Genomic DNA, 57,671 nt, shown 5'->3' with positions numbered 1-57,671 from the left:
AAAGTGATTTTCTTGAAAAATTATGATCTTAAAACACTGTAATTTGAACAACGGTACTCCATACAAACTCTTTAGTTTTTTAATAGCATTATGTTGCTATGTTTGGATAGGAAATGCTCAAGACCTAAATTTTGAAACAGCCTTAGATCTTATTACCAAAACAAAGCCCAAAACCTATACCAGTATCGATTCTTTACTGGAGCCGTTTGAAAAAGATAGCTTAAAGATGATGCGCGTAATGGAAGCTTCTAAATCAAAGGGGTACAATGAAGGCACAAGTTATGCACTCAATGCACTTGGCGTTATTAATAGAAACATTTCTAATTACGATAAATCCATAGCGCTACATAAAGAAGGAAAGTCTTTTGCCGATAAGGCTAACAGTGACGAACTTAGAATCATTAGCCTCAATATGATTGGTGTTGCCTATAGACGTATGGACGTTATAAAACCTGCTCTAGAGTTCCATACTGAAGCGCTTAAAATTGCTTATTCTGTTAAAAACCCATCACCAACTGTTACCTATAATATTGCTGTTTCCCAAAATAGTATAGGCAATATATATCTTGCACTCCAGCAATATGAACTGGCATTGATTCAGTTTAAAAAATCACTTGCCATCGAAGAAAAGATAGACAATAAATTAGGCTTAGCGATTAATTATCATAACATCGGTTATGCCGAAGAGGCCAAGGGCAATTTGGATATTGCACTAGTCAATTATGAAAAGTCCCTATACTACAACGAAACCATTAATTCGGACGTAGGTCGTATGATTTGCTTCAATAGTATTGGTGGTATCTATCTTAAAAAAAAGAACTACAGCAAAGCAGAACCTATTATAAGAGACGCCTTAAAAAAAGCGTTAACCCTAAAGGACCAATTCTATATTGCATCATCCTATATTAATCTTGGTCAGCTTGAAACTGCACTTAAACAATCATCCGAAGCAGAGAAGAATTTGAAAAAAGGACTTGAGGTAGCAAAAGCATATAATCTTAAATCCTCTATTGCAACCTCTAGTAAATTACTTTCAGAAATCAACCAAGACAAAGGAAACTATAAAGTTGCATTGGATTACTACCAAAATGCGGTTGAGATAGAAAACACAATTCTTACAGAGAAAAACCTTCAGTATGTAAATGATATTGTATTACTCTATGAAAACGAAAATAAGAATAATCAAATAAAAGCTTTAGCCTCCGAAAAAGAAGCAATGCGCCGACGATTAGAACGAAACAAAAGTATTTTTTGGTATTCAATGTTAGCACTGTTACTTATGGGTACAGCATTGTTTATCATTAATAGAAACAGGACTTTAAAGCAAGACAAGCAGATTTTAACCTTAGAGCAAGATATGCTGAGAAGTCAAATGAACCCTCATTTTATTTTTAATTCCTTAAATTCTATAAAGCTATACATTATCAATAATGAAAAAGAAAATGCGGTCTATTACCTTAATAAGTTTTCAAAATTAATTAGGAAGATTTTAATCGCTTCAAAAGAAAAAGAAACAACATTACAAGACGAACTCGAAACTATGCAGCTCTATATGAATATAGAAAACATCCGTTTTGATAATGAAATAGATTTTAATATTAATGTAGATGAATCTATAAACACCGAAGTCACAAAAGTACCATCTTTAGTATTGCAGCCATTTTTAGAAAATGCATTGTGGCATGGCTTGTCTTCTAAACCTAATGATAAAAGAATAGATTTGAATGTTTTTAAAAATTCATCAAAATTTATTACAGTTGAAATTATAGATAATGGCATTGGTAGAATAGCTTCAAAAAAGATAAAAGACAACAAAAAACTAAAACGAAAATCAGTTGGTATTGATATAACCAAAGCACGTTTAGCTAACTTTTCAAAAGCTTTTGAAAACTCTTACACTTTAGATATTGATGATCTCTATGAAAGCGACACTCCTACTGGCACTAGGGTAACACTCAATATTCCTGTATAGGAAATTATTTATTAAAGTTTTTTTCGGCAACTTTCTCTAATTCGGCATACCAATCTTCTCCAAACTTTCTTATTAAGGCTTCCTTTACAAATTTATAAACTGGCACTTGCAACTCTTTGCCCAAACTACAAGCATCGTCACAGATTTCCCATCGTTCATAATTTACTCCGGAAAACTCTGAGTATTCTCTAACACGGATTGGGTATAGGTGACACGACACAGGTTTTTTCCAACTAATCTCTCCTTGATTGTAGGCTTCTTCAATAGCGCAGAGTGCTGTGTTATTATCATCGAAGATCACATAAGCACATTCCGCTCCATTTATTAAAGGAGTTTCTAACTCACCATAAGCTGTTTTTACAGAAGCTCCTTGAGCCTCAATGACCTCAATGCCTTCTTTTCTTAGAAATGGCTTCACTTTTGGATAGATATCTTCAAGTATTTGCACCTCATCAAAACTCAATGGAGCACCAGCATCTCCATCTACACAACATGCTCCTTTGCAAGCTGATAAATTACAGACAAAATCCTTTTCAATTATGTCCTCTGAAACGATTGTTTTACCTAGTTGAAACATGCGTCAAAAATAACTAAAGTTTACGGTTATTTAATGTTGAAAATCTGCAATAAAGTCGCACCTTTGCAAAAAATTTGAAAAACTCGAGTCATGCAACTAGATTTTAAACAAATATTTACAGCATTTATGGTACTTTTTGCAGTAATAGACATTATTGGCAATATACCTATTATCATAGATTTACGAAAAAAAGTTGGTCATATTCAAAGTGAAAAAGCCTCTATCATTGCTGGTGTTATTATGATTATTTTCTTATTCGTAGGAAAGAGTTTACTAAACCTTATTGGCATTGATGTAAATTCATTTGCTGTAGCAGGTGCTTTTGTCATCTTTTTTATTGCTTTAGAAATGGTTTTAGGTATAACGCTATATAAAGATGAAGAGCATAACGCCTTGACTGCTTCGGTTTTTCCGTTAGCTTTTCCTTTAATGGCTGGCCCAGGAAGTTTAACCACCTTATTGTCACTTCGTGCAGAATTTGAAATTGAAAACATTATTGTTGCCGTGATATGCAATGTTATTTTCATATATATTGTCTTAAAAACCTCGGCAAAAATCGAAAGAATACTAGGCACAAATGGTATTAAGATTATAAGAAAAGTTTTTGGTGTAATTTTGTTAGCAATTGCAGTTAAATTATTTGCCCATAACATTAAAGAGTTATTGGCTTAAAAACTTAGACAGATGAAAATATTCACATTGATTTTAACCATTATTGCCATAGGACTTATTATTTTCAACGCTACAAAGTTAAATTTTGAAGCCCTTTTTGAGGGAGAAAGCCATACAGCGATTTTGACCATTATTGCTGCGTTGTGTGCAATTGTTTTACTTCAAATCCTTAGAATATCTAAGAAAATTGAAACGCTTAGTAAAAAAAGAAAATGATTTTTGATGTTTTAATTATTGGTGGTGGTGCTTCAGGTTTATCCTGCGCATTGGTTCTTGGTTCGGCTAAAGATAAAGCTTTTGCTAAGGATAAGACCATTGGTATTGTAGCACACCAAAAGACATCGCATCTGCAAAATGCACTTTTTAATAATGTGCTTGGTCTGCAACCTGGTACTTTAGGCAAGGATATTTTAGAAAGTGGCAAGCAACAACTCAGAGAACTATACCCACACGTTACATTAATCGAAAATGAAAAAGTTAGTGCTATTAGCAAACATTCTGGTGTATTTTCAATAACGACAAACAACACTACATACCAATCTAAAATAGTTGTGGTTGCTGTGGGTTACACAAATTTAATGACCATAAACGGGTTAGAATCTTATATTGAACCTCATCCAAGGGCAGCAAAAGAAAAAGACAGGATTTGGTTAAAAAATACAGATCATTTAATTGAAGAAAATCTATACGTTGCTGGTACTTTAGCAGGTTGGAGAAGTCAGTTTTCAACAGCTTCTGGCAGTGGAGCTCAAGTTGCTACTGACATCTTAACGCTTTGGAATGATGGCAATCACACCAAAGTACATGATAAAACTATTGTTTAAAATTAGGGTATTCTGTGCTTAGAAGAATAATTTCCTGAACCATAATATCTTCTTTGTTTACAATTTCTTCAAACGCATTGTCATCAAATAGTTGACGCGCTAAAGTTGCTTTTATGAGTCTTCTTATTTCATTATTATAAGCCACAAAAGTAATATTGGTACCTTCAAGTCGGTTTACATAATCTTGAAAACGGACTACAATATCATCGCTAACTTCAAAATTATTAATAAAATCATATTTGGCAATGTCTTTATACGCCTCTCTATCCTTATCCAACTCTTCAAACACAAAATAACCGAAATGGCCTCTTCGTCTTAAATAATTGATTGTTTCATTATCATAAGAACGATCAATTGGCACAAACACATCCGGAATAATACCTCCTCCTCCATATACAATTTTCCCTTTTGGCGTTGTAAATTTTAAAGAATCATCTACTTTAATGTTTTCTTCATCTACCAACTCACCTGTTCTTAAGCGCTTATAGTAATCGTTGTAATAAGAATTGTTATCACCATTAGTATATGGTCTTTGTATAGATCTTCCTGTTGGAGTATAATAACGCGATACCGTTAAACGTACTGCACTTCCATCACCCAAAGCCATTTCGCGCTGTACTAAACCTTTACCATAAGAGCGCCTTCCAACAATAATCCCTTTATCATTATCCTGTAATGCGCCAGCAATAACTTCGCTTGCAGATGCAGAATTTTCGTTGATAAGAATATATATCTCACCATTTTCAAAATCTCCTCTACCTGTTGCAAAAGTTTTTTCTTCTCTTCCTTTTTTATCTCTTGTAAAAAGAATGAGTTTATCATCTTCTAAAAATTCATCAGCTATTTGCTCTGCAACTCCCAAAAACCCTCCAGGATTATCCCGTAAATCTAATGCCAATTTTGTAGCACCTAATTCTTGTAATTCATCTAAAGCTGCTTTAAACTCTTTAAAACTAGATTCAGCAAAACGATTCATTTTTATATAACCTAACTCATCAGTAAGCATATAGGATGCCACGACACTCTTAATTGGAATATCTTCGCGTCTTAGTTTAAATTCTAAAAGTTTGTCTTCCCCTTTTCGGTAAACGGTAAGTTTAACTTTACTGTTTTTATCTCCTTTAAGTTTTTTGGATATGAAATCATTTGTAATATTCCTACCGTAAATTGTATCACCATCTGCCAATAAAATTCTATCACCACTCATAATTCCGGCACGTTCACTAGGCCCTCCTTCTGTTGGTTTTACAACGGCAATGGTATCTTTATAAGGGTAGTAGTTAATCCCAATTCCAACAAAATCACCTTTCATGTTTTCGGTAATTCGCTGTAAATCTTCCTTTGGAATATATGTGGAATGTGGATCTAAATTATCTAAAATACCATTTACAGTAACATCTACTATACTGTCTGTATCAACGTCATCTACATATTCATAATCTATATAATCTATTAACCTGTTTAGCTTGTCCTTTTTACTATTGGTTGTAAATAAATTATCTGATGTATCGGTGAAATTTAACTTTCCTCCAATAGCAACACCTGCAGCAATTGCAATTCCTATAATTAGTGGTATGTATTTATTTTTTGTTGCCATACTATTTCCCATTAAAATGGGAATCTTCATTTAAATCTTCAATATGTTCCAATTCTATACCAGCTTTTGTTAAAAACTGTAAACCAGAATCGTCCTTGTAACCTTTTTGATATACAACACGAATTATGCCAGCTTGATGAATCAACTTACTACATTCTTTGCATGGAGACAATGTAATGTACAATGTTGCACCTTTACAAGACTGTGTGGACGCTGCTACTTTTAAAATAGCATTAGCTTCTGCATGCAGTACGTACCATTTGGTATAACCTTCTTCATCTTCGCAATAATTTTCAAAACCTGTTGGTGTACCGTTATAGCCATCAGAAATAATCATTCGGTCTTTAACAATAAGTGCACCTACCTGCTTGCGTTTGCAATGCGATAGCTTTCCCCATTCTTGCGCAATACGCAAATAAGCTTTGTCGTAACGTAACTGTTTTTTCTTTGGCATTAATAAGTTTTGTAATATAAGAGCACAATGTAAGTAACGAATATAAAAGGATAGTATTTTATAACCAATTTACTTGCCGTTAAAATTTTACCAAACTTATGGTCTTATTTTAACAAATCACTACCAATAATCATAGGAATAACCAACCCAATTACTATAGCAGAAAGCACCATAACCCAATCGCGACGCGAAAACCTGAAGATAGTTTGAAATAAAAAACCAAGAAATAAAATCATGAAAACCACAATAATTTGAGCTATTTCAATACCTATAGCAAACTCTATAAGAAACGCTACAGATCCTTCGTCGTCAAGCATCTTTGCTTCTCTTGCAAAACCTAATCCATGGATAAGTCCAAAAAATAAAGTGACAAAAAATAGTAAACCTATCTTATTACCTCTGTCTTTTTTTCCTGCCGTAAACACATTATAAATGGCAGCAATTAAAATTGTAATTGGTATTAAAAATTCCACCAATTTACTATTAACACTCACGATATCATAAGCGCCTAGAAATAACGAAATCGTATGTCCAATTGTAAAAAGTGTAACCAGGAGCAGAACGCGTTTCCAATCTTTAAACACATAAGGAACAGCAAGTACCATTAAAAACAGAACGTGGTCATAGCCATTAATATCTAATATATGGTCAATACCTATTTTAACATTAAACCAAAAATTGTCTAGCATATTTAATTTATTTGGGATAAGCCAAAGTTACGATTAAAAAGGAAAATGTTATAGTTAAAATAAAGTGAATAAAATTTGTGTATTCTTATTTTCTTTCGGAATATTGTGTCACGCAAAGTTCAATTAACTTATTGAGATGTTATCAAGAAAGGTGGAGGGATTAGACCCATTGAAACCTTAGCAACCCTTAAACTTATTAAGAAGGTGCTAAATTCTACTTAATTTTCGATTCATTTATCGAATAATTTAGATAGATAACCCAACGTAATTACTCATCTGTAATTCAATTTCTTTTTAACATTTTTATATAGACAAGTCAAGAAACGACTGTTTGGGCTTTTGATTTTTATCAATTGAAGTAAGCACTTTAAAAATGGATTCAAAACATACTGAAACACAAGCTATACGGACTCAAATTGAGCGCACTCAATTTTTAGAACATTCTAACCCTTTATATTTAACCTCGAGTTATGTTTTTGAGGATGCTGAAGATATGCGCGCCTCATTTGCAGATGAAAAAGAACGTAATATTTACAGTCGCTATTCAAACCCAAATACTTCGGAGTTTGTAGAAAAAATTTGTTTAATGGAAGGTGCAGAACGCGGTTATGCCTTTGCTTCTGGCATGTCTGCTGTGTTTTCGACTTTTGCAGCTTTATTAGATTCAGGCGATCATATTGTTTCATGCCGAAGTATTTTTGGCTCAACCCAGACCATGTTCAATAATATATTGCCTAAGTGGAACATTTCAACAAGCTATTTTAAGATAGATGAATTAGACAAGATCGAAGAATTAATTCAACCCAACACCAAGGTGATTTATGCTGAAAGTCCAACGAATCCAGCAGTTGATATTTTAGATTTAAAGCGACTCGGTGACATCGCAAAAAAATACAATCTTTTGTTTATAGTCGATAATTGTTTCGCAACACCATATTTGCAACAACCCATAAAATTCGGAGCGGATTTGGTGATTCACTCAGCCACAAAATTAATTGATGGTCAAGGACGTGTTTTGGGAGGTGTTACTGTGGGAAGCGAGGATTTAATCCAAAAAATCTATTTATTTTCTAGAAATACTGGTCCCGCACTCTCACCATTTAATGCTTGGGTTTTATCTAAAAGTTTAGAAACTTTACCTGTAAGAGTTGATAGACATTGTGATAATGCCTTAAAAATAGCTGAGTTTTTAGAAGCTCACGATAAAGTGAATTTTGTAAAATATCCATTTTTAAAATCGCATCCGCAATACGAATTGGCTAAACAACAAATGAAATTAGGAGGAAGTATCGTAGCTTTTGAAGTCAAAGGAGGCATCGAAGCAGGTCGGAAATTTCTAAATTCTATAAAGTTTTTATCTCTATCAGCAAACTTGGGAGATACACGTACCATAGTGACACATCCAGCATCGACAACACACGCTAAAATACCAGAAGATGTACGTTTAGAAACAGGAATTACAGCAGGATTAATTAGAGTTTCTGTTGGATTGGAACATCCTGAAGATATTATTAACGATTTAAAACAAGCATTGGAAAACTAACGTCAGTTCGAGTGATTTTATGACACCGGAATAAAATTGTATCGAGAACAAATGAAATAGAAATGAGTAGAATAAAACAAGAAATAGAAAAACGAATCTTAGTTCTCGATGGAGCCATGGGAACCATGCTTCAGCAATACAATTTTACAGAAGAAGATTTTAGAGGTGAACGTTTTAAGGATTATCCGTCGCCTTTACAAGGAAACAACGATTTACTATCCTTAACGCAACCAAAGGCAATTGCAGATGTACATGCTAAGTATTTTGAAGCTGGTGCTGATATCGTAGAAACCAATACCTTTTCTGGTACAACCATAGCAATGGCAGATTACGACATGGAAGATTTGGTGTACGAGCTTAATTTTGAATCTGCTAAAATCGCTAAAGAAGTTGCAGACAAATTCACGAAACAAAACCCTGAAAAGCCTCGTTTTGTTGCTGGCAGCATTGGACCAACCAATAAAACCGCAAGTTTATCACCAGATGTTAACAGACCAGAATACAGAGCGATTACCTTCAATGAATTACGAATTGCGTACAAGCAACAAGTAGAAGCGTTGATTGATGGTGGAGTTGATATTCTTTTGGTTGAAACTATTTTTGATACACTGAACGCAAAAGCCGCTTTATTTGCCATTGAAGAAGTAAAAGAAGAACGAAATATTGATATACCAATTATGGTATCAGGAACAATTACTGATGCTTCTGGGAGAACTTTATCTGGCCAAACGGTTGAAGCCTTTTTAACTTCAATATCGCATATTCCATTGTTAAGTGTTGGCTTTAATTGTGCGCTTGGTGCCGAACAGCTAAAACCCTATTTACAAAGACTTTCTAATGAAACTGAGTTTTTTACCTCAGCACATCCAAACGCAGGTTTACCAAATGCTTTTGGAGAATATGACGAATCCCCAAAACAAATGCAAAGCTATATTGAAGATTATCTTAAGGACAATCTTATTAATATCATTGGTGGATGCTGTGGCACAAGTCCAGCGCACATCAAAGCTATTGCTGAAGTTGCTCAAAATTACAAACCAAGATTAATTCAAGAATTCGCATAATGGCAGAATCTGACTGTAAGAAATACTTAACACTTTCTGGTTTGGAGCCACTTGTGGTGACACCTGAAAGTAATTTTATAAATGTAGGAGAGCGTACTAACGTAACAGGCTCGCGAAAATTTCTTCGCCTAATAAAGGAAGAAAAATATAATGAAGCACTAGAAGTCGCGAGAGACCAAGTAGATGGTGGTGCACAAATCCTGGATGTTAATATGGACGAAGGAATGCTCGATGGCGTCCATGCCATGACGACCTTTCTAAACCTTGTTGCTTCAGAACCCGATATTTCCAGAATTCCGTTGATGATAGACAGCTCTAAATGGGAAATCATTGAAGCTGGTTTGCAAGTTGCACAAGGCAAATGTGTAGTTAATTCCATTAGCCTTAAAGAAGGCGAAGCCGAATTTAAACGGCAAGCAAAATTGGTAAAGCGTTATGGAGCGGCCGTTATTGTTATGGCTTTTGATGAAGACGGACAAGCAGATACTTACGACAGACGAATTGAAATCTGCAAACGTTCTTACTATATTTTGGTAAACGAAGTCCATTTTCCACCTCAAGATATCATCTTCGATCCTAATATTTTTCCAGTAGCAACAGGTATGGAAGAGCATCGTAGAAATGCCATCGATTTTTTTGAAGCCACCAAATGGATTCGAGAAAATCTGCCTTATGCCAATGTTTCTGGTGGAGTGAGTAATGTGTCATTTTCGTTTAGAGGAAACAATATTGTTCGCGAGGCGATGCATTCTTCTTTTTTATATCATGCGATTAAAAACGGAATGAATTTAGGTATCGTTAATCCAACGATGCTCGAAATTTATGACGAAATAGACAAAGATTTATTAGAGTTGGTTGAAGATGTGCTATTTGATAGACGTGATGATGCCACAGAACGTTTATTGGATTTTGCTGAAGAACTAAAGGCTAAAGGCTCAACCTCTACAAGTAAAGATGCGGCTGTACAAGAATGGAGAAGTGATCCATTACAAGACAGAATTACACACGCCTTGGTTAAAGGTATCGATGCTTTTATCATTGAAGATGTTGAAGAAGCACGTTTGGCTTCAGACAAACCGATAGACGTCATTGAAGGCCATTTAATGATTGGGATGAATGTGGTTGGAGATTTATTCGGAAGTGGTAAAATGTTCTTACCACAAGTGGTAAAATCGGCACGAGTAATGAAAAAAGCTGTAGCTTATTTACAGCCATTTATTGAAGCCCAAAAAGAAGGTAAAGTTTCTTCAGCTGGCAAAATTTTAATGGCAACTGTAAAAGGTGATGTGCACGATATTGGTAAAAACATCGTGAGTGTCGTTTTAGGTTGTAATAATTACGAGATTGTAGATTTAGGTGTTATGGTGCCACCTGAAAAAATTATAGAAACAGCCATCAAAGAAAATGTAGATATCATTGGATTGAGCGGCTTAATTACACCGTCGTTAGATGAGATGGTTTACGTTTCAAAAGAATTGGAAAAGCAAAACATCGAGATTCCATTAATTATAGGCGGAGCAACTACTTCCAGAGCGCATTCCGCAGTTAAAATTGCACCACATTATAGCAATACCGTTGTTCATATTAATGATGCTTCTAGAGCTGTAACTGTGGTTGGAAATTTACTTCAAAAAGACAGTAAAATATATAAAAACCAAATTAGAGAAGAGTATGATTTGTTCCGAGAACAATTCATGAAACGAGGTAAAAAGAAAGAATATTTGTCTATTGAAGACGCAAGAGACAATAAATTTAAAATCGATTGGTACACTTCCGAAATTGTAAAACCAGAGCAACTAGGTGTTCAAATTATTGAAGATTTTGACATTACAAAACTTGAAGATTTTATCGATTGGACACCATTTTTTAGAAGTTGGGATTTGCACGGAAAATATCCAGCAATCTTAACAGACGATGTTGTTGGCGAACAAGCAACGATATTATTTGCCGATGCCAAAGCATTGCTAAAACGAATTTTTGATGAAAAACTGCTGAAAGCGAAAGCCATCTTCGGGTTATTTGAAGCCAATACAATTAATGATGATGATATTGAAATCTCGCTTCCTGAAGGTCATGCTGAGCGCAGTCGAAGCACTTATGAGTTCCTAACCCTTCGTCAACAATCCAAAAAAGCAGAAGGCAAACCTAACATTGCCTTAGCCGATTTTATAGCACCAAAATCATCTGGAAAACAAGATTATATGGGTTGTTTTTGTGTGTCCACAGGATTTGGAACAGCAGAATTAGCCGCTCAATTTGAAAAGGATAATGACGATTACAACGCTATAATGATAAAAGCCTTAGCAGACCGATTAGCAGAAGCCTTTGCCGAATATTTACACAAAGAAGTACGAACAAAACATTGGAGTTATGCCAAAAACGAAAACCTTACTAACGAAGACTTAATAAAAGAAATCTACAAAGGTATTAGACCTGCTCCAGGTTATCCAGCTTGTCCAGACCACTTAGAAAAGAAAACCATCTGGAAACTTTTAAAAGTAAAGGAAAATATTGGTGTAGAGCTTACGGATAGTTTAGCCATGTGGCCTGCAGCTAGTGTCAGTGGTTATTATTTTGGGAATCCTGAAGCCAAATATTTTGGATTAGGAAAAATAAAAGAAGATCAGGTTGAGGATTATGCCAAACGCAGAAATGTAAGTGTAGATGAAGCTACAAAATGGTTGAGTCCTAATATGGCAGATTAGAATCCCATCCTTACCTTCCCAAAGGGAAAGAATGGCTAGTTTGTAAAATAAAAAAGTTTAATTGAAAAAAATGATCCCCTTTGGGGATTTAGGGGAATGAAAGTAACAGAACACATAAAAAACGCCAACGGAAAAACACAATTTTCCTTTGAAATATTACCACCTTTAAAGGGACAACATATTCAATCTATTTTTGATAACATTGATCCATTAATGGAATTCAAACCACCATTTATTGATGTGACCTATCATCGTGAAGAGTATGTTTTTAAAGAAGTTGAAAACGGTTTACTAAAAAAACAAGTGGTTAAAAAACGACCAGGAACCGTTGGTATTTGTGCAGCTATTCAGAATAAATATGGAGTCGATGCTATTCCTCATATTTTGTGTGGAGGTTTCACCAAGGAAGACACTGAAAACTTTTTAATTGACTTAGACTTTTTAGACATTGATAATGTTATGGCATTACGTGGCGATGCTGTAAAAAGTGAAACTTACTTTAAGGCCGAAAAAGAAGGTCATAATTACGCTAATGAATTGGTCGCACAGATTGAAGACCTAAACAAAGGTATCTATCTTGACGAAGAATTATTAAACAGTTCTAAAACGGACTTTTGCATTGGTGTAGCGGCTTACCCAGAAAAACATATGGAAGCTCCAAGTTTGGATAGTGATATTCACTTTTTAAAAAAGAAAATTAAAAACGGAGCAACCTATATCGTCACACAAATGTTTTTTGACAATAAAAAGTATTTTGACTTTGTTGAAAAATGCAGGAAAGAAGGTATCACAGTTCCTATCATTCCAGGATTAAAACCCATTTCAACCAAAAAACAATTGAATTTAATTCCTCATCGCTTTCATGTTGATTTACCAGAAGAGCTTATTATTGAAATTGTAAAATGCAAAGACAATAAACAAGTAAGGCAAATTGGTATTGAATGGTGTATCCAACAATCTAAAGAACTTCAAAAAGCTGGTATTCCCGTATTGCACTATTACTCTATGGGAAAAAGTGATAATATAAAGGCTATTGCTTCTGAGTTGTTTTAATCAAGTTTAGGCACCATAATAGATCTATTAATCCAACATCCGATTTTTAAGGTTTTCCCAGCCAAACCACTAAGAAATATTTCTTCTTTAGTTGGCGCTTTGGCTTCATAATTAGCAACAGCTTGATTAACCCATTTTTGTAATGTAGGATCAACTCTAGAAGCTTTTTCCGCTTCCTGTGCTGCTAACCAATACACTGCTCTTTGGTGAAAATTATCCTTGCCGCAGTTCTTAGCACTATCATTATACATTTCGGCAATTAAAAGGTGTGGCTTCCCGTTTGAAGGATTTAACTTTAAGGCATCTAACAGATTAGTTCTTGCCTTGCTGTAATGTCCCTTATTTTTATAAATAACACCTATTCTAAACGCTAAATTCGATTTTTTATAAGCATCTGTTTCTAAACGATAAGCCTCCTCCAAGTATTGATACGCCTCTTCGTCTTTTTCTTTTTTCAATAAAACTGTAGCCACATACACTTTAGTGTCTGCTGATGGTGCCACATTATCGTATTGTTTTACAAGGGTCTCATAAAGTTCATCTTCTGTACATTGTTTATAGTATATTCGGCTAACAGCACGTTTTAACCAAACAGAATCATTTTGATGAGTGTTAAAATCCTTGGAATACAACGGAATTAAATTATTACAATTAGCTCTTGCATTAGATAAATTATCAATATTTTCTTGAATGAGTGTGTAATTTTTAAGGTAGCTTTCATAGGCTTTTTTTCTGCCTATATCTTTTTTAGAAAGTGTTTCTCCGCTTTCAATTCTTAATACTAATGCATTCAGTTTTTCTGAATAATTCTGGATTTCGACTTGAATTTTCTCACTAACATCATCATAGGTATTGAACAATTCTGTATCGGTCTTTTTACCTTCATCAAACAAGTCTACCATTAATGAAAAATAAGAATACAAACTTTTTGGATGTGTGAAACTTTGCTTATCTGCCTTAAAAGCTGCATTGAAACAATCGTATAACACATCTTTACTTTTGCTCAGTTCATCATTATAATCATACTGTAATTGACAAGCTTTAGCATCATATTCGCCTATTGGTGTGCTACTAGAAAAATACTGTTTTCGCTCTTGCCACAAAGCTATTAGGTCTTCAATAAAACTTTTCTTTTCACCTTCTTTTGCACTATCGATTTTATGTTTTAGAATTTTTTCGCCATCAGCATACGTTGCCAAATTTAACTCTGGGCAATTATTCCTCACGAACAACCAAGGCTCATAAGCTTCATCATATTTGCTTGTTTTTACAGATTCATGGGAAATTGACAGCTTGGCTTTACATTCTATTTCTTTTTGAGCATACGTTGTACCTATACCAATTACTAAAATGGCATAAAAGAGGATGGTTTTTCTTGACATAATGAAGTTGATTTGTAGTTAGTTATGAATTGTAAAACCACAAAAAATATACCAAAGACCTGTAAAACAAGATTACATCCTTATAAATGCAAGTTCTAGTTTTATAGCAAATAAAAAAAGCCTCAACAATAGTTGAAGCTTTTAGTACCAAAGGTGGGACTCGAACCCACACGCCATTGCTAGCATCGGATTTTGAATCCGACGTGTCTACCAATTCCACCACTTTGGCAAATTTTGGAAAGCAAAAATAGTAATTATTTTGCTCCAACCAACTAAAAATAGTAGGTTTTATACTTTACCTAGAAAATAATTTTCCTAAATTTGACCCCATCAAAACACCTAACTAAACAATTGTTTTTAATTACTTATTCCGATGCCTAATAATACTACAGAAGCTAAGATTTTCACATGTACTCAAAGTAAAGATTTAGCAGAGCAAATTGCTACTGCTTACGGAGTTAAATTAGGCAACGTTATTACCTCTACCTATAGTGATGGAGAATTTCAGCCTTCTTATGAGGAATCTATAAGAGGTACACGAGTTTTTATAATTGGTTCTACAAATCCAGGTCCTCAAAACCTAATGGAAATGCTTTTAATGATAGATGCCGCTAAACGTGCATCTGCAAGACACATTACCGCTGTAATGCCATATTTTGGTTGGGCAAGACAAGACAGAAAGGATAAGCCAAGAGTACCAATAGCTGCCAAATTAGTTGCAAAAATGCTTGAAGCTGCTGGTGCTACGCGTATTATTACAATGGATTTACATGCCGACCAAATTCAAGGCTTTTTTGAAAAACCAGTAGATCATTTATTTGCTTCTACAATTTTCTTACCTTATTTAAAAAGCTTGAACCTAGATAATCTAACTATTGCTTCACCTGATATGGGAGGTTCTAAACGTGCTTACGCTTACTCAAAAGCATTAAAAAGTGATGTTGTTATTTGTTATAAGCAACGTGCTAAAGCTAACGTTATTTCTCATATGGAGTTAATTGGTGATGTTACAGGTAAAAATGTGGTTTTAGTTGATGATATGGTAGATACTGCCGGAACTTTAACAAAAGCAGCAGATTTAATGATGGAACGTGGCGCAAAAAGTGTAAGAGCTATTTGTACACATCCTATTCTGTCTGGAAGTGCTTACGAAAGACTTGAAAAATCTAAACTCGAAGAGTTAATTGTAACCAACTCAATTCCTGTAAAACAAGGTGTAAAAAAGCTTAGAGTACTAAGTTGTGCAGAGTTATTTGCAGAAGTGATGTACAATGTTCACCACAACCAATCCATCAGTAATAAATTTGTAATGTAAATCTATGGCATTTGCCACTATTTTACATAAACTGAGATACACTAAAACCATCAAATTGTATCTCTATATTATACTGCTTTAAAAAATCCACATAAACGCTAGTTTTTCCGTATTATATTATTAAATTTGCACCCCTCAAAATGAGGTAATTAAATTATTAATATTAAATTTTAAAAATGAAATCAATTACAATCGATGGATCTCAAAGAGAAAGCGTAGGCAAAACATCAACAAAAGCCTTACGTAATGCTGGTCAGGTTCCTTGCGTATTATACGGAGGAGACAAGCCATTGCATTTCTCTGCACCAGAATTGGCATTCTCTAAACTAGTATACACTGCAAATGCGCATACAGTTGTGATTGCCTTAGATAATGGTGAAAAGTACAATGCAGTAATGCAGGATATTCAATTTCACCCAGTTACTGATAGAATTCTACACATAGATTTCTACCAAATTTTTGAAAACAAAGCTATTACCATGGATATTCCTGTACAAGTTGTAGGAACATCTAAAGGTGTTTTAAATGGTGGTGTTTTAAGAAGACCTTACCGTAAACTTAGAGTTAAGGCAGTACCTTCTAAATTACCAGATTTTATTGAAGTAGACATTACTCCATTAAAAATTGGAAGTAAATTATACATTACTGAGTTAGAAAACAACGATTATAAATTCTTACATCCTGACAATACAGTTGTATGTCAAGTAAGACGTAGTAGATTAGCTATCGTTGACGCGGAAGATGAAGATGAAGATGAAGGAGAAGAAGGAACAACAGAAGCAGGAGATGTGCCAGCAACTGAAACTGACGATGTCGCTGCAGTAAAAGAATAGATTAAAACTATTTCAAATATTAAAAAGCATTCTTTAACAGAATGCTTTTTTTATTTTTACACAAATTAATAATACACCATGTGTAAGTTGTTAAAAAAATGGCTTGGTTATAGTATTAAGGTTGAAGAGAAAGAAGACAGCATGAAAAAATTCTTAATAGTCGGTTTAGGTAATATTGGCGAAAAATATGCTAACACTAGACATAATATTGGCTTTAAAATACTAGATTACATAGCAGACACTGAAGACATTTCCTTTGAGACCTTAAAACTTGGAGATATTACAACACTAAAAATTAAAGGGCGCACTTTAATTCTACTAAAGCCAAATACATACATGAACCTCAGTGGTAAAGCCTTAAAATATTGGATGGATAAAGAAAAAATTCCATTGGAAAACCTGCTTGTTGTTACAGATGATCTTAATTTACCCTTTGGAACTTTGCGCGTTAAAACCAAAGGTAGTGACGGAGGCCACAATGGGTTAAAAGATATTCAAGATAAGTTGCAAACTACTAAATACAACCGTTTTAGATTTGGTATAAGTGACAGTTTTAACAAAGGACAACAAGTAGATTATGTACTTGGAGAATGGAATGAAAATGAAAACTCTAAACTTAAAGAACGCTTAAAAGTAGCTGCAGAGCTTATAAAATCCTTTGCACTTTCTGGAGTAAACATTACCATGAATCAATTTAACGGAAAATAAGTAGAACATTTTATTTCTAAAGTAGCTGTTTAACTTTTAAATTTAACAAAACTAAACTATTGACTGCGAATACAGGAAAAATAACAACCATTGGTACCTTTGATGGTGTCCATATTGGTCATAAAAAAATACTACAGCGTGTTGTAAAACTCGCAGAAGAACAAGGTTATATTCCTGTGGTTTTAACTTTGTTTCCGCATCCAAGAATGGTGCTTCAAAAAGATGATTCCATTAAATTGCTCAATACTATAGACGAACGTGTTGAACTTCTAAAAAATATTGGAATAAAAGAGGTCGTAATCAAAGAGTTTACTACCGAATTTGCAAACCTTTCTGCTTTAGAATATGTAGAATCTATTTTAGTTAAAGAACTGAACACCAAAAAAATTGTAATTGGCTACGATCATAGGTTTGGTAAAAACAGAAGCGCCAATATCAGTGACTTAAGAACATTTGCAAAGCAATTTAATTTTGAAGTTGAAGAAATTTCAGCACAAGATATTGAAGATGTCACCGTAAGTTCCACAAAAATCAGAAAGGCCTTAGATAACGGAAACATCACTTTAGCCAATTCGTTTTTGAGCTATAATTATTTTATTACTGGTACAATAATTAAAGGAAAAGGCTTGGGAAGAACCATAGATTTTCCAACCGCCAATTTATATATTAAGGAATCGTACAAACTAATCCCAAAGGATGGAGTTTATGTTGTAAAATCATATATTGATGGGTCTTTTGTTTATGGCATGATGAATATTGGCACCAACCCTACTGTTGATGGAAAAACGCGTTCTATAGAAGTACATTTTTTTAATTTCAATAAGGATATCTATAATTCAGAATTAAAGATTGAATTTTTAAAAAGGCTTAGAAGTGAGCAAAAATTTGAAAGTTTAGATGCCTTAAAAACACAGTTAGGAATAGATATGAAAAACGCATTAGAATATATAAATAAGTAAAATGCATAAGTTTCTATTTAAACATATCGATAATTCAGGACTCATTGTTTTTAGAATAGTTTTTGGGTTATTGTGTGCATTAGAATCATTTGGCGCCATATTTACAGGATGGATTAAACGCACACTCATAGAACCAAAATTCACCTTTTCATTTATTGGTTTTGAGTGGTTGCAACCGTTACCAGGAAATTGGATGTATGCCTACTACGCTCTTATGGGTGTCTTTGGGTTATTGATTATGGTTGGCTATAAATACAGGTTTAGCATGCTTATGTTTGCCATAATGTGGACTGCAACTTATTTAATGCAAAAATCCTCTTATAACAACCATTACTATTTGCTATTTATTTTAAGCTTTATAATGGTTTTATTACCAGCAAATAGATACGCTTCATTAGATGCAAAATTCAATCCGTCCATAAAGCGTTTTTCTATGCCAAATTGGTGTAAGTGGATTTTTGTCGTTCAACTTTTTATTCTCTACACCTACGCATCAATAGCCAAGTTTTATCCAGATTGGCTAGATACTTCGGTTATTAGATTATTAATGCGAAACAAAGCAGATTACCCTTTAATTGGCGAAGTGCTACAGCAACAAACCGTTCATTATATGATTGCTTATGGTGGCATTCTGTTTGATGGACTTATCATTCCTCTGCTACTTTTTAAACCAACAAGGAAGTATGCCTTTTTTGCTTCTATATTTTTTCATTTGTTTAATTCCATCGTCTTTCAGATTGGAATATTTCCATATTTATCTTTAGCCTTTAGTTTATTTTTCTTTAATCCAAAAACCATAAAGGACATTTTCTTAAAAAAGAAACCTTTTTATAATTCAAACGAAATCATAGTGCCTAAATATGGTAAGGTGCTAATGCCTCTTCTATTGATTTATTTTTTAGTTCATATTGCACTGCCGCTTAGGCATCATTTTTTTAAAGATGATGTATTATGGACCGAAGAAGGTCATAGATTATCCTGGAGAATGATGCTCCGCGCCAAAAGCGGCTCAACAAAATATAAAGTTGTTGATGAAGCTACAGATCAGCAAATTCCTATAAATATAAACGATTACCTCACCAAAAAACAACAACGTGGAGCTAGTACTAAACCAGATATTATTTGGCAGTTTGCACAGCGTTTAAAGCAAGATTTTGCTAAAAAAGGCATATCGGTTAAAGTATATGTTAGGTCTTATGTTAGTGTCAACGGTAAACCATTAAAGCAACTCATTGACCCTAATATTGACCTCGCTAACGAAGAATGGCATCATTTTAAACATCACGATTGGATATTACCATCAAAATAGGTTCTAATTTGTTTTTATCTGCTTAAATTCTTATTACTTTTGTGGCTTGTTTTTCTTATACCATCAGGTATAAACCCAAAATCAGTGATATGTTACAAGTTGCTTATATAAGAGAGAATAAAGAAGACGTTATTGCACGTTTGGCAAAGCGAAATATTGACGCTACCAAAATGATAAATGACGCTATTACTTTTGATGAAGACCGTAGAACACTTCAGACCAAGTTAGATAATATAAAATCTGAGTCTAACACCTTGTCTAAAGAAATAGGTAACTTGTTTAAATCTGGCGAAGCTCAAAAAGCAAATCTTTTAAAAGAAAAAACAACACAGTTAAAGGAAAGCATAAAAGACTTAGAGCAAGAACTTAATGCTAAGGCCAACGCTTTAGATAGCTTGTTATATACCATACCAAATGTTCCTAACACTATTGTACCAGCAGGTAACACTGATGAAGACAATGAAGAAACATACAGAGAGGGAGATATTCCAAAACTGTTTGAAGGAGCGCTACCACATTGGGAATTAGCCAAGAAATATGACATCATAGATTTTGAACTAGGTACCAAAATTACTGGAGCTGGTTTTCCTGTGTACAAAGGTAAAGGAGCAAAACTTCAACGTGCTTTAATCGCTTATTTCTTAGACAAAAATACGGCTGCAGGTTATACAGAAGTACAAGTGCCACATCTGGTAAATGAAGCTTCAGGTTTTGGTACAGGTCAATTACCAGATAAAGAAGGTCAAATGTATCATGTTACAGAAGACAATTTATATTTAATTCCTACAGCAGAAGTTCCTGCTACAAATATCTTTAGAGATACCTTATTAAATGAAAGCGACTTGCCAATTGGTCTTACAGGCTATACACCTTGTTTTAGGCGAGAAGCTGGTAGTTATGGTGCACATGTAAGAGGTTTAAATCGTTTACATCAATTTGATAAAGTTGAAATATTACGCGTTGAACATCCTGACAACTCTTACAAAGCATTAGATGGAATGGTAGAACACGTAAAAGATATTTTAAAAGAATTAAAATTACCATACCGAATTCTTAGACTTTGTGGTGGAGACTTAGGCTTTACCTCTGCTTTAACATACGATTTTGAAGTGTTCTCAACAGCTCAAGATCGTTGGTTGGAAATTTCTTCGGTTTCAAATTTTGAAACCTTTCAAGCCAATCGTCTAAAATTACGTTTCAAAAATAAAGATGGTAAAAATGAACTTTGTCATACCTTAAACGGAAGCTCTTTGGCTTTACCAAGAGTATTGGCTGGTATTTTAGAAAACTACCAAACAAAAGATGGTATAAAAGTTCCTGAAGTTTTAGTTCCATATACTGGTTTCGACATAATTTCTTAATAGCAAATTTTTAGGCAATTACCACCTATTTGTTAAAAATTTGTGTTTTTTATCGATTTTTTAGGTATTTCTTCGTTTTATTTATTTATTTTCGTGATGTTAGCATTCCCAAATCATAAACTAACCTAATTATGAAAAACATAAAACGCCTTGTATTACTCATTGCATTGGTTGTTATGGTAAGCAAAGTTTTGTTTTAACTATAATTAGTAATAATAAAATAGTAAAAACCAAGACAAAGTAATTGAATCATATTTATAACGAATAATGGTTAATAGCACATTTATTTTGCTGGTCAAAATGCCTAAACGAATAGTTTAGGCATTTTTTATGCTATGATTTTTAACTAAGATTTACAATATTCTAGAATTCGCAATTGTTATATTTACACAAACTGTTTTTATGCAACGTTTTTTTTTAATCATATTAGTAATATTTGGTATTCACTTTGGATTTGCCCAAAATAGTGAGGTGCTTGCCGATAGCTATTATAAAAATGGTGAGTTTAAAAAAGCACTTGTCATTTATCAAAATCTAAGCAAAGAGAAACCTTACAGCTATAAATACATTTACAAAGTCATTGACACGCACCAACAATTAGAACAATTTGACGAAGCAGAAAATATTTTAATTCAACGTTTAGAAAAAAGACGAAATCCTACATTATTAGTAGAATTGGGTTATAACTTTCAACTTAAAGGTAGCTTAGACAGAGCTAACGAATTATATAACGAAGCCATAGCCTATATAGACGATAAGCCAAATTACATCTACAGCATCGCTAAAACATTTGAAGATCATTCGCTCCTAGACCAAGCCATTACCGTTTACAACAAAGGCAAACTGCTAACTCCAGATAAAGATTATAGCATTCAGTTAGCTCGTATTTATGGAGACAAAGGAGACATTGAAAAAATGTTCGAAAATTACATTGATTATATCGCTTACAGACCCAATTACCTCAACAATATAAAACGTGCAGTAAGTGATTTTATATCCGAGAATAAATCCAACGAAAACAACATATATTTAAGGAGGTTGCTTCTCAAAAAAATCCAAGAAGAGCCCAGTCCATATTGGTACGAGTTGTTGAGTTGGCTTTATGTACAAGAAAAAGCATATAACAAATCCTTTATTCAGGAAAAAGCACTTTATAAGCGTAATCCTGAAAGTCTAGACCGTATAATAGAATTGGCAGTTACTGCGCTCAATGACAATGATGACGAAACGGCAAAAGATATTTTTAGTTACATATTAGAAAGCTCGCAAGATGCTGGCACAATACTTACAGCGCACCAGTACATTTTAGAAATCGATACCCAAAATGCATCAGAAAAAGAACTAAAACGTATCGACGAGGATTACAATGCGCTATTTATTGAATTTGGAAAATCCGAACTAACACTTCCATTACAGTTGGCTTATGGTGAGTTTTTAGCGTTTCATCAAAAAGATACAGAAAGCGCAACAGCCTTTTTAAGAAAAAGTTTGAAATTGAATATTTCCGAATTTCAAGAAGCCAAAGTAAAGTTACTGCTTGCAGATATATTAGTATTACAAGAACGTTTCAATGAAGCTTTAATATTTTATTCTCAAATTCAACTTAGTTTAAAAAACAGTACCATTTCGCAAGAAGCGCGTTATAAAGTTGCAAAAACCAGCTATTATAAAGGCGATTTTGATTGGGCAGAATCTCAGCTTAAAATTTTAAAATCTTCAACATCTCAATTAATTGCCAATGATGCATTGGATTTAAAACTGTTGATTTCGGACAATAAATACGAAGACAGTACACAAACCGCATTAAGGTATTATGCAAAAGCAGATTTGTTAGCTTTTCAGAATAAAACAGATGAAGCTATTTCCCTTTTAGATAAAATATTAGAAGAACATAAAGGCGAAAGTATTACAGACCAAGCCCTTTTTCAACAAGCCAAACTTTTTGAAAAGAAAAAGCAATACAACAAAGCAGAAGCAAACTATCTTGAAATCATTAAAGATTACAGCGAAGATATCTTAGCCGATGATGCGCACTATTATTTGGCAGAACTCTATAATACCCATTTGGCAAAACCCGAAGAAGCCAAACAACTCTACGAAAAAATCATTTTTGATTTTGAAGATAGCATCTACTTTATCGAAGCACGTAAGAAGTTTAGGATGTTGAGAGGAGATTCTATTAATTAAATCACAGATATAAAAACTAAATTCTAGCAAGTAGTTTTGGAATTTGGTACTTTAAAATTGAATATTGAACAGTTATGATAATTTACAACGTCACCGTAAACATAGATAAAAGCATTAACAAAGAATGGTTAGAGTGGATAAAAGAACATATTCCACAGGTACTAGCCACAGGTAAATTTAAAGAAGCTAAACTTACCAAAGTTTTGGTTGAAGACGAGGAAGCAGACACCTATTCCATTCAATACAGAGCACATTCTAGAGAAGCCTTAGAGGCGTATTATAAAGACGATGCCGAACGTTTAAGAAAAGATGGCTTACAGCGTTTTGCGGATAAAATGTTAGCTTTTAGAACAGAATTAGAGGTTATAGACGAGTATTCGGTTAATTTTAAATAGCTCGCAAAGCCGCTAAGACGCAAAGCCATACCTTGTAGGCTCTTTGCGACTCTGCGTCTTCGCGAGAAAACATTATTATGACAGTAAAAGCAAAAAAACATTTAGGTCAGCATTTTTTAGAAGATGAATCTATAGCGCAAGACATTGCCAATAGTTTATCTTTTGAAGGCTATAATGATGTCCTTGAAATTGGTCCAGGAATGGGAGTGCTAACAAAATATCTGCTTAAAAAGGACATTACCACACATGTAATAGAAATAGACACTGAGTCTGTAGATTACCTAAAAAACAATTACCTCAATCTTGCTGATAGAATCTACGAAAAAGACTTTCTTAAGCATGACTTAACTCAAATTTTTAAAGACAAGCCTTTTGCTATTATTGGCAATTTCCCATATAATATTTCATCTCAAATTGTATTCAAAACACTTGAGATGCGTCATCAAATTCCTGAATTTTCAGGTATGTTTCAAAAAGAAGTTGCAGAACGCATTTGCTCTAAAGAAGGTTCAAAAATTTATGGAATCCTTTCGGTTTTAACCCAAGCGTTTTATGATGCCGAGTATTTGTTTACGGTACCACCTTCGGTGTTTAGTCCACCACCAAAAGTAGATTCTGGTGTATTACGTCTTCAAAGAAAAGCGGACTTTACTTTGCCTTGCGACGAAAAATTATTCTTTAAAGTTGTAAAAACCGGTTTTCAACAACGAAGAAAAACATTGCGCAACAGTTTAAAAATTTTTAATCTTTCTGATAATTTAAAAGCAAATACTATCTTTGGGCAACGACCAGAACAATTAAGTGTTTCAGAATTTATAGAACTGACGTCGTTGATTGAGAATGATATAGAATAACGTATCGTTATTAAAGAACTTAGTGTGGTAATCTATCGTCCTTCGTTCTTAAAATGACATAAAACCATCACGTGGAAGACATCCAAGACAACATACAATTTCAGCTTACCGATGAGCTCATAGAAAAAGTAGAAATTCTTATCGAAGACGCAAACGATAAGGAGATAAAACTATTTTTAAATGAGTATCACTATGCTGATATAGCTGAGATTTTAGATGAGCTAGATGTTGAAGATGCGGTATATATCATAAAACTATTAGACTCTGGACTAACTTCAGATATCCTAATGGAACTCGATGAAGACAATCGAGAAAATATCCTAAAACACCTTTCTGCTAAAGAAATTGCCGAAGAAATTGAAGAATTAGACACCGATGATGCTGCAGATATCATTGCAGAATTACCTGAAGATCGTAAAGATGATGTCATTTCTAAAATTGAAGACCAGGAACATAAAGCCGAAATCCAAGAGTTATTGGCTTATGATGAGGATACAGCTGGTGGTTTAATGGCTAAAGAACTTGTTAAGGTTTATGAAACCTGGACAGTTGCGGGTTGTTTACGTCGCATAAGAGGACAGGCAAAAGATGTAACGCGTGTACACTCTATTTATGTCGTAAATAAAGAAGAAAAATTGATTGGCCGCTTGTCTTTAAAAGACTTAATCGTAGCAAAAAGCGATCAAAAAATTGCTGAAATAGCAAAGGATAATGTGGACTTTGTTAATGTAAAAGACGATGCTGAAGATGTAGCAAAGGTTATGGCAAAATACGATTTGGAAGCCATTCCTGTTGTGGATGACAACCAAACATTATTAGGTAGAATTACTATTGACGATATTGTAGATGTCTTAAAGGAAGAAGCCGATAAAGATTACCAATTAGCAGCAGGTATTACACAAGATGTTGAGGCAGACGATAGCATTTTAGACCTCACACGAGCGCGTTTACCGTGGCTTTTTTTAGGTCTTATTGGTGGAGTTGGCGCGTTTTTAATCATGGAAGGTTTTCAAGAAGCCTTTAATAAATATGCTGTATTGTTCTTTTTTACACCATTAATTGCGGCAATGGCTGGTAATGTTGGTGTGCAGTCTAGTGCTATTATTGTACAAGGTTTGGCAAATGACGATGTTAAAGGGAGCGTTAACAGTCGATTGATAAAAGAAATGCTACTAGCTGCGCTAAACGGTACCATCTTAGCCATATTCTTATTTCTATTTGTTTGGGCAACAAAAGGAGAGTTTAATACAGCACTTGCCATTTCCGTATCCTTAATTGCAGTTATTATTGTTGCTGGTTTAATTGGCACATTTGTACCTTTATTTTTAAATAAAAGAGGCATTGATCCTGCAATTGCCACAGGTCCTTTTATTACCACAAGCAATGATATTTTTGGTATATTGATTTACTTCTGGATTGCAAAGATGATTTTGGGCATCTAATTTCTAAAAATTCATTATTGCTTTGTCATACTGAACTTGTTTCAGTATCTCATAATAGTTAACTTTACTTCATGAAAACCATAAACATCAAAGACAAATTTACCAAGTTTAGTAAAAACTGGCATCCACATCAAATTGCAGTAGTAGATGATATGCAAGTGATTTTAGCTAAGTTAAAAGGTGAATTTGTATGGCATAGCCATGATAATGAAGATGAATTGTTTCAGGTGATAAAAGGTACATTATACATGCAATTTAGAGACCGAACAGAAGTGGTTAAAGAAGGTGAAATGATTGTTGTACCAAAAGGCGTAGAACACAATCCTAAAACAAAAAACGACGAAGAAGTCCATGTACTTTTATTCGAAAAATTGAGCACAGCGCATACAGGCAATGTGCAAGACGAAAAGACACAAACGCATTACCCGAAAATATAGTTAACAAATTAAACCTTGCAGGTTTTTAAAACCTAGTAGGTCTAAAAAACAAAAAACCATCCGCTTTCGCAGGCATTGAAATGAAAATACTCCACCTAGACAGTAATCACCCTTTGCTATTAAATCAACTCAACGATTTAGGCTTTACCAATTATGAAGACTATACATCATCGAAATCTGAAATTGAAGCTAAAATTTCGGAGTACGATGGCATCATTATTCGCAGTCGATTTACAATAGACAAGCAATTTTTAGATGCAGCAACCAAACTAAAATTTATTGGTCGTGTTGGCGCAGGTCTAGAAAATATAGATTGTAGTTACGCTGAGAATAAAGGGGTCTATCTTATTTCTGCACCAGAAGGCAATAGAAATGCGGTAGGTGAACATGCTTTAGGAATGTTGCTTTCTCTTTTTAATAAATTAAATAAAGCGGATAAAGAAGTAAGGCAAGGCAAATGGCTACGAGAGGCAAATCGTGGTTTAGAACTCGACGGAAAAACAGTTGGACTTATTGGCTATGGTAATATGGGAAAAGCCTTTGCTAAAAAGCTTAGAGGTTTTGATGTAGAAGTAATCTGCTATGATATAAAGGCTAATGTTGGTGATGAAAATTGCAAGCAAGTATCACTGGAAGAACTTCAAGACAAAGCAGATGTGTTGAGCTTACACACACCTCAAACACCTCTGACGCTCAATATGGTAAATTCTGAATTTATCAACAAGTTTAAAAAACCATTTTGGTTAATTAATACTGCTCGTGGCAAGAGTGTGGTGACAGAAGACTTAGTTAAAGCATTAGATTCCGGAAAAGTTTTGGGTGCAGGACTTGATGTGTTAGAATACGAAAAATCATCTTTCGAAAATTTATTCACTTCGGATGATATGCCAAAAGCATTTCAGTACTTAATAGCATCAGAACATGTTTTACTCTCGCCTCATGTTGCTGGTTGGACAATAGAAAGTAATATTAAGCTTGCCCAAACCATAGTCGATAAAATAAAAACGAAATTTTGTTAACTTTCTAGTGTGAAAAAGACCATTCTCGTTTTTGGGTTGCTAATTCTTGCATTACTTCTATTATTTCAGTTTAGTAAATATGCTGTTATTTCGGGTAATTTAAGTTCGGAAATAGCAATTGCCATAATTGCTATTGTTTTCTTCTTTATTGGTGTGTATCTCAACAAAAAGAGCCTCCATAAACAAGACAATAATTCCGCAGAAATAAATCATAAAAAAATAGAAGACTTAGCTATTAGTAAACGTGAGTACGAAGTGCTTTTAGGTATTTCCGATGGATTGTCTAATAAAGAAATTGGAGAAAAACTTTTTGTTTCAGAAAGCACTGTGAAAACTCACGTTTCAAACTTACTTTATAAATTAAATGCTAAACGTCGAACACAAGCACTTCAAATAGCTAAAGACCTCAAAATTATCTAAAATAAAGAAATTGGCACTAAAGTATGATTGCTTTTGGTACTTTAGTATGAGGATTTTTTTATAAGACAGACTTACTTTTGGACTATAAATTAAATCCAGATTATTTATGAAAAACACAATTATTAGATTTGGAGGCTACGGTCTCATAACAGGCTTTGTAATCTTTACTTTACATCTTGTCTTTGGCATTGAAAATCTTGATTATTCAACAAATGAAATATTAGGATATATATCTATTTTCCTTTCTTTATCCTTCATCTTTTTTGGAATTAAACATTATAGAGATCGCATAAATAATGGAGTTGTCTCTTTGGGTAAAGCCATTGTTATAGGCATACTCATTTCAATACTTGTTGGTTTAGGTATTGCGATTGCAGATTTTATATATACTAAATATATAAACCCTTCCTTTTTTAGTAATTATGAACAACAATTAATTGACCAAGGAAAAGCAGAGGACATTATAAAAATGACTAGTACAAGTGCCGCTTTATTTATGCTCGCTCTTGTTACAATAATTGGATTTATCATATCTTTAATATCTGGATTAATTCTACAACGCAAAAATTAAAAACACTATGCAATACGAAGCAAAATCACCCGAAGATTATATTAGTCAAGTACCAGAAGAGCGCCAAGAAACGCTTAAAAAATTACGTAAAGTTATAAAAGACAACTTACCAAAAGGTTTTGAAGAAGGCATACAATACAAAATGATAGGTTACTATGTACCACATTCGGTTTATCCAGACGGTTACCATTGCGACCCAAAAACACCTTTACCATTTATGAGCTTTGCGTCTCAAAAAAACTCAGTCAATTTATACCATAGTGGTATTTATGCCAATCCAGAATTACATGAGTGGTTTGTAACAGAATATCCAAAGCACTGCAAACGTAAATTAGACATGGGCAAGAGCTGCATTAGGTTTAAAAAAATGGATGAAATCCCTTTTGAATTAATTGGAGAACTCACTCAAAAAATGACTTGTGATGAGTGGATAGATATATATGAAACCGCTTTAAAAAAGAAATAAAATGAAAAAACGCGTAACAGGTATTGGTGGTTTGTTCTTTAAATCAAAAGACCCAAAAGCATCAAAAGAATGGTATAAAAAACACCTAGGATTTAATACAGACGAATATGGCTGTACCTTTTGGTGGAAAGACAAAGATGGTAATGATTGTTCTACACAATGGAGTCCATTTGCAGAAGACACTAAGTATTATGAACCTTCTAAAAAAGACTTTATGTTTAATTACAGAGTTGAAAATTTAAAAGATTTATTAGTGACTTTAAAAGAAGAAGGTGTCACAGTAGTAGGAGAAATGGAAGAGTACGATTATGGTAAGTTTGGTTGGATACTTGATAACGATGGCAACAAGATAGAACTTTGGGAGCCTGTAGATAAAGCATTCTTATAATACTGTAACGATTTAAGCTATTCTTCTACTTATAGATTAAAGATTGATACAATGACTGAAAACAACCACAATTTAGAAGAGGATTTAAACAAAGCCGTAGAACAAACGGAAGACATTACCAATGACTCTACAGATGCTATTGCAGACAAAGCAACAACATTAAAGGAAAATGCCTCAGATGCTTTTGATTCTGCAAAAGAAAAGGCAAGCGAACTTGCTAATGATGCTAAAGAAGTTCTAGGAAATGTAAAAGATAAAGCTACTGAGTTTATTAACGAAGACGCTAAAGAAATGCTAGACAGTGCAAAGGAAAAAGTATCTGAATTGGCTGAGGACGCCAAAGAAACTTACGAAGAAGCTAAGGTAAAAGCCAAAGAATTTGCAAATGAAGCTAGTGAAAAATTAAGCGAATTTGCAGATGTTGCAGAAGATAAATTAGAAGACTTAACTGAAGACGCTAAAGAAACTTATACCGAAACCAAAGAAAAAACCAAAGGGTTTTTCCAAAAGTTATTCGGAAAGAAATAAAAACATTTGTGCATTTTCACTAACTTTATAGTCTAACCATAAATCTAAAAAAAATGTCAGACGACAATAAAAATTTGAGCGATGATCTAGACGATATGCTAGATGACGCTAAGGAAGGTGCTAAAAAAGCAGGCGATAAAATTAGCCAAAAGGCAAGTGAATTGGCAGACGATGCTGAGGAATTAGGTCGTAAGGCCAAAGCCAAAGCTTCAGAGTTTGCAGATGATGCTAAAGAGGTTTTAAGTGATGGTAAAAATGTAGGTATTATTGCTCACATTACAATTATTGGTTGGATTATAGCACTAATAATGAACGGTAGCAATAGAACAGAATTTGGCTCTTTTTATATAAGACAAATGTTAGGATTCTGCCTCATTGGAATTGTAACGGGATGGATTCCTATTCTTGGTTTTATTGTTGCACTAGTACTTCTAGTCGCCTGGATAATGAGTTTAATCAGTGCCTTAGGTGGCGAAATGAAACCTTCTTTTTTATTAGGTAACCAGTTTCAAGACTGGTTTAAAGGCCTATAAAAATAAAAAACCCAGAATATTAATTCTGGGTTTTTTATTTTTCATTCATCTCCATTATTCATAAACTTACGCTCCAACTCTGCTTGAAATTCTTCCATAACTGGTCTTACTGTACTTTCTGGCAGGTCTGCAATCTTTATGTACATTAAACCATCTACAGCATTGTTGAATAATGGATCGACGTTAAAAGCCACAAGTTTGGCATTCTGTTTTATATACTTTTTTAGCAAAACCGGTAATCGTAATGCTCCTGGTTCTACCTCGTCTATAAGTTTATCCAGTTTATTTAAATCGGCTTCGGCTTCGTCAAAAACAAATTCCTTATCCGCATCCTTTAGTTTTACCTTAAATTCTTTTTTAGGGTGTACGTACTGTGCTACATAAGGATCGTAATAATGGGGTTTCATAAACTCAATCATCAAACTTTTAGAAAAATTAGAAAACTGATTGCTTATACTTACTCCACCAATTAAGAATTTATGTTCTGGATGGCGCAAAGTGGTATGTACAATGCCTTTCCAAAGTAAAAAGAGTGGCATTGGTTTTTGCTGATATTCTTTGATAATGAAAGCACGACCCATTTCTATAGATTGGCTCATCATTTTATAAAGCTCTGGTTCAAACCTAAATAAATCTTGTAAGTAGAAACCGTCTATGCCGTAACGTTCAAAAATTTGAGAACCTAGTCCCATTCTATAAGCACCTGCTATGACATTAGCTTCATTATCCCATAAAAACATATGATGATAATACGTATCAAAAGTATCTAAATCAATAGCTTCATTAGTACCTTCTCCTACTTCTCTAAAAGTAATCTCTCTTAGTCTTCCAAGCTCTCTTAAAATGTTAGGGATATCCTTTGCCTGAGCAAGATAGACTTCATAATTTTTACTCACCAAAAGCCTACAATCCTTCTCCCTTAGGTTTTCTACCTCAACCATCATCACCTTTGTATCTATAGGAGTTACAATACTTTTTGGTGGCTTAGGTACTTTTAATTGCGATTGGAGGTTATCTAAAATCTTAGGTTTGTCCTCAAAAGTTTTAGACAACATATATGTTTTACGTCTCAGAAATTCTGAAAAATCCGGAAGTGCTTCATGCTCCTTTTGGTCCTTAACCGAAATAGGTCTGCCAATTCGCACTTTAATCGTTCTGCGCTTTTGAGTCAGTAATTCCGAAGGGAGTTTGGCAGTCCTCAACGTATCACTAATTTTTGAAAGTCTATAAAATAAACGGCTATTCTTAGCATGAAAATAAATAGGTACAACTGGCACTTCTGCTTTCTTTATTAATTTCATCGCAGCCTCTTCCCAAGGTTTATCTACTACTAATTTGCCATCTCTATATGTGGACACTTCACCTGCCGGAAACACTCCAAGCGGATGACCATCTCTTAAATGCATAATGGCATTTTTAAAACCAACCAAGCTACTCTTTACATCCTTTCTGTCTTCAAAAGGATTTACTGGCATTATATAAGGTTTCAACGGCTCTATTCGGTGCAGTAAAAAATTGGCAATGATTTTAAAATCACTACGCTGTTCTATCATTAACTTTAAGAGTAGAATACCATCTATACCACCCAATGGATGGTTAGATATTGTAATATATGGACCTTCCTTAGGTAAACGCTTTAAGTCTTCCTCTGGGATTTCAAACTTAATCTGAAATTCATCTAAAATACCATCTAAAAATTTAAGTTCACTAAGGTGCTTATTACGGTTGTAAATCTTATTTAATGTAGAAATTTTAAGAACTTTCATTAAAACCCAACCAAAGAAAGTACCCAAAAACCCATACTTATCTGCATGGATTGCCTTTGCGACTTCTTTAGCGGTTACCAAACCCGTATTAGATGATTTCCCCATAAAACAAATGTAGTAACAATTTACTCGATAATCGAGGTTTATATATCTCTATGCGTAATTTAAAGCTCATTGACACTTTACTTAGTAACGATTTGTACAGTTCCTTGTGTTAACTGTTTCAACAATACCGTTTTATCCTTTTCGAGTTCTTTTATTGCAGCATCGCTGTAATGTCTAATTGTATATAGACTTACATTATCATAACATGTTACATTAAATTTTGCCTTTAAATGCTGTAATAGTTTTTCGAGATTATTATATAAATTATCTATACAAACCGAAAAGCTAATGGCAGAATTCTGAATAACATCTACTTTCATTTTATACAAATGCAATAAACTAAAAATTTCACTTATGTTTTCTTCAACGATATAAGAAAAATCTAATGACGATAACGAAATTAAAATCTGATTTTTCTTAACAATAAAACATGGAATTTCTGGCTCTAATGTTTTGCCTTTACTCACACAAGTACCATCTGCTTTGGGGTTTAAAAACGATTTTACATACAACGGAATTTCTTTTTGTTGTAAGGGTTGTAACGTTTTTGGATGAATAACAGAAGCGCCATAAAAAGCCAACTCTATAGCTTCTCTATAAGAGATTTGGTTAAGCAGTTGTGCGTTTTCAAAATAACGTGGATCTGCGTTAAGTACACCTGGTACATCTTTCCAAATCGTTACACTATTGGCATTAAGACAATACGCAAAAATTGCCGCTGTGTAATCACTACCTTCTCTTCCTAATGTTGTGGTAAAATTATTAGCATCACTACCCAAAAATCCTTGCGTTATGTTTAATACAGAAGTGTTGAAATTTGAGGAAATACGCTCTTGTGTTGTTTCCCAATTTATATTAGCACGTCTGTAGTAACTATCTGTTTTTATATAATCCCTAACATCTAGCCAATTATTTTTTAAGCCAATTTCATTTAAATAATTACTAATTATGGTTGTAGAAATTAGCTCTCCATAACCTATAGTCTGATCGTACACATAATTGTAATCTGGTGACTTATTTGATTTAAAAAACATATTGAGTTCATCAAAAAAAGCTTTAACATCTGCAAATACTTGATGACGTTCATTATCAAATAAATCTAATAAAATCTCATTATGATACTTTATAACCTCATGAATAGAACTTTGTAACTCTGCTTTATTTTCAAAATAATTTTTAATAACCTGTTCCATGGCATTGGTGGTTTTTCCCATTGCAGAAACAACAACCAAGGTATTATCATAACCTATAGTTTTTAAAACCGAAGCTAAATTTTTTACACCATCAGCATCTTTTACAGAGGCTCCACCAAACTTAAAAACGCGCATTACAAATTGTTTAAATAATTTTCAATTCCCTTTTCATCTAACTGAACCACATCCCAATCTCTCATTACATTAGCTCCTTTACTCTCATAGAATTTAATAGCTGGTTCATTCCAATCTAAAACTTCCCAACTGATTCTTTTTACACCAAGATTTTTTCCATGTTTTACAACCTCATCAAGTAGTATGGTTCCTAGACCTTTACCCCTTTGAGACTTACTGACTATAAGATCTTCCAAGTGCAAAACTTCTCCTTTCCATGTAGAATATCGGTTGTAAACTAAAGCTATTCCTTCAATAAGGTTATCAACTTCTATAACAAAACAAGTGAATTTTGGGTGCTCACCAAAACCATTGTGTACTAAGTCATCTACTGTAACTTCTACAGCTTCTGGTTCCTTTTCAAAAACAGCCAATTCATTGATGAGTTCTAAAACTCTTGGCATATCTTTTTTAGTGGCTAATCTTGGTTGGTTCATTATTGGTTTAAAAAAAGAAAATCAAATATAACCTAAAACTCGCTTTACATCATAATTTATTTACCCAACGAAAACGTTATAGTTTGTTAAAAAATGCGATATTTGTGCCAAATAACCAATAAAAATAGTTCATGGCTAATTCTAAACTCAATCAAACCTTAGGTGAATTTATAATTGAAAATCAATCGTCTTTTAAGTACACATCTGGCGAACTTTCAAGACTTATAAATTCAATTCGTTTGGCTGCAAAAGTAGTGAACCACGAGGTGAACAAGGCTGGTTTAGTAGATATAATTGGTGCTGCAGGAGACACTAATATTCAAGGTGAAGATCAGCAAAAGTTAGATGTTTATGCTAATGAAAAGTTTATCCAAACCATGACAAAAAGAAATATTGTTTGTGGTATTGCAAGTGAAGAAGAAGATGATTTTATTGCCATTAACAGCCAGGACGAAAACAATCAGAACAAATATGTTGTTTTAATAGACCCTCTAGATGGTTCTTCTAATATTGATGTTAATGTTTCTGTGGGTACTATATTCTCGGTTTTTAGACGTGTCACTCCAGTTGGAACTCCAGTAACTATAGATGATTTTTTACAAAAAGGAAGTATGCAAGTCGCTGCTGGTTATGTGGTTTATGGGACTTCAACAATGCTGGTTTATACTACAGGTGATGGAGTAAATGGATTTACTTTAAATCCTGCAATTGGTACATTTTACTTATCGCATCCAAACATGAGGTTTCCTGAAGATGGGAATATTTACTCTGTAAACGAAGGGAACTATATTCACTTCCCTAAAGGAATTAAAGATTATATAAAATATTGCCAAATGGAAGAAGGCGACAGACCTTATACGTCTAGATATATTGGTTCTCTGGTTTCCGATTTTCATAGAAACATGATAAAAGGCGGTATCTATATGTACCCTAAAAGTTCTATGAACGAAAAAGGGAAATTACGTTTGTTATACGAATGTAATCCAATGGCATTTTTGGCAGAACAAGCCAACGGTAAAGCCAGTGATGGTTTTACCCGTATTATGGATATAGAGCCAACAGAATTACACGAGCGTGTACCTTTTATTTGTGGCAGTAAAAATATGGTAGAAAAAGCTGAGGAATTTATGCGCAATGCATAGCATTTGCTAACTATAACTCATAAAAAAAGCGAACTATTAAAGTTCGCTTTTTATTTTTTATATGAATGCTACTATTGATTCATTTTTTTCATTTGTAAAGTAAATTCATCTAAATCTACCTTATTATATGCCAATGCTAATGCTTTATCGGCAATGTACTTTACGTTGTCTGAATTAAATCCAAGACCAACACATATTTTTTCTAGTAACCAGTGTTGATTTGGTCCTTCGATATCATCAATCCATACCATACGTGCTAAATCGTATAAACGCTCTAAACGCTCGTCATAAGAGGTTGGTGGATTAATTGGGTGACTTTTATAATCTTTAAGTATTTCTTTGTAATCGTCCTCATTAACATCTAATCTAGTTGCTAAACGGTCTAAAAATGCTTTTTCTTGGTCATCTATAACTCCATCGCTCATTGCAACTCTTACAATTGCTGCAAAGTGATCTTGGTTACGTTTTTTAAATCCGCTTTCGAATAAATCTGAAATTGACATGTTTTGTGTTTTAATGTGCTGCAAATATAAATCTAATAATAGATTATTTCAATTAATAATACTTCAAAAATTTTATGTATTTGATTTTTTTTGAATATTCAAAATGAATAAAATCATGTACTTTTGCACCTTCAAACAAAGAAACTTGAGTAAAGTATCTATTGCCCAAACATTAGCACAGACTTTGCAACTGCAAAATCTGCAGAATGCTATTGCCCTACCGCAACAAAAAACACATTTAAAAGGCCTTGTTGGCTCTTCTTTATCTATTGTTATTTCAGAAGTTTTTAAAACCGCAGACAAACCCTTTATGGTGGTTTTTGACGATAAAGAAGAAGCTGCATATTACCTTAACGATTTAGAACAGCTCATCAATGACAAGGATGTGCTATTCTATCCAGGAAGCTACAGAAGACCATACCAAATAGAAGAAACCAATAATGCCAATGTGCTTTTAAGAGCAGAGGTTTTAAATCGTATCAACTCGCGCAAAAAACCATGTATCATTGTCACCTATCCTGATGCGCTTTTTGAAAAAGTGGTCACCAAAAAAGAGCTTGAAAAAAACACACTTAAAATTTCTGTTGGTAACGAATTGAGCATCGATTTTGTAAACGAAGTTCTGTTTGAATACAAGTTTAAACGTGTTGATTTTGTTACCGAACCTGGTGAGTTTTCAGTTAGAGGAGGTATTATTGATGTCTTTTCGTTTTCGCATGATGAACCTTACCGAATAGAATTTTTTGGCGACGAAGTTGATAGTATTAGAACCTTTGATGTAGAGACACAACTATCAACAGAACGCATTAAAAAAGTAAGCATCATTCCTAATGTGGCCAATAAACTTATTGCCGAGCAACGGGAAAGTTTCTTAAAGTACATCTCTAATAAAACCGTAGTATTTGCTAAAAATTCTTCGCTTCTATTTGCTAGAATTGATGAATTTTACAACAAAGCTGTTGAAGCTTTCAATAACTTATCTAAAGACATAAAGCATGCCTCACCAGAGGAATTGTTCTGTAATTCAGAATTATTGAAACGTCAGTTTTTAGACTATAACTTGGTGGAGTTTGGATCAACCGCAGTATTGAGTAATCAGAATATTACATATACTACAAAACCTCAACCTGCCTTTAATAAGCAATTCAATTTATTGATTGAAGACTTAAACGAGAATCATGCTAACGGAATTGCCAATTATATTACTTGCGTAAGCGAACAACAGGCTAAACGATTTCACGATATTTTTGACGACCATGAAGGAGAGGTACATTACAAAACTGTGGTCCTTTCGCTTTATCAAGGTTTTGTAGATACCGAACACAAAATTGCGGTTTATACAGATCATCAAATTTTTGATCGCTATCATAAATTTCACCTTAAAAATGGCTACGCTAAGAAACAAGCCATAACACTAAAAGAGCTTACAAATCTTGAAATAGGAGATTACGTTACGCACATTGATCATGGTATCGGTAAATTTGGAGGACTTCAAAAAATTGATGTTGAAGGGAAAAAACAAGAAGCAATAAAATTGGTGTATGGAGAGCGCGATATTTTATATCTCAGTATTCACTCATTACACAAAATCACCAAGTTTAACGGTAAAGATGGTAAGCCTCCAACAGTTTACAAGTTAGGAAGTAAAGCTTGGAAAACTTTAAAGCAAAAAACAAAGTCTCGTGTTAAGGAAATTGCTTTTAATCTTATTAAGCTCTATGCTAAACGAAAACTAAAAAAAGGGTTTCAATATGCTCCAGATAGCCATATGCAACATGAGCTAGAAGCTTCTTTTGTGTATGAAGACACACCAGACCAAATCACCTCTACAGCAGACATAAAAGCTGATATGGAAAGTGAACGACCAATGGATCGTTTGGTTTGTGGTGATGTTGGTTTCGGTAAAACCGAAGTGGCCATAAGAGCTGCTTTTAAAGCCGTAGATAATGGAAAGCAAGTTGCCGTTTTAGTACCAACAACTATTTTGGCATATCAGCATTATAGAACTTTTACCGAGCGTTTAAAAGACTTTCCTGTTACAGTGGATTACCTTAACCGTTTTAGAACTGCTAAAGAAAAACGTGAAACATTAGAAAGCCTAGAAAAGGGAGGAGTAGATATTATTATTGGCACACATCAATTAGCTAACAAGACTGTAAAATTTAAAGATTTAGGCCTGCTCATTGTTGATGAAGAGCAAAAATTTGGCGTAGCTGTAAAGGAGAAGTTAAAAACGATTAAAGAAAATGTGGATGTATTAACATTAACCGCAACTCCAATACCTAGAACGCTTCAATTTAGTTTAATGGCTGCTAGAGACTTATCGGTTATTACTACTCCGCCTCCTAATAGATACCCTATTGAGAGTCATGTTATTCGTTTTAACGAAGAAACGATTAGGGATGCTGTGAGCTACGAAATTCAACGTGGTGGACAAATATTTTTCATTCACAATAGAATTGAAAACATTAAAGAAGTTGCTGGTATGATTCAGCGCTTGGTACCAGATGCAAAAATTGGAATTGGTCATGGCCAACTTGATGGCAAAAAATTAGAACAATTAATGCTTGCCTTTATGAATGGTGAGTTTGATGTTTTAGTAAGTACAACCATTGTAGAAAGTGGTTTAGATGTGCCTAACGCTAATACCATTTTTATTAACAATGCTAATAATTTTGGTTTGAGTGATTTACACCAAATGCGTGGTCGTGTTGGCCGAAGCAATAAAAAAGCATTTTGTTATTTTATCACTCCAGAATATTCTGCAATGACAACCGACGCTCGTAAACGTATTACAGCTTTAGAGCAATTTACTGAGCTTGGTAGCGGTTTTAATATTGCTATGAAAGATTTAGAAATTCGTGGAGCTGGAGATTTATTAGGCGGTGAACAAAGTGGCTTTATCAATGATATTGGGTTTGATACTTATCAAAAAATATTAAATGAAGCCATTGAAGAACTCAAGGAATCTGAATTTGCCGATTTATATAAAGACGATGGCAAACCAAAACAATATGTAAAAGATATTACTATAGATACGGATTTTGAATTATTGTTCCCTGACGATTACGTTAACAACATTACCGAACGCTTAAACCTATACACAAAATTAAACGACATAAAAACTGAAGAAGAACTCACTAAATTTGAAACCGAAATTATAGACCGTTTTGGCGAGTTACCAACCCAAGTTTCAGATTTATTTGATAGTGTAAGGTTAAAATGGATTGCAACTAAAATGGGACTTGAAAAACTCATCATGAAAAAAGGTAAAATGATTGGTTACTTTATTCAAGACCAGCAAAGTAAATTCTATCAAAGTGATGCATTTACCAAGGTTTTACAATTCGTTCAAATGAATGCCCATAAATGCAAAATGAAAGAAAAACAAACTAGAAATGGTTTGCGCTTATTAATTACTTTTGAAGGTATAAAGTCTACAAAACAAGCGCTCAATGCATTATCCGATATTGAATGAATGAAAAAAGTCATTTAAATCATCTTTTACTACTTACAATAGGAACAATTCTTATTAGTACTTCTGGTGCATTAGGAAAATTTATCGACATGCCAACACCTGTTATTATTTGGTGGCGCGCAATTTTAGCAGCTTTATTCTTATTCATTTTTTGCCTCTACAAGGGCATCAATTTAAAGATTAAAAACAAAAAAAATCGAGGGACATTTTTTATCGCTGCTGTACTCATGGGTGCGCATTGGATTACCTATTTCTATGCTTTAAAATTATCTAATGTGGCAATAGGCATGCTATCAATATTTACATTTCCTGTAATTATTGCACTATTGGAGCCTTTATTCTACAAAACAAAATTAGATCCTATTCATATTGTTTTAGGATTAATGGTCCTTCTTGGTATTTATATTTTATCGCCAGATTTTAGCTTAGAAAGCGGTCATCTTCAAGGGATACTATTTGGAGTGCTTTCTGCTTTGTGCTACGCCATTAGAATATTAATTCTCAAAGGACATGTTGCCAATTATAACAGCACCATGCTAATGTTTTATCAAGTTGCCATAATTGGTGTACTGTTAGCTCCTGTGTTAATTTTTATGGATACCACCAACATTAGCACACAATATCCATACGTCATTTTATTAGCCTTGATGACCACAGCCATTGGACATACTTTGTTTGTTAATAGCTTAAAATATTTTAAAGCAAGTACAGCTAGTATTATTGGTAGCATTCAACCTGTAACCGGAATTATTATTGCCTATTTTTTCTTGAATGAAATACCAACAATACATACATTTGTAGGTGGTGCTTTAATACTTGCTACAGTTATCATAGAAAGTATTAGGTCTAAAACCAAAAATGGCTTAATTATTGAAGCCAATAAAAAGTAAAATCAACATAGATGAAAAAATTAATATTTGCTTTATTTCTAGTTCCATTTTTTGGATTATCTCAATCTGTTAAGGGCAACTTCTCACCAGCAGAAGATTTCTCGTATGCCTTTTTGTACCAAGCAACTCCAGAAGGAGCAAACTATGTAAATAGAGGAAAGCTAGACAGTATTGGTAATTTTGAAATTCCATTAGACTCTACCGTTAGTCCAGGCATCTATAAAATTGTATATGCCATTCCTCCTGAAGAAAATAATTTTGATTTTATCTATGATGGTAAAGAAACTGTAGCCTTTAATTTTTCTTATGATAAAGGTGTGGAATTTACTGAATCTGAGGAAAACAAACTTTGGAATTCCTATTTAAAAAGTATGGCTATGGTCAATCAAACCATTAGTAATTATTTTTCTAAAGACAACACAGATACTGAAGGTTTTAACTCTATTTTTAAAGTTGCAAAAGACACACAACTAGCTTATGAAGAATCTGCAAACGGAAAATTAGTTGCTGCATTTATCACAGCAAACAGACCTTATATACCTTCAAAATATGAAGATATAAGTACCTATTCAAAAAACTTAAAACACCATTTTTTAAATCAAATAGATTTTAGCAATTATCTATTACAAAGTTCTACTTTTTTAGTGGACCGCGTTACTGGCTATGTGTTTGATATGGTAGAAAAACCAAATAATGACGTTTACAAAGAACATATAGATGATGTTGCAACAGCTATTAGCAATGATGATTTAATGATTAAAACCAGCCTATTTGAAATTTTATGGCAACGTTTTGTCACCCTAGAAAATAATGATGTCGCTAATTATATTACAGACACTTATTTATTAGATTTAGCCAACAGAGCTGAAAACAAAGTTTTAGCAGAAACCATCACATCGTATAAGAATACTGCTTTAGGAGCTAAGGCACCAAACTTTGAAATTGCTTCTACACAAAACACAACGAGTTTGCATGACCTAGAAGGTTCGGAATATTATTTACTCATTTTTTGGAGTAGTGGTTGTGGACATTGTTTAAGCGAATTGCCAAAGGTTAAGCAATTAGTTGGCGATAAGAATAACATAAAAGTTGTAGCTTTTGGATTAGAGGAAGATGCCACAAAATGGTCTGAAGAGATAAAAAACTATCCTAACTTTACGCATACTATTGGTTTAGGCAAATGGGAAAATCCAATTGTAAAAACCTATGGTATAGCAGCTACACCAATGTATTTTTTACTGAGTAGTTCTAAGATTATTATGGCTAAGCCATATGCTTATGAAGATTTAGAAGTGCTTTTGAAAGATTTATAAAATCTTAAAACCACAAAACATAAAAAAGCCAGTAAATCCTTATTTACTGGCTTTTTTATGCATTCTAATATACTTTTAATCTAAATGCGGAATACGTAATACTTGACCTGGATAAATCTTATCAGGATCTGTAAGCATAGGTTTATTGGCTTCAAAAATCTCTGGGTATTTCATTGCGTTTCCATAATATTGCTTTGCAATTTTACCTAGAGTATCACCACTAACAACTGTATGGAATTGTGCTTCTGGCTCAACATGCTCTACAGTCAACTGATCATCTACAGTTGCAATACCAGCAGTGTTACCAACGACTAATATCACTTTTTCCTTTGTTGCTTGATTGTAAGCCTTACCAGAAACTCTAGCCATATCATCATCAATGAAAACATTCAAGTTTTCTACTTCTAATCCTAAATCCGCAATCGTTTCTTCTAAGTTTCGAGCTGCAGCTTCTTCAATTCTTAACTCTTTTGCCTCTGCTGCTGCTCTTACTTCTGCCGCTTCTTCTTCTGTTGTTTTTCCAATACCGAAAACTTTAGCTCCCGTATTTTTAATAAATGAAAATAGTCCCATGGTTTTATAATTTGTTGTTTTTAAGTTTCGTATAGTTGTAAAGTTGGTGAAAATCTTTTGCAATTCCAATTAATAAGACTTTCTAATAAAGAAAACGCCCAGTAAAACTTTCGTCTTAACTGAGCGTTTTGAAACTAAATAACCAACCAAAATTTAGTTTCGTGTATTCCTTCTTTATCTAAGTTTATTTAGATGTTTCTTGTATTTTCTCTGGTATTCTCTACCTTCTTAGTTTTTTGCTTACGCTTCTTTGACTCACCAACATGTTTCTTAACATTACCTTGTTCATCAGACGTTCTTAAGTAAGCTATATAACCTCTTCCTGAAAACTCATAAACCGTTCCTGAGTTTGCATGAAACAACTCTATGGTTCCGTCATTAATAACGCTAAGTTCAAAGAATTCATTGTCAAAGAAATCATAATCTAATGTTAATGTTTTTAGGTACATATTTCCTGATACATCTCCTACACCATAATCACCAGTAAAATCCCAATAAATATTGTCTGGATTATATACATTAACATCTTGCGAGCTTCTAAATGTAGCATCATTACCTCCAGATAAAAACTGTAAGTAGTTTTCATTATCAAATTCATTCAGCGCTCCAAAATTACTAGTATAGGTTTTCTCCCAAGCTTCGTACTCTTGTAAGAAATAATGAATGTTATCATAGAACACTAAGTCATAATCAAAGTTAGATCTCTGGTAACCTCTTAAAAAATACGATGTATCATTAAAGGGATTGTATAACTCTATAGTGTTGTTGTTTATTTGATACACATCAAAACTATCAAAACCATCAATAACATGATCTGTATCTAATATCATATCGTAGGCATCATAATTACCAATTGGTACACCAAAACCATTTCCTTGACTTCCGAAGTTTACCAAGTTATTGTTGGCATATAAAGTACCGTTTCTAAAAGACACTGTAAATGCTATTTGCAAAAATGGAGTTTCTCCATAACCTTGTGTAGCATTAATATCTACGTACCATAACTCATAAGAATTCAATAATTGATTTAATGAAATTCCTGGGTTATCATCTATATATTGTTCTTCTACATAACATGATGTAAACAATGTTGCACTTAATGCAAATCCTAATAGTAATTTTAATGTCTTCATAATCTAACGTTTTTAGGGTTATTGTTGTATAGATTTCAAAACGTGTGCCAAAGTCTAGAACTCGAGAGTTCAATAAGTGTTTATAAAGTCTATTTATTGTTATTGAATACCCATCCCTAACCCTTCTGAAGGATGGGAACTTGTTCTGATTAATTCTATAAAATTTACGTACTTTTGAACTACAAAACCGATAGTAATTCTATGATTGATTCTAAAAAATATGCTGTTTTTGGAGCAGGAAGCTGGGCCACTGCCATTGTAAAAATGCTTTGCGAAAACCAAGATGAAGTTGGATGGTATATGCGCAGTGTTTATACCAAAGAACATATCTTAAAAGAACAGCACAATCCTAGTTATTTAAGTTCAGTTGAGTTTCATACAGAACAGTTAAAACTTAGCAATGATATAAATGAAATTGCTGAGTGGGCAGATATTCTCATTTTTGCTATTCCGTCTGCATTTATGTATAGCGAATTAGAAAAACTCACTGCAGATATAAACCAAAAAGTTGTGGTTTCTGCTGTAAAAGGTATAATTCCAGAATCCGGTTTGTTGGTTGGTGAACATTTTCATGATATCTATAAGATTCCTTTTGAAAATATTGCTGTAATTGCAGGTCCATGCCATGCAGAAGAAGTAGCATTAGAGCGCTTGTCTTATTTAACCATTTCTTGTGCTGATGCAAAAAAAGCCCAAGCTATAGCAAATAATTTATCTAGCGATTATATAAAAACAAAAATCAGTGATGATATTATTGGTGTAGAATACGCTGTAATGCTGAAGAATATTTATGCTATTGCTGCCGGAATTGCTCATGGATTGGGTTATGGTGATAACTTTCAGAGTGTACTGATGAGTAATGCTATTAGAGAAATGAAGCGTTTTATAAAAAAGATGCACAAAATGAAACGAAACATTAATAACTCAGCCTATTTAGGAGATTTATTAGTTACGGGTTATTCTGTGTTTTCTAGAAATAGAATGTTTGGTAACATGATTGGCAAAGGTTATACTGTAAAGTCTGCACAAATGGAAATGAATATGGTAGCAGAAGGTTATTACGCTACTAAAAGTGCCTTTTTACTTAACGAAAAAAACAGCAAAAAAACCAAATTACCTATTATCAATGCTGTTTATGATGTGCTTTATGAGAATAAGAATCCTAAGAAGGTTTTTAATAAGTTGACTGAGAAGTTGGATTAATCTTGTTTTTGTCATTCCGTACTTGATACGGAATCTATCATGATGAGATCCTGAAACAAGTTCAGGATGTCAAACGAATATTAACTACTTCACCAAAACTCCCTTCAACTGCATCAAAGGAATCGTCTGCAAAGCCTTTAGATTAATGGTGTTTTTCCTAAACAAATAGGTTTTATCAAACATTGTATTGCCTTCAAAAAACGTAATCTTAAATTCGTTGTTCAACTCTAGCACCTTCTCTTGTAAGTATTCAATTTTGGCATAACTTCGTGCTGGTAGTTTGGCTAAAGTATGACGCATTGGAGGTGTCATTTTTTTATCATTATACCCTTGAGACACAATAAGCACTGTATCTAAATCCTTGTCGGTATTATTTATAATATAAGCATTCCAGTCTAAGGTTTTGTATTCTAAATGTTCTTCTTGCACTACTGCAATATGTACATCTTTAACCTCTGGAATTTTTATGTCTTTTTTCATAGTTTACACTCATCAATCAAATATACTTATGCGATCCATCGCAATTTGGCATTTTTTTAGATTTTCCACATACACAATCATGAAAACCTTTACCATTAAAAATACGTTGTTCATATTTTTCAATTCTGGTCATTCGTGTTTTGGATTGCTTTGCTCCATTAAAATACAATATATAACCACGTTGACGACCAGGTGTTAAGTTTTTAAATGCCAATTGAAACTTAGGGTTTTCTTTAAATTTGTCGTTCAACTCAACTGGGTATTCTATATCATCTTTTGATGCTAAATTGACTTTTAGCCCAGCTTTTTCAATCTCAATAGCTTCGTATAAATAGTTTTTTATAACAGATTCTAATTCAATAATTTCAGCTACGCTTTTAAACTGAATTAGCTTTGCAACTCTAGAGTTTGGCCCAGGCATTACCAAGATTTGTTCGGTATCTTTTAATAACGAACCTTTTAAAAAACTTATAGTGCAGTAATCTTTAAAACCTCCTATTATGGCAATATTTTTTTCTTTAAATGTGTAGCAAGGGTTACGCCATTTAAAATCTTCTTTTAGTCCACATTTAAGAATTATTGACCTTAAAGTTTCTAGTTCTTCCTGCCATTTTTCAACTTTACTTAAATATGTATCGACTTTTGGGTTCATTTTATGCGTTTGTCATTTGCTTTTATTGCAGCTAAATTTAGTTAATAATAAGATAAAAACGAATGGACTGAAAACCTTTAGCATTAATTTTAAGAACGTAATCATTACAAAAAGCACTTATGAAATTCAAATTACTTTGCATTGCACTTCTATTTTGCAGTATTAGTTTTAGCCAAAACAATGAGAAAATTACAACGATAGAAACCGTTGAGATTATAAAGGATAATGTAGATGAAGCCGTTTATTATTTTCAAAATAATTGGAAAGCTTTAAGAGAAAAAGCCGTTGAAAGAAACTACATTGAATCATTTCATTTAATGAAAACGTCTTTTAGTGCTGAGACGCCTTTTCATATTGTTCTTGTGACTACCTATAGCAATAAGGAACAATATGAAAAAAGAGAAATTCACTTCGCCGAACTCATTAAAGAAAGTGGTAATTTAAAACTTTTGAATGACAAAAAGCCTTCAGAATTTAGGAAGTCGGTGTTTAGTGTAGAAGGTGCTGAGCACTTGGAGTGATTTTTACAATTTAATAATGAACCACCTTATTTCGCTGAAATATTAATGCCTTTTTTATATCAAGAAAGGGAATCTATTCAAAAAACGAATTGGTATAGGACTTACTTACCACACCTTGCAAATTATAAATTACCATATGCTTTAAAAGCGTTTCTTTTGAATACATTTCAAAAAGGTTATTGCTTTTAAATAACAAGTTATCAACTCTCGAAAAATAGATTTTAACAAGTAAATCTATATCTAATTCAGGTATTAAATCACCTTGCTTTTGAGCTTTTTTAAGCAAATTACAAATGGTGTTTTGGGCTAAATCTTCAGAAAAACTATTAAATAATTTATATGCTTTAGGATAGTATTTTTCTAATCCATAAATAAAAGAAGGCTTGAAATATTTTAAATATTCAAACCCTCTTTTGTAAATAAATATAACACTCAAAACAGAATCGTTATCATTAACAGAAACGATTCTATTTATATCTTCCTTATACTCATTTAATAAAGTTTCGATACTTGTTACAACAAGATCTTCTTTATTTTTAAAAAATGAATATATCGTCTTTTTTGAAATACGAAGCTCTTGCGCCAACTCATCTAAAGTCACTTGTTTACTACCAAACTTAGTAAATTTGGCAATAGCACATTGAAGCAATTCACTTTTGGTAATCATAACTTTTTATTTCCATCCACCACCAAGCGCTTCGTATAAATCTACTATAGATACTAATTGCTGTAATTTGCTATCTATAATATTTAATTCTGCACTCAATGCGCTTTCTCTAGCTGTTAATAAATCTAAATAGTTAGCATAGCCATTTTTAAGTAACTCTTCAGAATTTGCTTCTGCTGCTCTTAATGCTTCGACCTCATTTTTTCTAAATTCAATTTTTTTAGTCTCAGCTTCGTAAGAAAACAATGCATTAGAAACTTCATTACCTGCAACTAACAAGGTCTTTTTAAACTGAAGTAATGCCTGTTCTTGTTGTGCAATGGCAACTTCTTTTTGCGTTTTTAATGCTCTTTGATTAAAAATAGGCTGGGTTAATCCACCAACTACAGTTGCAAATAAAGAATTAGCATTCAGTAATTTGTCTAATTCTAAACTTTGAAATCCGCCTGAAGCTGTTAATTTTAAAGATGGATATAAGTTACTTTTTGCAACATTAGTAAGCTCAAAAGACTGTATTAAACCATACTCAGCAGACATAACATCTGGTCTATTACTTAATAAGGTTGCTGGCACACCTAATACTATATCCTGTTCTATACTTTGGATATCTAAACTACTTCTTTCAAAATGTTGTGGTGATTTACCTAATAAAATACTTAGCGTATTTTCAGTTTTAAAAATCGCTGTTTCAATATCTACTTGTAGAGCTCTAGCACTATTGTATTGTGCAATATTTTGGTCTACAGCCACTTGTGTTACCTGTCCTGCATCTTTTAGAGCTTTTATTGTTTTTACACCACTTTCTCTTGTAGCGATGGTTTGCTTTGTTACTTCTAATTGTGCATCTAAAGCCAATAAATTGTAATAGGTATTTGCAATACTAGAAATCAATTGTGTTTTTATCGCCTGATGTCCGGCTACACTTTGTAAATAACCTGCTTGCGTTGCTCTTTTATTACTTCTTATTTTTCCCCAGATATCTGCTTCCCAAGAGAGATTTGCTGTTATATCATACGTGTCTATTCCACCACTAAACAATGAACCAAACTGACTGTTTTCTGATAATTCTTGGTGTGTTGCATTTGCACCAACACTAACGGCTGGCAAATAACCGGCTTTACCCTGTTTTGCATAAGCCTCAGCAGCTATAATTTGCTGAAGTGCAATACGTACATCCATGTTATTTTGCAGACCTTCTTCTATATATTTCTGAAGATATTGGTCTGTAAATAATGTTTTCCAAGATATATCTGCAATAGATAAACTATCTGTTGGCAGATTATCTGTTCTATAAAGTGCTTCGGTTTCAATTTCTAAATCTGGTCTTACATAATCTTGAGCCACAAAACAACTCTGTAATGTTAATGCAACAACTAATAATAAAGCACCTTTGCTAAAGTTTCTATGTTTTATAATTGATTTCATCGTTTTAATCTTCAATAGTTTGTACTGCTGGTTTACGAGAAACTTTTTCTTGTAACCACTGAAATAATATAAATAGGATTGGAATTACAAAGACTCCTAAAAGTGTTCCAATTAACATGCCTCCTGCTGCTCCTGTACCGATTGAGTTGTTTCCTTCTGCACCAACTCCATTTGCTAATACTAATGGCATTAACCCTAAAATAAAAGCAAAAGAGGTCATTAAAATTGGACGTAAACGTGCTTTGGCTCCATGGATGGCTGCATCGACAATACCTTCTCCATTCTTTCGTCTTTGTAATGCAAACTCTACAATAAGTATGGCATTTTTAGCTAGTAAGCCAATAAGCATTATTAAAGCAATTTGGAAATAAATATTGTTTTCTAAACCAAACAGCTTTGTACTTATATAAGCTCCAAACACACCAAATGGCAATGATAATACCACTGCAAATGGCAATAAATAACTCTCATATTGCGCACTCAATAAGAAATACACAAAAAGAATACTTAATATAAATATGAACGTTGTTTGGTTACCTGCATTAACTTCTTCTCGTGTTAATCCAGAATAAGCAACCGTATAATTACTTGGTAATTTTGCGACTTCCTCTTCAATAACTCTAATGGCATCACCTGTACTAAATCCGTCGTTAGTTGCACCTGTAATTGTTGTTGAATTAAACAAGTTAAAACGCGTTACCGATTGTGGTCCATACACACGTTTTAAGTTTACAAACTGTGTAATTGGAGTCATTTCACCTGAATCTGTCCTAACATACATGCTGTTTAAAGCATTTACATCTGCTCTATCTTCTGGTAATGCCTGAATATAAACTCTAAATTGTTTTCCAAATCTAGAGAAGTCCGAAGCATATATACCTCCTATATAACCTTGTAATGTTGAAAAGATACTCGTTACCGAAACCCCTTTTTCTTTAGCCAATGGTACATTAACCTCCATTTCGTATTGTGGATAGCTTGTGTTAAAAGCAGAGGTTGCATACTTAATTTCTGGATGACTCATTAATGCCATTGAAAAATCTTTATTGGCTTTATCCAAATCTGTAAATTCTCCTCCATACTTATCTAATAAGTTAATTTCGAAACCTGAAGAGTTACCAAACCCACGAATACTTGGTGGCGAAAAGAATATAATATTAGCCTCTGGAATGGTTGCTGCTACACCAAATAACTGACCAGTGATGGATTGTACTGATAGTGAAGGATCTGTACGGTCAGCCCAATCTTCTAGTTTTACAATACCAAAACCAAAATTGCTTCCTGCACCACTAATTAAACTTCGGCCTTTAATAAAGTTAATAGCATTAATACCATCAATACTTTTTGCCTTTTCGTATAATTGTTTTGCTACTGCATCAGTTCTATCTAAAGATGCGCCAGGTGGTAATTCAATATTTGCGAATATAATCCCTCTATCTTCATTAGGCACAAAACCTGTTGGTGTTGTTGTTGATGCCCAATATATTCCTACTCCTGCTATGATTAAAAGCAGTACAGAAACAAATTTTCTCTTATATAAGAATTGTAGCGATTTACCATAACGATTAACAGTAGCATCAAACCCACGATTAAATAATGTGTAAAAACGTTTTAATGGACTCTTGCCTTTTAATTCTTCATCATCCTTATGTTCCTTTAATAATAAAGCACATAATGCAGGACTTAATGTTAATGCATTTACTGCAGAAATTAAAATCGCGATAATTAAGGTGACACCAAATTGCTCATAAAACACACCTGTTGGACCTGTTATAAATGTTACAGGAATAAACACTGCTGACATTACTAATGTTATAGAAATGATGGCTCCAGATATTTCATTCATTGCTGTTAATGTGGCCTTTTTGGGATTGTGTTCTCCGTCATCCATTTTAGCATGGACTGCCTCTACAACCACAATCGCATCATCTACCACAATACCAATGGCAAGTACTAATGCAAATAATGTTAAAAGGTTAATGGAATATCCAAAAACATTCAAGAAAAAGAACGTACCAATAATTGAAACAGGTACAGCAATTGCCGGAATTAAAGTAGAACGGAAATCTTGCAAAAAGAGAAATACCACTAAGAATACTAATAAAAAGGCTTCTAATAAAGTACTAACCACTTTTTCAATAGAGGCATTTAAAAATAAACTGGTATCGTATGGTACAAACACATCTAAGCCTTCAGGTAAATCTGCTTTTACTTGCTCTAAAGTTGCTTTAATGTTTTCAATAATTTCTTGCGCATTAGAACCTTTAGTTTGAAAAATGCCCATAAAAACAGCAGGATGTCCTTTACTCATTGCGTTAGATGCATACGATTGTGCATCTAACTCAATAGTAGCAACATCTTTTAAACGCAAAAACTCGCCATTTCCTAAGGCTTTAATGACAATATCACTATACTGACTCTCGTTTTTAAAACGACCACTATATGTTAAGGTGTATGAAAATGATTCACCATTATTTTCACCTAAAGAACCTGCTGCCGCTTCTAAATTTTGCTCTTCTAATACTGCAGAAATATCTGAAGGAATTAAATTATATGCCGCTAATTTTTCTGGATTTAGCCATATACGCATCGCGTAATCTTGTTGTGAAAACACACTAACATCACCAACACCACTAATACGCTGCATAGCTGGTATAACGTTAATTTTTAAATAATTCTGAATAAATGTAGCGTCATAATTATCGCTTTCAGAATACATAGAAATAAACATTAACGCACTGGTTTCTTGCTTTTGTGTGGTAACACCTGTTTGAGTTACCTCTTGAGGCAATAATGGTGTTGCTCTGGCGACACGGTTTTGTACGTTTACAGCTGCAATATCTGCATCAATTTCTTGATCAAAATAAACCGTAATTTCTGCTGAACCTGTATTAGATGCTGTAGAGGTAATGTATGTCATCCCTTCTACACCATTAATTTGTTCTTCAATTGGAATAATTACACTTTCTAAAACGGTTTCTGCATTTGCGCCAGTATAATTTGCTGATACCTTAATTGTTGGTGGAGCAATATCTGGATATTCTTCTATTGGTAAAGAAGTTATACTAATAGTTCCCAGTAAAACTATGATAATAGAAATTACTGTTGAAAGCACTGGTCTTTCAATAAATGTTTTTAACATGACTAATTATGTGTTTAGTTTATCTAATTTCTGAATAGGGTTGCTATTGGCTTAATAGCTTCTTCAAAGGACGTTTCTTGAGGTGAAATGGCCATTCCATTATTTAATTTACCCACACCAGATATTACTATTTTATCGTTTGCCTCTAAACCAGATTCTACAACATAGAGATTATCAACAGTTCCCTTTACTTTTATTATAGACGTTACAACTTTGTTATCTTCACCAAGTTTAAAAATCATAATATTACCTTGTTGCTCAAAGGTTGCAGATTGTGGTACAACAATAGCATCTTTATATTCAATTGGAAATCTTATTTTTCCACTATTGCCATTAGTTAGAATTTCTTTTGGATTATCAAAAGCTGCTCTGATTTGAATAGTACCTGTACTCTGATTAATTTGACCAGTACTGGTTTGAATACGTCCTTTTTCAGAATACTCTTTTCCATTAGCTAAAATCAAGCTTAAATCTGGCGAATTTTTAATTCGCTCGGCTTTATTCTGACCTTCGGATCGTTGTAAATGATCAATGTATTGCGCTTCGTTAAAGCTAAAAAAGGCATACACTTGATCAATCTCACTAACTGTTGTTAGAGGTGTTACATCACTTGGACTAATTAAAGCACCTTCCCTAAAATTAATAGCACCTACGTAACCATCAATTGGGCTTTTTATAGTTGCGTAACCAATATTTGCAGAAATACTACTGTAATTAGCTTTTGCTTGCTCTAAATTAGCTTTTGCAGTTTCTAATTGTACTGCACTAATAATGTTCTTTTCTACAAGAGGAATCAACTTATCTACCTCTACTTGAGCAACATTAACTTGCGCTTTTGCGGCACTAGCATCTTGACTTAAAGACTGTGTTTCTAATTTAAATAACACCTCTCCTTTTTTTACTTTTTGGCCTTCATCTACATATACTTTTTCAATGTATCCAGAAGTTTTGGCTCTAACATCACTATTCACTCTTCCTTCTATTGTTGCTGGATAATCAACATAACCTGTTACCGTTTTAGTTTTTAACTGAGAGACTGGAAAAGGTGCTGGTGGTGCTTCGTTTAAAGGCTTGTTTTGTTCGCTGTTTCCACAACTAAAAACAACTAAGACTAAACTTAGTATTAAGAAAGTATTTAATTTATTCTTTTTCATTTTATGTCTATTAAATATTGAATTGGGTATCAGTTAATTTTTCTCTTAATGCTACTATTGATGAACTTGCTTCATCTAAAAATTGGATATAATCGTTATGAAAAGTTAATTCGAATTTTTCATCATCATTATCAATTTTGAGGCTATTTACAGCTTCTTTATAATTCTTAATTTCTAAATGTAATTCTCTAACTTCTTTCCACTCATTAATCATATTATCGATATGTTGAACAATCATATCTTTATTGATGATAAAGTATTTTTTACGATCTCCCGTTTTAGTGAAATACACTATTTTTTTTAAATCTTGTAAATGATTAAGGTGTGTTGAAATCGTACTTTTACTGGCACAAAGAATGGTCACCATATCTTCAAACGTGGTTCCTTTTTTACCAGTTAATATTATGTAAGACATAATACGAGCTGCAACAGGAGCTAGTTGCTCTCTGTTTTCTAAATGCACACCAAGTTTTTCAACTAATGCCATTTTCTCTTTGCAGATATTATCTTTCATTTTTTATTAATTTTTATTACTGTTTTAAGAAAACAAATACATCTACCACAGTAAAATTCTTTGCAAATATATTTTTTAGTTCGGAACAGACCGAACTAAACGAAGTTAATTTATTGTTAAATAAAAAAGCCGACTGTTAACAGTCGGCTGAATGTGTATTTTTTAAACATACAAAAGTATCATCTATTAACTTTCGAGCTAATAATAAAAAATTGAATTAAACCAATTACCCAATAAACAGGAAATCTAAAATAGGTGTATAATAAATTAATTGATTCATCTCCAGGACCCGAATTCAATTGTATTTCTATAATCATTGAAATTAAAGGAAGAATAAAGCCAAATACCCCAAAGGAAATAGCAGCTGGAAGACAACTATTAAAAATTGATAATTTATACCAAAAGCGAAAATTTAAAAATATTAGGAGGATAACTACTGCTAAATCAAAATAACCGAAAAGTATTTTTATTGTATCCATTTCTAAAGAGCCGACTTAAACTGCTCTAAGAAACGCACATCGTTTTCACTTAATAAACGAATATCACTAATTTGGTTCAGTAGCATCGCAATACGATCGATTCCCATACCAAAAGCAAAACCTGAGTAGGCTTTAGAATCGATACCGCAGTTTTCTAAAACATTAGGATCAACCATACCACAACCCATAATTTCTAACCAACCTGTGCCTTTGGTTATTTTATAATCGGTTTCGGTTTCTAAACCCCAATAAACGTCTACCTCAGCACTTGGCTCCGTAAATGGAAAGTATGACGGACGTAATCTAATCTTAGATTTCCCAAACATTTCAGTGGTAAAATATTGAAGTGTTTGCTTTAAATCTGCAAAACTCACGTCCTTATCTATGTATAAACCTTCAACTTGGTGAAAGAAACAATGTGAACGTGCAGAAATGGCTTCATTTCTGTACACACGACCTGGCGAAATAGTACGAATTGGTGGTTTATTATTTTCCATATAACGTACTTGTACCGAACTGGTATGCGTACGTAATAAAATATCAGGATCGGTTTGAATAAAGAATGTATCCTGCATATCTCTTGCTGGATGATATTCCGGTAAGTTTAATGCTGTAAAATTATGCCAATCGTCTTCTATTTCTGGTCCTTCACTTACATTAAAACCTATACGAGAAAAGATATCTATAATTTCATTTTTTACAATAGAAATAGGATGACGCGCACCAATAGCTATTGGCTCACCTGGTCTTGACAAATCACCGTAGATTCCCTTGTCTTCCTCTTGATTTTCAAAAGCTTCCTTTAGGGTATTAACCTTGTCTTCAGCTGTTTTTTTTAACTGATTTATGGTTTGCCCAAATTCTTTCTTTTGGTCGTTTGCTACATTTCTAAACTCAGCAAAATATTGATTCAGCAAACCTTTTTTGCCTAAATACTTTATTCTAAAAGCTTCAACTTCTTCTTTTGATTGTGCTTTAAAAGCTTCTGCTTCCGCAATGAGTTCTTTTAGTTTATCTATCATTTTATGCTGAATTTACTTGTGCTGAATTCGTTTCAGTTATTCATATCCCTTTATTCAGGCTGCAAATTTAAGTTTTTTTTGTTAGTATTGGTAGCTGAGCGTAGCCGAAGCTAGTCGATATATTCTGTTTCTACAAAATAGTTCACAATCGCTTCTTTCATTAACACACTTTGTTCTCCAGCTTTAAGATGAGGCAACTGTGCTTTTACTTTGTAATGTGGCCAGCCATCTTCATCTACAAAATCGAACTCATAAAAACCATATGGTTCTAAAAGCTTACATATTGCAATGTGCATTAAATCTAATTTGTGGTCTTTTTTATATTCGCGATGTATCTGCCCAAGTTCCTGAACACCAATTAAATATATAATAGAATCTAAATCTAATCGGTCACCATCGGCAAATTGGTTAGAGAGTTTTTCAACCACCAAATCCCATCGCTCCTTTAATTGTTCGTCTCTTGCCATACTCATTTCCCATAAAAAAGGGAATCTCTTTAATTACACTACTTTTTTTAAGACCTCAAAGTTAATAAACTAAAGCATCTTGATTTGCGTTATACTACTAAAATCGTAAAAATTATGTACGTTTGTTAAAACCGCTAGTATTATGAGTATCATTGACATTGTTTTGGCAGCACTTCTGTTATTTGGATTTATAAGAGGGCTTTTTAAAGGGCTTTTTGTTGAAGTTGCCTCGTTAGTTGCCTTAGTTTTGGGTGTTTGGGGAGCAATACATTTTAGCTACTTTGCCTCTGGCTTTTTAGAGTCTAAGGTGGATTGGAGTGAAAAGACAATTAACATCGTGGCCTTTGCCATAACTTTTGTGGTTATCGTTTTAGCCATTAGCTTAGCCGGAAAAGCACTGACAAAACTAGCTGACTTTGCAGCTTTAGGTATAATAAATAAACTGGCTGGTGGTGTTTTTGGAGCACTTAAAATAGGGTTAATATTGAGTATTCTTCTTATTGTATTTAATAAATTGAATAACACACTACCTTTTATGGAGCAAGAGGATATAGAGGAAAGCATACTTTATGAACCTGTAAAATCTTTAGCTCCAATGATTTTTCCTAACATAATTAAAAGTGAAGTAGTTGAATCTACTGAGGAAGAAGCATAAAAAAAGCCATTCTTTTAAAATGGCTTTAAGATTAATCTAAATGGTAAATTTCCATAATATCTTTAAGGAATTTTTCAAAATCAATTTTTAGATCTATTAATTTTCCTGAATGAACATCAAATACCCAACCATGTACTTTTAGACCTCTATCTCTATATGCTTTTTGTACTGCTGCAGTTTTAATTAAATTCACACACTGCTCTTTAACATTTAACTCAACTAAACGATCGTATTTCTTTTCTTCGTCCTTTATAGCATTCAATTCATTGCGATGTATTCTATATACATCACGTATGTTACGTAGCCAACCATTGAGAACTCCTAAATCAGCAGACTGCATAGCAGCTTTTACACCACCACAGGCATAATGTCCACAAACAACAACATGATTTACTTTTAAATGGGTTACGGCATATTCTACGACAGACATAGCGTTGAGGTCAATACCAGAAACCATATTGGCAATGTTACGATGCACAAAAACTTCGCCTGGTCCTAATCCCATTAAATCCTCTGCGGTTACTCTACTGTCAGAACATCCAATGTATAATAATTCTGGGTTTTGTCCCCTTCCTAACGCTTCAAAATAATTGGAATCAACAGCTAACTTCGCTTTAATCCATTTTTCGTTATTCTTAAATACATTTTCTAAATCCATAATAACTAATGTACGTCTTTTACATTAGATTTTACCCATTGCAGACAAGATTTAAAATCTTTAAAAATGTGTTCGTTTGGAATGAAATCTGGAATAATATCAATACGCTCCATCATATAGCGTGGTTGTCTTAACAGTCCAACAAACAAAACTTCCACATCATTCTTTTTTAATTCCTGAAGCATATCTTCCATGGCATATAGACCAGATTGATCCATATACTGCATACGTCCTAATCTTAAAATAACTGTTTTTGCAGTTTTAGGAATCTGCTGTGTTAGTGCTTGAAAATCACTTGTAGAACCAAAAAACAACGGTCCTTTAACATGTTTAATAAACACTTCTTCTTTTAAATTTGAAGGAAAATCAACCTCATCTGACCAAGCCTCTTCTTTTAGTGATTTTACATCAGAACGTTCTGCTGTTAAATCCCCTATTTTCTTCATAAACATAAGTGATGCTATAACTAAGCCAATACCTACTGCATATACCAAATCCCATAATGATGAAAGGACTAATACTATAAGCATGATTAAAACTTCAGAACTCAACTTAATTGGCCCAATCTTAATGTCTTTAGGAAGTGCAGGAATGGCTTTTAAACCTTTATAATCCATTACACCTATACCAACAGTAATTAAAATTCCTGCTAAAACTGCTGCAGGTATTTTTGAAGCTAATGGAGCAATTGCTAAAAGAATTACGAATAACAAAACACCAGCAATCATACCAGATAGTTTTGTTTTACCGCCAGAATTTATATTAACAACTGTACGAATGGTTGCTCCGGCACCAGGAATACCACCAAACATTGCTGCAATACTATTTCCTATACCTTGACCTATCAGCTCTTTATTTGGTTTGTGCTTTGTTTTGGTCATATTATCAGCAACTATACTGGTTAATAAGGAATCTATAGCACCTAAAAGTGATAGTGCTAAAGCGGTGAAAATATAGGGTTTTATACTGGTAAGACTAAAATTTGAAAATATTTCGGACTTAAACACTGGAAGACCTTCTGGTATTTGTGGTATAGGTCTATAATCTAAATTAGCCAAAATTGCTACAGCCGACATTACAATTAACGCTACTAAAGTACTTGGAACTTTGGTTGTTATTCGCTTAAACCCATAGATAATAAATATGGTGCCTAGTGCAAGAAGCAATTCAAGCCAATTAATATTCTGGATTGCTCTTGGAATAACTTTAAGCGCTCCTAAAACACCTGAAGCATTTTTTGCTGCAAGAGTTTGAGATTCTTTTAAAATATCATCTGGTGTAATTTTCTCTGCTCTAGAGATTGTTTCTTTAAAATTCTCTAAAACTAAAATACCTTCACCAGCTTCCTCCTTTAAAATATTTTCTAAAATAACCTCTTCTGCTTGTGGCTTAAACTGGTTTACATATTCAGCATCTTCTTTTGGGTAATATCCAAGTGACGGGAGAATTTGTGTTACCAATATAATAACTCCTATTGCAGTCATAAAACCAGAAACCACTGGATACGGAATGTACCTTATATATTTTCCTAAACCTATTGCACCTAAACCTATTTGTATTAAACCTGCTAATAAAAATACAGTAAGAATAGCTGGTAATGCTTTTTCTACACTACCATCATTAGCTGCAATAATACCTGCAATAACAACCATACTTACGGCTGTCATT

At 33.4% G+C, this 57,671-nt stretch carries 56 protein-coding genes, 1 tRNA gene and 1 riboswitch (2 of these 58 running past the window's edge); of the genes, 34 read left to right on the top strand and 23 right to left on the bottom strand.

Going from position 1 to position 57,671, the window contains the following annotated elements:
• Window positions 1-26 carry the 3' portion of a LytR/AlgR family response regulator transcription factor gene (locus tag ACFFGA_RS04085; protein ID WP_386060027.1) on the top strand. The gene continues 709 nt to the left of window position 1, outside the view, so only the last 26 of its 735 coding nucleotides appear in the window; its start codon lies off the left edge, out of view; the stop codon is at window positions 24-26.
• A 17-nt stretch (window positions 27-43) separates the two neighbouring features.
• Window positions 44-1,972 (top strand): tetratricopeptide repeat-containing sensor histidine kinase, encoded by a 1,929-nt coding sequence (locus ACFFGA_RS04080; protein WP_386060024.1) that lies wholly within the window; start codon window positions 44-46, stop codon window positions 1,970-1,972.
• Between the two features lie 4 nt (window positions 1,973-1,976).
• On the opposite strand, the gene ACFFGA_RS04075 is transcribed toward ACFFGA_RS04080, so the two are convergent.
• The gene (locus tag ACFFGA_RS04075) at window positions 1,977-2,549 is read right to left on the bottom strand and encodes a DUF3109 family protein (protein ID WP_386060021.1); all 573 of its coding nucleotides are present in this window, start codon (window positions 2,547-2,549) and stop codon (window positions 1,977-1,979) included.
• Between the two features lie 90 nt (window positions 2,550-2,639).
• Here ACFFGA_RS04075 and ACFFGA_RS04070 point away from each other — a divergent pair, with 90 nt between their 5' ends.
• From ACFFGA_RS04070 to ACFFGA_RS04060, 3 genes are read left to right on the top strand one after another with little or no spacing between them, the layout of a single operon-like run.
• Window positions 2,640-3,221, top strand: coding sequence for a MarC family protein (locus ACFFGA_RS04070; protein ID WP_386060019.1), 582 nt, complete (start codon window positions 2,640-2,642; stop codon window positions 3,219-3,221).
• Window positions 3,222-3,233: 12 nt separating this feature from the next.
• Window positions 3,234-3,437 carry a hypothetical protein gene (locus ACFFGA_RS04065; RefSeq protein ID WP_386060016.1) on the top strand — a complete coding sequence of 68 codons (204 nt, stop codon included), beginning with the start codon at window positions 3,234-3,236 and terminating at the stop codon, window positions 3,435-3,437.
• Window positions 3,437-4,045, top strand: coding sequence for an FAD-dependent oxidoreductase (locus ACFFGA_RS04060; RefSeq protein WP_386060633.1), 609 nt, complete (start codon window positions 3,437-3,439; stop codon window positions 4,043-4,045). Before ACFFGA_RS04065 ends, ACFFGA_RS04060 begins: the two co-directional genes overlap by 1 nt.
• Here the strand turns inward: ACFFGA_RS04060 and ACFFGA_RS04055 are convergent.
• The 3 genes from ACFFGA_RS04055 to ACFFGA_RS04045 all read right to left on the bottom strand — a co-directional run bounded on the left by ACFFGA_RS04055 (window position 4,035) and on the right by ACFFGA_RS04045 (window position 6,785).
• Window positions 4,035-5,642: a S41 family peptidase gene (locus ACFFGA_RS04055; protein WP_386060631.1), complete on the bottom strand. Its 1,608-nt coding sequence runs from the start codon at window positions 5,640-5,642 to the stop codon at window positions 4,035-4,037. The two genes, ACFFGA_RS04060 and ACFFGA_RS04055, sit on opposite strands and share 11 nt — an antisense overlap.
• A 1-nt stretch (window position 5,643) precedes the next feature.
• Window positions 5,644-6,096 (bottom strand): deoxycytidylate deaminase, encoded by a 453-nt coding sequence (locus ACFFGA_RS04050; RefSeq protein WP_386060014.1) that lies wholly within the window; start codon window positions 6,094-6,096, stop codon window positions 5,644-5,646.
• 104 nt (window positions 6,097-6,200) lie between these two features.
• Complete coding sequence (locus ACFFGA_RS04045) at window positions 6,201-6,785, bottom strand: HupE/UreJ family protein (RefSeq protein ID WP_386060011.1); 585 nt, start codon at window positions 6,783-6,785, stop codon at window positions 6,201-6,203.
• 136 nt (window positions 6,786-6,921) lie between these two features.
• Window positions 6,922-7,046, top strand: a riboswitch (SAM riboswitch).
• A 112-nt stretch (window positions 7,047-7,158) separates the two neighbouring features.
• On the opposite strand from ACFFGA_RS04045, the gene ACFFGA_RS04040 reads away from it, so the two are divergent.
• From ACFFGA_RS04040 to metF, 4 genes are all read left to right on the top strand, one after another.
• Window positions 7,159-8,328 carry a trans-sulfuration enzyme family protein gene (locus tag ACFFGA_RS04040; protein WP_386060009.1) on the top strand — a complete coding sequence of 390 codons (1,170 nt, stop codon included), beginning with the start codon at window positions 7,159-7,161 and terminating at the stop codon, window positions 8,326-8,328.
• A 62-nt stretch (window positions 8,329-8,390) separates the two neighbouring features.
• Window positions 8,391-9,392 (top strand): homocysteine S-methyltransferase family protein, encoded by a 1,002-nt coding sequence (locus tag ACFFGA_RS04035; protein ID WP_386060006.1) that lies wholly within the window; start codon window positions 8,391-8,393, stop codon window positions 9,390-9,392.
• Entirely contained in the window at window positions 9,392-12,097 is a 2,706-nt protein-coding gene (gene metH, locus ACFFGA_RS04030) for a methionine synthase (protein WP_386060003.1), read from the top strand. Before ACFFGA_RS04035 ends, metH begins: the two co-directional genes overlap by 1 nt.
• 96 nt (window positions 12,098-12,193) lie before the next feature.
• Window positions 12,194-13,150: a methylenetetrahydrofolate reductase [NAD(P)H] gene (metF, locus tag ACFFGA_RS04025; protein ID WP_386060000.1), complete on the top strand. Its 957-nt coding sequence runs from the start codon at window positions 12,194-12,196 to the stop codon at window positions 13,148-13,150.
• On the opposite strand, the gene ACFFGA_RS04020 is transcribed toward metF, so the two are convergent.
• Window positions 13,147-14,532, bottom strand: coding sequence for a tetratricopeptide repeat protein (locus ACFFGA_RS04020; protein WP_386059997.1), 1,386 nt, complete (start codon window positions 14,530-14,532; stop codon window positions 13,147-13,149). The genes metF and ACFFGA_RS04020 overlap by 4 nt on opposite strands.
• A 145-nt stretch (window positions 14,533-14,677) precedes the next feature.
• Window positions 14,678-14,761: transfer RNA gene (locus tag ACFFGA_RS04015), tRNA-Leu, on the bottom strand.
• Between the two features lie 144 nt (window positions 14,762-14,905).
• Between ACFFGA_RS04015 and ACFFGA_RS04010 the strand changes: the two genes are divergently transcribed.
• The 18 genes from ACFFGA_RS04010 to ACFFGA_RS03925 all read left to right on the top strand — a co-directional run bounded on the left by ACFFGA_RS04010 (window position 14,906) and on the right by ACFFGA_RS03925 (window position 30,257).
• The gene (locus ACFFGA_RS04010; protein ID WP_386059994.1) at window positions 14,906-15,847 is read left to right on the top strand and encodes a ribose-phosphate pyrophosphokinase; all 942 of its coding nucleotides are present in this window, start codon (window positions 14,906-14,908) and stop codon (window positions 15,845-15,847) included.
• 176 nt (window positions 15,848-16,023) lie between these two features.
• Window positions 16,024-16,680 (top strand): 50S ribosomal protein L25/general stress protein Ctc, encoded by a 657-nt coding sequence (locus tag ACFFGA_RS04005; protein WP_386059991.1) that lies wholly within the window; start codon window positions 16,024-16,026, stop codon window positions 16,678-16,680.
• A 78-nt stretch (window positions 16,681-16,758) separates the two neighbouring features.
• A complete protein-coding gene (gene pth, locus ACFFGA_RS04000; RefSeq protein WP_386059988.1) occupies window positions 16,759-17,388 on the top strand; it encodes an aminoacyl-tRNA hydrolase in 630 nt (209 codons plus the stop codon).
• A gap of 59 nt (window positions 17,389-17,447) precedes the next feature.
• Window positions 17,448-18,347: a bifunctional riboflavin kinase/FAD synthetase gene (locus ACFFGA_RS03995; RefSeq protein ID WP_386059986.1), complete on the top strand. Its 900-nt coding sequence runs from the start codon at window positions 17,448-17,450 to the stop codon at window positions 18,345-18,347.
• 1 nt (window position 18,348) lies between these two features.
• The gene (locus tag ACFFGA_RS03990; RefSeq protein ID WP_386059983.1) at window positions 18,349-19,656 is read left to right on the top strand and encodes an HTTM domain-containing protein; all 1,308 of its coding nucleotides are present in this window, start codon (window positions 18,349-18,351) and stop codon (window positions 19,654-19,656) included.
• Between the two features lie 89 nt (window positions 19,657-19,745).
• Window positions 19,746-21,017, top strand: a complete 1,272-nt coding sequence (serS, locus tag ACFFGA_RS03985) for a serine--tRNA ligase (RefSeq protein ID WP_386059980.1) — start codon at window positions 19,746-19,748, stop codon at window positions 21,015-21,017.
• A gap of 402 nt (window positions 21,018-21,419) precedes the next feature.
• Window positions 21,420-23,204 (top strand): tetratricopeptide repeat protein, encoded by a 1,785-nt coding sequence (locus tag ACFFGA_RS03980; RefSeq protein ID WP_386059976.1) that lies wholly within the window; start codon window positions 21,420-21,422, stop codon window positions 23,202-23,204.
• Window positions 23,205-23,278: 74 nt separating this feature from the next.
• Window positions 23,279-23,599, top strand: a complete 321-nt coding sequence (locus ACFFGA_RS03975; protein ID WP_386059970.1) for a DUF4286 family protein — start codon at window positions 23,279-23,281, stop codon at window positions 23,597-23,599.
• Between the two features lie 77 nt (window positions 23,600-23,676).
• Complete coding sequence (gene rsmA / locus ACFFGA_RS03970; RefSeq protein ID WP_386059967.1) at window positions 23,677-24,453, top strand: 16S rRNA (adenine(1518)-N(6)/adenine(1519)-N(6))-dimethyltransferase RsmA; 777 nt, start codon at window positions 23,677-23,679, stop codon at window positions 24,451-24,453.
• 71 nt (window positions 24,454-24,524) lie between these two features.
• Window positions 24,525-25,895 carry a magnesium transporter gene (mgtE, locus tag ACFFGA_RS03965; RefSeq protein WP_386059965.1) on the top strand — a complete coding sequence of 457 codons (1,371 nt, stop codon included), beginning with the start codon at window positions 24,525-24,527 and terminating at the stop codon, window positions 25,893-25,895.
• A 71-nt stretch (window positions 25,896-25,966) separates the two neighbouring features.
• On the top strand, window positions 25,967-26,332 hold the full coding sequence (locus ACFFGA_RS03960) for a cupin domain-containing protein (protein ID WP_386059962.1): 366 nt from the start codon (window positions 25,967-25,969) through the stop codon (window positions 26,330-26,332).
• Between the two features lie 80 nt (window positions 26,333-26,412).
• Window positions 26,413-27,351, top strand: a complete 939-nt coding sequence (locus tag ACFFGA_RS03955) for a 2-hydroxyacid dehydrogenase (protein WP_386059959.1) — start codon at window positions 26,413-26,415, stop codon at window positions 27,349-27,351.
• Between the two features lie 9 nt (window positions 27,352-27,360).
• Window positions 27,361-27,771 (top strand): response regulator transcription factor, encoded by a 411-nt coding sequence (locus ACFFGA_RS03950; RefSeq protein WP_386059957.1) that lies wholly within the window; start codon window positions 27,361-27,363, stop codon window positions 27,769-27,771.
• Window positions 27,772-27,877: 106 nt separating this feature from the next.
• Window positions 27,878-28,342 (top strand): DUF4199 domain-containing protein, encoded by a 465-nt coding sequence (locus ACFFGA_RS03945; RefSeq protein ID WP_386059954.1) that lies wholly within the window; start codon window positions 27,878-27,880, stop codon window positions 28,340-28,342.
• A gap of 7 nt (window positions 28,343-28,349) precedes the next feature.
• Window positions 28,350-28,808, top strand: a complete 459-nt coding sequence (locus ACFFGA_RS03940; protein ID WP_386059951.1) for a DUF1801 domain-containing protein — start codon at window positions 28,350-28,352, stop codon at window positions 28,806-28,808.
• A gap of 1 nt (window position 28,809) precedes the next feature.
• Complete coding sequence (locus tag ACFFGA_RS03935) at window positions 28,810-29,196, top strand: VOC family protein (RefSeq protein ID WP_386059949.1); 387 nt, start codon at window positions 28,810-28,812, stop codon at window positions 29,194-29,196.
• Between the two features lie 51 nt (window positions 29,197-29,247).
• Window positions 29,248-29,724, top strand: coding sequence for a hypothetical protein (locus ACFFGA_RS03930; protein ID WP_386059946.1), 477 nt, complete (start codon window positions 29,248-29,250; stop codon window positions 29,722-29,724).
• 53 nt (window positions 29,725-29,777) lie between these two features.
• Window positions 29,778-30,257, top strand: coding sequence for a DUF4870 domain-containing protein (locus ACFFGA_RS03925; protein WP_386059943.1), 480 nt, complete (start codon window positions 29,778-29,780; stop codon window positions 30,255-30,257).
• Between the two features lie 41 nt (window positions 30,258-30,298).
• Here the strand turns inward: ACFFGA_RS03925 and ACFFGA_RS03920 are convergent, their stop codons facing one another.
• The 3 genes from ACFFGA_RS03920 to ACFFGA_RS03910 all read right to left on the bottom strand — a co-directional run bounded on the left by ACFFGA_RS03920 (window position 30,299) and on the right by ACFFGA_RS03910 (window position 33,932).
• A complete protein-coding gene (locus tag ACFFGA_RS03920) occupies window positions 30,299-32,128 on the bottom strand; it encodes a lysophospholipid acyltransferase family protein (protein ID WP_386059940.1) in 1,830 nt (609 codons plus the stop codon).
• A 77-nt stretch (window positions 32,129-32,205) separates the two neighbouring features.
• Entirely contained in the window at window positions 32,206-33,456 is a 1,251-nt protein-coding gene (locus ACFFGA_RS03915; RefSeq protein WP_386059937.1) for an aspartate kinase, read from the bottom strand.
• Window positions 33,456-33,932 (bottom strand): GNAT family N-acetyltransferase, encoded by a 477-nt coding sequence (locus ACFFGA_RS03910; protein WP_386059934.1) that lies wholly within the window; start codon window positions 33,930-33,932, stop codon window positions 33,456-33,458. Before ACFFGA_RS03910 ends, ACFFGA_RS03915 begins: the two co-directional genes overlap by 1 nt.
• Window positions 33,933-34,063: 131 nt before the next feature.
• Between ACFFGA_RS03910 and fbp the strand changes: the two genes are divergently transcribed.
• Window positions 34,064-35,074, top strand: coding sequence for a class 1 fructose-bisphosphatase (gene fbp / locus ACFFGA_RS03905; RefSeq protein WP_386059931.1), 1,011 nt, complete (start codon window positions 34,064-34,066; stop codon window positions 35,072-35,074).
• A gap of 71 nt (window positions 35,075-35,145) precedes the next feature.
• Here the strand turns inward: fbp and ACFFGA_RS03900 are convergent, their stop codons facing one another.
• Window positions 35,146-35,577 (bottom strand): tellurite resistance TerB family protein, encoded by a 432-nt coding sequence (locus ACFFGA_RS03900; RefSeq protein ID WP_386059929.1) that lies wholly within the window; start codon window positions 35,575-35,577, stop codon window positions 35,146-35,148.
• 145 nt (window positions 35,578-35,722) lie between these two features.
• Here ACFFGA_RS03900 and mfd point away from each other — a divergent pair, with 145 nt between their 5' ends.
• From mfd to ACFFGA_RS03885, 3 genes are read left to right on the top strand one after another with little or no spacing between them, the layout of a single operon-like run.
• Window positions 35,723-39,055, top strand: a complete 3,333-nt coding sequence (mfd, locus tag ACFFGA_RS03895) for a transcription-repair coupling factor (protein WP_386059926.1) — start codon at window positions 35,723-35,725, stop codon at window positions 39,053-39,055.
• A complete protein-coding gene (locus tag ACFFGA_RS03890) occupies window positions 39,052-39,945 on the top strand; it encodes a DMT family transporter (RefSeq protein WP_386059923.1) in 894 nt (297 codons plus the stop codon). The genes mfd and ACFFGA_RS03890 overlap by 4 nt, the downstream gene beginning before the upstream one ends.
• Before the next feature lie 11 nt (window positions 39,946-39,956).
• Window positions 39,957-41,258 (top strand): TlpA family protein disulfide reductase, encoded by a 1,302-nt coding sequence (locus ACFFGA_RS03885; protein ID WP_386059920.1) that lies wholly within the window; start codon window positions 39,957-39,959, stop codon window positions 41,256-41,258.
• 75 nt (window positions 41,259-41,333) lie between these two features.
• On the opposite strand, the gene lysM is transcribed toward ACFFGA_RS03885, so the two are convergent.
• Window positions 41,334-41,831 carry a peptidoglycan-binding protein LysM gene (gene lysM, locus ACFFGA_RS03880; RefSeq protein ID WP_386059917.1) on the bottom strand — a complete coding sequence of 166 codons (498 nt, stop codon included), beginning with the start codon at window positions 41,829-41,831 and terminating at the stop codon, window positions 41,334-41,336.
• Between the two features lie 188 nt (window positions 41,832-42,019).
• Complete coding sequence (locus ACFFGA_RS03875; protein WP_386059914.1) at window positions 42,020-42,964, bottom strand: nicotinic acid mononucleotide adenyltransferase; 945 nt, start codon at window positions 42,962-42,964, stop codon at window positions 42,020-42,022.
• A 201-nt stretch (window positions 42,965-43,165) separates the two neighbouring features.
• Between ACFFGA_RS03875 and ACFFGA_RS03870 the strand changes: the two genes are divergently transcribed.
• On the top strand, window positions 43,166-44,167 hold the full coding sequence (locus ACFFGA_RS03870; protein WP_386060629.1) for an NAD(P)H-dependent glycerol-3-phosphate dehydrogenase: 1,002 nt from the start codon (window positions 43,166-43,168) through the stop codon (window positions 44,165-44,167).
• An 84-nt stretch (window positions 44,168-44,251) separates the two neighbouring features.
• Here the strand turns inward: ACFFGA_RS03870 and ACFFGA_RS03865 are convergent, their stop codons facing one another.
• Together ACFFGA_RS03865 and ACFFGA_RS03860 are read right to left on the bottom strand one after the other, a co-directional pair.
• Window positions 44,252-44,647, bottom strand: coding sequence for a hypothetical protein (locus tag ACFFGA_RS03865; RefSeq protein ID WP_386059911.1), 396 nt, complete (start codon window positions 44,645-44,647; stop codon window positions 44,252-44,254).
• A 16-nt stretch (window positions 44,648-44,663) separates the two neighbouring features.
• A complete protein-coding gene (locus tag ACFFGA_RS03860; protein WP_386059908.1) occupies window positions 44,664-45,299 on the bottom strand; it encodes a DUF1801 domain-containing protein in 636 nt (211 codons plus the stop codon).
• A gap of 119 nt (window positions 45,300-45,418) precedes the next feature.
• On the opposite strand from ACFFGA_RS03860, the gene ACFFGA_RS03855 reads away from it, so the two are divergent.
• Window positions 45,419-45,820, top strand: coding sequence for a hypothetical protein (locus tag ACFFGA_RS03855; RefSeq protein WP_386059905.1), 402 nt, complete (start codon window positions 45,419-45,421; stop codon window positions 45,818-45,820).
• A gap of 73 nt (window positions 45,821-45,893) precedes the next feature.
• On the opposite strand, the gene ACFFGA_RS03850 is transcribed toward ACFFGA_RS03855, so the two are convergent.
• The 7 genes from ACFFGA_RS03850 to ACFFGA_RS03820 form a co-directional block, all read right to left on the bottom strand.
• Window positions 45,894-46,487: a TetR/AcrR family transcriptional regulator gene (locus ACFFGA_RS03850; protein WP_386059902.1), complete on the bottom strand. Its 594-nt coding sequence runs from the start codon at window positions 46,485-46,487 to the stop codon at window positions 45,894-45,896.
• 6 nt (window positions 46,488-46,493) lie between these two features.
• The gene (locus ACFFGA_RS03845; protein ID WP_386059899.1) at window positions 46,494-47,912 is read right to left on the bottom strand and encodes an efflux transporter outer membrane subunit; all 1,419 of its coding nucleotides are present in this window, start codon (window positions 47,910-47,912) and stop codon (window positions 46,494-46,496) included.
• 4 nt (window positions 47,913-47,916) lie between these two features.
• On the bottom strand, window positions 47,917-51,054 hold the full coding sequence (locus tag ACFFGA_RS03840) for an efflux RND transporter permease subunit (RefSeq protein ID WP_386059896.1): 3,138 nt from the start codon (window positions 51,052-51,054) through the stop codon (window positions 47,917-47,919).
• 23 nt (window positions 51,055-51,077) lie between these two features.
• Window positions 51,078-52,208, bottom strand: coding sequence for an efflux RND transporter periplasmic adaptor subunit (locus tag ACFFGA_RS03835; protein WP_386059893.1), 1,131 nt, complete (start codon window positions 52,206-52,208; stop codon window positions 51,078-51,080).
• A gap of 10 nt (window positions 52,209-52,218) precedes the next feature.
• The gene (locus tag ACFFGA_RS03830) at window positions 52,219-52,722 is read right to left on the bottom strand and encodes a GbsR/MarR family transcriptional regulator (protein WP_386059890.1); all 504 of its coding nucleotides are present in this window, start codon (window positions 52,720-52,722) and stop codon (window positions 52,219-52,221) included.
• A 481-nt stretch (window positions 52,723-53,203) separates the two neighbouring features.
• Entirely contained in the window at window positions 53,204-54,223 is a 1,020-nt protein-coding gene (gene pheS / locus ACFFGA_RS03825) for a phenylalanine--tRNA ligase subunit alpha (RefSeq protein WP_386059887.1), read from the bottom strand.
• A 110-nt stretch (window positions 54,224-54,333) separates the two neighbouring features.
• On the bottom strand, window positions 54,334-54,690 hold the full coding sequence (locus tag ACFFGA_RS03820) for a hypothetical protein (protein WP_386059884.1): 357 nt from the start codon (window positions 54,688-54,690) through the stop codon (window positions 54,334-54,336).
• Window positions 54,691-54,832: 142 nt separating this feature from the next.
• Here ACFFGA_RS03820 and ACFFGA_RS03815 point away from each other — a divergent pair, with 142 nt between their 5' ends.
• Window positions 54,833-55,345, top strand: coding sequence for a CvpA family protein (locus tag ACFFGA_RS03815; RefSeq protein ID WP_386059881.1), 513 nt, complete (start codon window positions 54,833-54,835; stop codon window positions 55,343-55,345).
• 31 nt (window positions 55,346-55,376) lie between these two features.
• Here ACFFGA_RS03815 and ACFFGA_RS03810 read toward each other — a convergent pair whose 3' ends face one another.
• On the bottom strand, window positions 55,377-56,003 hold the full coding sequence (locus tag ACFFGA_RS03810; protein ID WP_386059879.1) for a carbonic anhydrase: 627 nt from the start codon (window positions 56,001-56,003) through the stop codon (window positions 55,377-55,379).
• Window positions 56,004-56,008: 5 nt separating this feature from the next.
• On the bottom strand, window positions 56,009-57,671 hold the 3' portion of the coding sequence (locus ACFFGA_RS03805) for a SulP family inorganic anion transporter (RefSeq protein ID WP_386059877.1). The gene runs 200 nt beyond the window's last position; the window shows 1,663 of its 1,863 coding nt (coding positions 201-1,863); its start codon lies beyond the right edge, outside the window — the gene reads right to left on this strand; the stop codon is at window positions 56,009-56,011.

The organism is Winogradskyella pulchriflava (genome assembly GCF_042434315.1).
Taxonomy (GTDB): domain Bacteria; phylum Bacteroidota; class Bacteroidia; order Flavobacteriales; family Flavobacteriaceae; genus Winogradskyella; species Winogradskyella pulchriflava.
This window is presented reverse-complemented; position numbering and strand designations above follow the sequence as displayed.

What these genes read in the sequence shown, in the direction of transcription:
- ACFFGA_RS04075 (WP_386060021.1), bottom strand. Translation starts at nt 2,549, where the DNA reads ATGTTTCAACTAGGTAAAACAATCGTTTCAGAGGACATAATTGAAAAG.
- ACFFGA_RS04070 (WP_386060019.1), top strand. Translation starts at nt 2,640, where the DNA reads ATGCAACTAGATTTTAAACAAATATTTACAGCATTTATGGTACTTTTT.
- ACFFGA_RS04065 (WP_386060016.1), top strand. Translation starts at nt 3,234, where the DNA reads ATGAAAATATTCACATTGATTTTAACCATTATTGCCATAGGACTTATT.
- ACFFGA_RS04055 (WP_386060631.1), bottom strand. Translation starts at nt 5,642, where the DNA reads ATGGCAACAAAAAATAAATACATACCACTAATTATAGGAATTGCAATT.
- ACFFGA_RS04050 (WP_386060014.1), bottom strand. Translation starts at nt 6,096, where the DNA reads ATGCCAAAGAAAAAACAGTTACGTTACGACAAAGCTTATTTGCGTATT.
- ACFFGA_RS04045 (WP_386060011.1), bottom strand. Translation starts at nt 6,785, where the DNA reads ATGCTAGACAATTTTTGGTTTAATGTTAAAATAGGTATTGACCATATA.
- ACFFGA_RS04040 (WP_386060009.1), top strand. Translation starts at nt 7,159, where the DNA reads ATGGATTCAAAACATACTGAAACACAAGCTATACGGACTCAAATTGAG.
- ACFFGA_RS04035 (WP_386060006.1), top strand. Translation starts at nt 8,391, where the DNA reads ATGAGTAGAATAAAACAAGAAATAGAAAAACGAATCTTAGTTCTCGAT.
- metH (WP_386060003.1), top strand. Translation starts at nt 9,392, where the DNA reads ATGGCAGAATCTGACTGTAAGAAATACTTAACACTTTCTGGTTTGGAG.
- metF (WP_386060000.1), top strand. Translation starts at nt 12,194, where the DNA reads ATGAAAGTAACAGAACACATAAAAAACGCCAACGGAAAAACACAATTT.
- ACFFGA_RS04020 (WP_386059997.1), bottom strand. Translation starts at nt 14,532, where the DNA reads ATGTCAAGAAAAACCATCCTCTTTTATGCCATTTTAGTAATTGGTATA.
- ACFFGA_RS04010 (WP_386059994.1), top strand. Translation starts at nt 14,906, where the DNA reads ATGCCTAATAATACTACAGAAGCTAAGATTTTCACATGTACTCAAAGT.
- ACFFGA_RS04005 (WP_386059991.1), top strand. Translation starts at nt 16,024, where the DNA reads ATGAAATCAATTACAATCGATGGATCTCAAAGAGAAAGCGTAGGCAAA.
- pth (WP_386059988.1), top strand. Translation starts at nt 16,759, where the DNA reads ATGTGTAAGTTGTTAAAAAAATGGCTTGGTTATAGTATTAAGGTTGAA.
- ACFFGA_RS03990 (WP_386059983.1), top strand. Translation starts at nt 18,349, where the DNA reads ATGCATAAGTTTCTATTTAAACATATCGATAATTCAGGACTCATTGTT.
- serS (WP_386059980.1), top strand. Translation starts at nt 19,746, where the DNA reads ATGTTACAAGTTGCTTATATAAGAGAGAATAAAGAAGACGTTATTGCA.
- ACFFGA_RS03980 (WP_386059976.1), top strand. Translation starts at nt 21,420, where the DNA reads ATGCAACGTTTTTTTTTAATCATATTAGTAATATTTGGTATTCACTTT.
- ACFFGA_RS03975 (WP_386059970.1), top strand. Translation starts at nt 23,279, where the DNA reads ATGATAATTTACAACGTCACCGTAAACATAGATAAAAGCATTAACAAA.
- rsmA (WP_386059967.1), top strand. Translation starts at nt 23,677, where the DNA reads ATGACAGTAAAAGCAAAAAAACATTTAGGTCAGCATTTTTTAGAAGAT.
- ACFFGA_RS03960 (WP_386059962.1), top strand. Translation starts at nt 25,967, where the DNA reads ATGAAAACCATAAACATCAAAGACAAATTTACCAAGTTTAGTAAAAAC.
- ACFFGA_RS03955 (WP_386059959.1), top strand. Translation starts at nt 26,413, where the DNA reads ATGAAAATACTCCACCTAGACAGTAATCACCCTTTGCTATTAAATCAA.
- ACFFGA_RS03945 (WP_386059954.1), top strand. Translation starts at nt 27,878, where the DNA reads ATGAAAAACACAATTATTAGATTTGGAGGCTACGGTCTCATAACAGGC.
- ACFFGA_RS03940 (WP_386059951.1), top strand. Translation starts at nt 28,350, where the DNA reads ATGCAATACGAAGCAAAATCACCCGAAGATTATATTAGTCAAGTACCA.
- ACFFGA_RS03935 (WP_386059949.1), top strand. Translation starts at nt 28,810, where the DNA reads ATGAAAAAACGCGTAACAGGTATTGGTGGTTTGTTCTTTAAATCAAAA.
- ACFFGA_RS03930 (WP_386059946.1), top strand. Translation starts at nt 29,248, where the DNA reads ATGACTGAAAACAACCACAATTTAGAAGAGGATTTAAACAAAGCCGTA.
- ACFFGA_RS03925 (WP_386059943.1), top strand. Translation starts at nt 29,778, where the DNA reads ATGTCAGACGACAATAAAAATTTGAGCGATGATCTAGACGATATGCTA.
- ACFFGA_RS03920 (WP_386059940.1), bottom strand. Translation starts at nt 32,128, where the DNA reads ATGGGGAAATCATCTAATACGGGTTTGGTAACCGCTAAAGAAGTCGCA.
- ACFFGA_RS03915 (WP_386059937.1), bottom strand. Translation starts at nt 33,456, where the DNA reads ATGCGCGTTTTTAAGTTTGGTGGAGCCTCTGTAAAAGATGCTGATGGT.
- ACFFGA_RS03910 (WP_386059934.1), bottom strand. Translation starts at nt 33,932, where the DNA reads ATGAACCAACCAAGATTAGCCACTAAAAAAGATATGCCAAGAGTTTTA.
- fbp (WP_386059931.1), top strand. Translation starts at nt 34,064, where the DNA reads ATGGCTAATTCTAAACTCAATCAAACCTTAGGTGAATTTATAATTGAA.
- ACFFGA_RS03900 (WP_386059929.1), bottom strand. Translation starts at nt 35,577, where the DNA reads ATGTCAATTTCAGATTTATTCGAAAGCGGATTTAAAAAACGTAACCAA.
- ACFFGA_RS03890 (WP_386059923.1), top strand. Translation starts at nt 39,052, where the DNA reads ATGAATGAAAAAAGTCATTTAAATCATCTTTTACTACTTACAATAGGA.
- ACFFGA_RS03885 (WP_386059920.1), top strand. Translation starts at nt 39,957, where the DNA reads ATGAAAAAATTAATATTTGCTTTATTTCTAGTTCCATTTTTTGGATTA.
- lysM (WP_386059917.1), bottom strand. Translation starts at nt 41,831, where the DNA reads ATGGGACTATTTTCATTTATTAAAAATACGGGAGCTAAAGTTTTCGGT.
- ACFFGA_RS03875 (WP_386059914.1), bottom strand. Translation starts at nt 42,964, where the DNA reads ATGAAGACATTAAAATTACTATTAGGATTTGCATTAAGTGCAACATTG.
- ACFFGA_RS03870 (WP_386060629.1), top strand. Translation starts at nt 43,166, where the DNA reads ATGATTGATTCTAAAAAATATGCTGTTTTTGGAGCAGGAAGCTGGGCC.
- ACFFGA_RS03865 (WP_386059911.1), bottom strand. Translation starts at nt 44,647, where the DNA reads ATGAAAAAAGACATAAAAATTCCAGAGGTTAAAGATGTACATATTGCA.
- ACFFGA_RS03860 (WP_386059908.1), bottom strand. Translation starts at nt 45,299, where the DNA reads ATGAACCCAAAAGTCGATACATATTTAAGTAAAGTTGAAAAATGGCAG.
- ACFFGA_RS03855 (WP_386059905.1), top strand. Translation starts at nt 45,419, where the DNA reads ATGAAATTCAAATTACTTTGCATTGCACTTCTATTTTGCAGTATTAGT.
- ACFFGA_RS03850 (WP_386059902.1), bottom strand. Translation starts at nt 46,487, where the DNA reads ATGATTACCAAAAGTGAATTGCTTCAATGTGCTATTGCCAAATTTACT.
- ACFFGA_RS03845 (WP_386059899.1), bottom strand. Translation starts at nt 47,912, where the DNA reads ATGAAATCAATTATAAAACATAGAAACTTTAGCAAAGGTGCTTTATTA.
- ACFFGA_RS03840 (WP_386059896.1), bottom strand. Translation starts at nt 51,054, where the DNA reads ATGTTAAAAACATTTATTGAAAGACCAGTGCTTTCAACAGTAATTTCT.
- ACFFGA_RS03835 (WP_386059893.1), bottom strand. Translation starts at nt 52,208, where the DNA reads ATGAAAAAGAATAAATTAAATACTTTCTTAATACTAAGTTTAGTCTTA.
- ACFFGA_RS03830 (WP_386059890.1), bottom strand. Translation starts at nt 52,722, where the DNA reads ATGAAAGATAATATCTGCAAAGAGAAAATGGCATTAGTTGAAAAACTT.
- pheS (WP_386059887.1), bottom strand. Translation starts at nt 54,223, where the DNA reads ATGATAGATAAACTAAAAGAACTCATTGCGGAAGCAGAAGCTTTTAAA.
- ACFFGA_RS03820 (WP_386059884.1), bottom strand. Translation starts at nt 54,690, where the DNA reads ATGGCAAGAGACGAACAATTAAAGGAGCGATGGGATTTGGTGGTTGAA.
- ACFFGA_RS03815 (WP_386059881.1), top strand. Translation starts at nt 54,833, where the DNA reads ATGAGTATCATTGACATTGTTTTGGCAGCACTTCTGTTATTTGGATTT.
- ACFFGA_RS03810 (WP_386059879.1), bottom strand. Translation starts at nt 56,003, where the DNA reads ATGGATTTAGAAAATGTATTTAAGAATAACGAAAAATGGATTAAAGCG.